Origin of the sequence: Streptomyces doebereineriae, from assembly GCF_031845645.1 — a bacterium.
GTDB classification, from domain to species: Bacteria; Actinomycetota; Actinomycetes; order Streptomycetales; family Streptomycetaceae; genus Streptomyces; species Streptomyces canus.
Window position 1 is genome coordinate 1 of sequence record NZ_JAVREZ010000035.1, and the last position, 57,671, is coordinate 57,671.

47 protein-coding genes, 2 tRNA genes, 1 pseudogene and 1 riboswitch (1 of these 51 running past the window's edge) are annotated in these 57,671 nt (G+C 70.2%); of the genes and pseudogenes, 21 read left to right on the top strand and 29 right to left on the bottom strand.

The features are described from left to right. The first annotated feature begins 333 nt into the window (after nt 1-333). Nucleotides 334-726: a helix-turn-helix domain-containing protein gene (locus RNB18_RS48690; RefSeq protein ID WP_057611613.1), complete on the top strand. Its 393-nt coding sequence runs from the start codon at nt 334-336 to the stop codon at nt 724-726. A gap of 415 nt (nt 727-1,141) precedes the next feature. Continuing rightward, the gene (locus tag RNB18_RS48695) at nt 1,142-1,402 is read left to right on the top strand and encodes a hypothetical protein (protein ID WP_280851067.1); all 261 of its coding nucleotides are present in this window, start codon (nt 1,142-1,144) and stop codon (nt 1,400-1,402) included. Nucleotides 1,403-1,451: 49 nt separating this feature from the next. On the opposite strand, the gene RNB18_RS48700 is transcribed toward RNB18_RS48695, so the two are convergent. Continuing rightward, nucleotides 1,452-1,535 (bottom strand) — tRNA-Leu (locus RNB18_RS48700). A gap of 390 nt (nt 1,536-1,925) precedes the next feature. Between RNB18_RS48700 and RNB18_RS48705 the strand changes: the two genes are divergently transcribed. Together RNB18_RS48705 and RNB18_RS48710 are read left to right on the top strand one after the other, a co-directional pair. Further along, complete coding sequence (locus RNB18_RS48705) at nt 1,926-2,696, top strand: ABC transporter ATP-binding protein (protein WP_057610363.1); 771 nt, start codon at nt 1,926-1,928, stop codon at nt 2,694-2,696. After that, nucleotides 2,696-5,224 (top strand): ABC transporter permease, encoded by a 2,529-nt coding sequence (locus tag RNB18_RS48710; RefSeq protein WP_311720584.1) that lies wholly within the window; start codon nt 2,696-2,698, stop codon nt 5,222-5,224. Before RNB18_RS48705 ends, RNB18_RS48710 begins: the two co-directional genes overlap by 1 nt. A 308-nt stretch (nt 5,225-5,532) precedes the next feature. On the opposite strand, the gene RNB18_RS48715 is transcribed toward RNB18_RS48710, so the two are convergent. From RNB18_RS48715 to RNB18_RS48785, 15 genes are all read right to left on the bottom strand, one after another. Continuing rightward, nucleotides 5,533-6,831, bottom strand: coding sequence for a class I SAM-dependent methyltransferase (locus tag RNB18_RS48715; protein WP_311720630.1), 1,299 nt, complete (start codon nt 6,829-6,831; stop codon nt 5,533-5,535). A gap of 203 nt (nt 6,832-7,034) precedes the next feature. Continuing rightward, complete coding sequence (locus tag RNB18_RS48720) at nt 7,035-8,411, bottom strand: NAD(P)/FAD-dependent oxidoreductase (protein ID WP_266563775.1); 1,377 nt, start codon at nt 8,409-8,411, stop codon at nt 7,035-7,037. A 433-nt stretch (nt 8,412-8,844) separates the two neighbouring features. Further along, a complete protein-coding gene (locus tag RNB18_RS48725; protein WP_311720585.1) occupies nt 8,845-9,786 on the bottom strand; it encodes a Ppx/GppA phosphatase family protein in 942 nt (313 codons plus the stop codon). Then, on the bottom strand, nt 9,783-10,313 hold the full coding sequence (locus tag RNB18_RS48730) for a DUF501 domain-containing protein (RefSeq protein WP_311720586.1): 531 nt from the start codon (nt 10,311-10,313) through the stop codon (nt 9,783-9,785). The genes RNB18_RS48725 and RNB18_RS48730 overlap by 4 nt, the downstream gene beginning before the upstream one ends. 30 nt (nt 10,314-10,343) lie before the next feature. Continuing rightward, nucleotides 10,344-10,820, bottom strand: a complete 477-nt coding sequence (locus tag RNB18_RS48735; RefSeq protein ID WP_311720587.1) for an FtsB family cell division protein — start codon at nt 10,818-10,820, stop codon at nt 10,344-10,346. Between the two features lie 100 nt (nt 10,821-10,920). Further along, entirely contained in the window at nt 10,921-12,207 is a 1,287-nt protein-coding gene (gene eno, locus RNB18_RS48740) for a phosphopyruvate hydratase (protein WP_057610369.1), read from the bottom strand. Nucleotides 12,208-12,500: 293 nt separating this feature from the next. Next, nucleotides 12,501-13,181 (bottom strand): transglycosylase family protein, encoded by a 681-nt coding sequence (locus tag RNB18_RS48745; RefSeq protein WP_311720588.1) that lies wholly within the window; start codon nt 13,179-13,181, stop codon nt 12,501-12,503. Between the two features lie 3 nt (nt 13,182-13,184). Continuing rightward, a riboswitch (cyclic di-AMP (ydaO/yuaA leader) is annotated at nt 13,185-13,352 on the bottom strand. Nucleotides 13,353-13,557: 205 nt separating this feature from the next. Next, nucleotides 13,558-14,538 carry a transglycosylase family protein gene (locus RNB18_RS48750; protein ID WP_311720589.1) on the bottom strand — a complete coding sequence of 327 codons (981 nt, stop codon included), beginning with the start codon at nt 14,536-14,538 and terminating at the stop codon, nt 13,558-13,560. A gap of 192 nt (nt 14,539-14,730) precedes the next feature. Continuing rightward, nucleotides 14,731-16,059 carry a cytochrome P450 family protein gene (locus tag RNB18_RS48755; protein ID WP_311720590.1) on the bottom strand — a complete coding sequence of 443 codons (1,329 nt, stop codon included), beginning with the start codon at nt 16,057-16,059 and terminating at the stop codon, nt 14,731-14,733. Next, a complete protein-coding gene (locus RNB18_RS48760; RefSeq protein WP_057610372.1) occupies nt 16,056-17,081 on the bottom strand; it encodes a nucleoside triphosphate pyrophosphohydrolase in 1,026 nt (341 codons plus the stop codon). Before RNB18_RS48760 ends, RNB18_RS48755 begins: the two co-directional genes overlap by 4 nt. 110 nt (nt 17,082-17,191) lie before the next feature. Further along, entirely contained in the window at nt 17,192-17,839 is a 648-nt protein-coding gene (locus RNB18_RS48765) for a SurA N-terminal domain-containing protein (RefSeq protein WP_311720591.1), read from the bottom strand. Between the two features lie 144 nt (nt 17,840-17,983). Further along, complete coding sequence (locus tag RNB18_RS48770) at nt 17,984-18,811, bottom strand: glycoside hydrolase domain-containing protein (protein WP_311720592.1); 828 nt, start codon at nt 18,809-18,811, stop codon at nt 17,984-17,986. A gap of 146 nt (nt 18,812-18,957) precedes the next feature. Continuing rightward, the gene (locus RNB18_RS48775) at nt 18,958-20,448 is read right to left on the bottom strand and encodes a serine/threonine-protein kinase (protein ID WP_266518714.1); all 1,491 of its coding nucleotides are present in this window, start codon (nt 20,446-20,448) and stop codon (nt 18,958-18,960) included. A 38-nt stretch (nt 20,449-20,486) separates the two neighbouring features. Continuing rightward, nucleotides 20,487-21,056, bottom strand: a complete 570-nt coding sequence (locus RNB18_RS48780) for a hypothetical protein (RefSeq protein WP_311720593.1) — start codon at nt 21,054-21,056, stop codon at nt 20,487-20,489. A gap of 94 nt (nt 21,057-21,150) precedes the next feature. Further along, complete coding sequence (locus RNB18_RS48785; RefSeq protein WP_311720594.1) at nt 21,151-23,310, bottom strand: N-6 DNA methylase; 2,160 nt, start codon at nt 23,308-23,310, stop codon at nt 21,151-21,153. A gap of 210 nt (nt 23,311-23,520) precedes the next feature. Between RNB18_RS48785 and RNB18_RS48790 the strand changes: the two genes are divergently transcribed. Both RNB18_RS48790 and RNB18_RS48795 read left to right on the top strand, forming a co-directional pair. Beyond that, a complete protein-coding gene (locus tag RNB18_RS48790) occupies nt 23,521-24,219 on the top strand; it encodes a hypothetical protein (protein WP_311720595.1) in 699 nt (232 codons plus the stop codon). A gap of 107 nt (nt 24,220-24,326) precedes the next feature. Then, entirely contained in the window at nt 24,327-25,121 is a 795-nt protein-coding gene (locus RNB18_RS48795; protein WP_311720596.1) for a hypothetical protein, read from the top strand. 57 nt (nt 25,122-25,178) lie between these two features. Here RNB18_RS48795 and RNB18_RS48800 read toward each other — a convergent pair whose 3' ends face one another. Both RNB18_RS48800 and RNB18_RS48805 read right to left on the bottom strand, forming a co-directional pair. Beyond that, nucleotides 25,179-25,922, bottom strand: a complete 744-nt coding sequence (locus tag RNB18_RS48800; protein WP_311720597.1) for a GNAT family N-acetyltransferase — start codon at nt 25,920-25,922, stop codon at nt 25,179-25,181. 130 nt (nt 25,923-26,052) lie between these two features. Further along, entirely contained in the window at nt 26,053-26,775 is a 723-nt protein-coding gene (locus RNB18_RS48805) for an HNH endonuclease family protein (RefSeq protein ID WP_311720631.1), read from the bottom strand. Between the two features lie 193 nt (nt 26,776-26,968). On the opposite strand from RNB18_RS48805, the gene RNB18_RS48810 reads away from it, so the two are divergent. After that, entirely contained in the window at nt 26,969-27,154 is a 186-nt protein-coding gene (locus RNB18_RS48810; RefSeq protein WP_311720598.1) for an antitoxin, read from the top strand. 43 nt (nt 27,155-27,197) lie between these two features. Here the strand turns inward: RNB18_RS48810 and RNB18_RS48815 are convergent, their stop codons facing one another. Continuing rightward, a complete protein-coding gene (locus RNB18_RS48815; RefSeq protein WP_311720599.1) occupies nt 27,198-27,812 on the bottom strand; it encodes a nucleotidyltransferase family protein in 615 nt (204 codons plus the stop codon). 18 nt (nt 27,813-27,830) lie between these two features. Further along, nucleotides 27,831-28,745 (bottom strand): SCO6745 family protein, encoded by a 915-nt coding sequence (locus tag RNB18_RS48820; protein ID WP_311720600.1) that lies wholly within the window; start codon nt 28,743-28,745, stop codon nt 27,831-27,833. Nucleotides 28,746-28,860: 115 nt separating this feature from the next. On the opposite strand from RNB18_RS48820, the gene RNB18_RS48825 reads away from it, so the two are divergent. After that, on the top strand, nt 28,861-29,463 hold the full coding sequence (locus RNB18_RS48825; protein WP_311720601.1) for a TetR/AcrR family transcriptional regulator: 603 nt from the start codon (nt 28,861-28,863) through the stop codon (nt 29,461-29,463). A 63-nt stretch (nt 29,464-29,526) separates the two neighbouring features. Here RNB18_RS48825 and mfd read toward each other — a convergent pair whose 3' ends face one another. From mfd to RNB18_RS48840, 3 genes are all read right to left on the bottom strand, one after another. Further along, a complete protein-coding gene (mfd, locus tag RNB18_RS48830) occupies nt 29,527-33,057 on the bottom strand; it encodes a transcription-repair coupling factor (protein WP_311720602.1) in 3,531 nt (1,176 codons plus the stop codon). 256 nt (nt 33,058-33,313) lie between these two features. Beyond that, on the bottom strand, nt 33,314-35,893 hold the full coding sequence (locus RNB18_RS48835) for an ABC transporter permease (RefSeq protein ID WP_311720603.1): 2,580 nt from the start codon (nt 35,891-35,893) through the stop codon (nt 33,314-33,316). Then, a complete protein-coding gene (locus RNB18_RS48840; protein WP_311720604.1) occupies nt 35,890-36,678 on the bottom strand; it encodes an ABC transporter ATP-binding protein in 789 nt (262 codons plus the stop codon). The genes RNB18_RS48835 and RNB18_RS48840 overlap by 4 nt, the downstream gene beginning before the upstream one ends. Nucleotides 36,679-37,093: 415 nt before the next feature. Between RNB18_RS48840 and RNB18_RS48845 the strand changes: the two genes are divergently transcribed. Further along, nucleotides 37,094-38,596 (top strand): MFS transporter, encoded by a 1,503-nt coding sequence (locus RNB18_RS48845; RefSeq protein WP_311720605.1) that lies wholly within the window; start codon nt 37,094-37,096, stop codon nt 38,594-38,596. A 40-nt stretch (nt 38,597-38,636) separates the two neighbouring features. On the opposite strand, the gene RNB18_RS48850 is transcribed toward RNB18_RS48845, so the two are convergent. Beyond that, the gene (locus tag RNB18_RS48850; RefSeq protein ID WP_311720606.1) at nt 38,637-39,068 is read right to left on the bottom strand and encodes a DUF3592 domain-containing protein; all 432 of its coding nucleotides are present in this window, start codon (nt 39,066-39,068) and stop codon (nt 38,637-38,639) included. 277 nt (nt 39,069-39,345) lie between these two features. On the opposite strand from RNB18_RS48850, the gene RNB18_RS48855 reads away from it, so the two are divergent. Further along, on the top strand, nt 39,346-39,753 hold the full coding sequence (locus RNB18_RS48855; protein WP_311720607.1) for a DUF485 domain-containing protein: 408 nt from the start codon (nt 39,346-39,348) through the stop codon (nt 39,751-39,753). Then, complete coding sequence (locus tag RNB18_RS48860) at nt 39,750-41,357, top strand: sodium/solute symporter (protein WP_311720608.1); 1,608 nt, start codon at nt 39,750-39,752, stop codon at nt 41,355-41,357. The genes RNB18_RS48855 and RNB18_RS48860 overlap by 4 nt, the downstream gene beginning before the upstream one ends. 106 nt (nt 41,358-41,463) lie before the next feature. Here RNB18_RS48860 and RNB18_RS48865 read toward each other — a convergent pair whose 3' ends face one another. From RNB18_RS48865 to RNB18_RS48875, 3 genes are all read right to left on the bottom strand, one after another. Continuing rightward, nucleotides 41,464-42,351, bottom strand: coding sequence for a cellulose-binding protein (locus RNB18_RS48865; RefSeq protein WP_311720609.1), 888 nt, complete (start codon nt 42,349-42,351; stop codon nt 41,464-41,466). A gap of 222 nt (nt 42,352-42,573) precedes the next feature. Then, nucleotides 42,574-45,564, bottom strand: a complete 2,991-nt coding sequence (locus RNB18_RS48870) for an SUKH-4 family immunity protein (protein ID WP_311720610.1) — start codon at nt 45,562-45,564, stop codon at nt 42,574-42,576. A gap of 8 nt (nt 45,565-45,572) precedes the next feature. Continuing rightward, entirely contained in the window at nt 45,573-46,562 is a 990-nt protein-coding gene (locus tag RNB18_RS48875) for an SMI1/KNR4 family protein (protein WP_311720611.1), read from the bottom strand. A 324-nt stretch (nt 46,563-46,886) separates the two neighbouring features. On the opposite strand from RNB18_RS48875, the gene RNB18_RS48880 reads away from it, so the two are divergent. Then, nucleotides 46,887-47,459, top strand: a complete 573-nt coding sequence (locus tag RNB18_RS48880; protein ID WP_311720612.1) for a YwqJ-related putative deaminase — start codon at nt 46,887-46,889, stop codon at nt 47,457-47,459. Between the two features lie 92 nt (nt 47,460-47,551). After that, entirely contained in the window at nt 47,552-48,046 is a 495-nt protein-coding gene (locus RNB18_RS48885; protein ID WP_311720613.1) for an SUKH-3 domain-containing protein, read from the top strand. Nucleotides 48,047-48,101: 55 nt separating this feature from the next. On the opposite strand, the gene RNB18_RS48890 is transcribed toward RNB18_RS48885, so the two are convergent. After that, nucleotides 48,102-49,409, bottom strand: coding sequence for a sensor histidine kinase (locus RNB18_RS48890; protein ID WP_311720614.1), 1,308 nt, complete (start codon nt 49,407-49,409; stop codon nt 48,102-48,104). A 170-nt stretch (nt 49,410-49,579) separates the two neighbouring features. Between RNB18_RS48890 and RNB18_RS48895 the strand changes: the two are divergent. The 8 genes and pseudogenes from RNB18_RS48895 to RNB18_RS48930 all read left to right on the top strand — a co-directional run. Then, nucleotides 49,580-49,995 (top strand): annotated as a pseudogene (locus RNB18_RS48895) (hypothetical protein); the annotation flags it as partial. Between the two features lie 23 nt (nt 49,996-50,018). Then, a tRNA-Gln gene (locus RNB18_RS48900) sits at nt 50,019-50,090 on the top strand. A gap of 115 nt (nt 50,091-50,205) precedes the next feature. Then, a complete protein-coding gene (glmU, locus tag RNB18_RS48905) occupies nt 50,206-51,654 on the top strand; it encodes a bifunctional UDP-N-acetylglucosamine diphosphorylase/glucosamine-1-phosphate N-acetyltransferase GlmU (RefSeq protein ID WP_311720615.1) in 1,449 nt (482 codons plus the stop codon). A gap of 75 nt (nt 51,655-51,729) precedes the next feature. Further along, nucleotides 51,730-52,710: a ribose-phosphate diphosphokinase gene (locus RNB18_RS48910; protein WP_266563665.1), complete on the top strand. Its 981-nt coding sequence runs from the start codon at nt 51,730-51,732 to the stop codon at nt 52,708-52,710. A 184-nt stretch (nt 52,711-52,894) separates the two neighbouring features. After that, nucleotides 52,895-53,479 carry a 50S ribosomal protein L25/general stress protein Ctc gene (locus RNB18_RS48915; RefSeq protein WP_280858159.1) on the top strand — a complete coding sequence of 195 codons (585 nt, stop codon included), beginning with the start codon at nt 52,895-52,897 and terminating at the stop codon, nt 53,477-53,479. An 86-nt stretch (nt 53,480-53,565) separates the two neighbouring features. Continuing rightward, nucleotides 53,566-54,168, top strand: coding sequence for an aminoacyl-tRNA hydrolase (gene pth / locus RNB18_RS48920; protein ID WP_311720616.1), 603 nt, complete (start codon nt 53,566-53,568; stop codon nt 54,166-54,168). A gap of 52 nt (nt 54,169-54,220) precedes the next feature. Then, on the top strand, nt 54,221-54,724 hold the full coding sequence (locus RNB18_RS48925) for a hypothetical protein (protein WP_311720617.1): 504 nt from the start codon (nt 54,221-54,223) through the stop codon (nt 54,722-54,724). A gap of 138 nt (nt 54,725-54,862) precedes the next feature. Beyond that, a complete protein-coding gene (locus tag RNB18_RS48930; protein WP_311720618.1) occupies nt 54,863-55,549 on the top strand; it encodes an LPXTG cell wall anchor domain-containing protein in 687 nt (228 codons plus the stop codon). 63 nt (nt 55,550-55,612) lie between these two features. Here the strand turns inward: RNB18_RS48930 and ppc are convergent, their stop codons facing one another. Then, a protein-coding gene (gene ppc / locus RNB18_RS48935; protein ID WP_311720619.1) for a phosphoenolpyruvate carboxylase crosses the window boundary here: on the bottom strand, nt 55,613-57,671 show its 3' portion. The gene runs 683 nt beyond the window's last position; only the last 2,059 of its 2,742 coding nucleotides appear in the window; its start codon lies off the right edge, out of view; it ends in the stop codon at nt 55,613-55,615.

A 57,671-nucleotide genomic window follows, 5' to 3' on the forward strand; every position in this document is an offset into this window, starting at 1 on the left:
ACGTTGGTCGTCTTGTTGAAGCTGAACTTCAGACGACCGAGGGCCTCCCGGCCCGGCAGCAGTTCCGCGGACTCGGCCTCGAGCTCGTGAGCGTCCATCATGATCAATTCCCCCTCAGGGATGGGCATTTCCGGTCGGACCGAGTCAGGTTCCCCCCGCACTCTGTCCAACTTGGTCGGACGCGCTGTCCAACGAGATTGGACACTAGGGCCTGGCGGCGCCCTTGCGCAACCTGTTCGGGGAATCACCCTTTCGGCGGCGGGAGGGGCCGCCCGTAGAATCGGCTGCGACATGGACGGTTCCGCCGAGCGGCGAGCAGGAAGTGACCCACCCGTGGCCAACGCACTGCAGCAGTTGATCCGTGAGCGCCTGGACCGCAAGGGCTGGTCCTACGGCGACGTGGCGCGCCGCGGCGGCATCCCGCGCTCCACCGTCCACCACCTGGCGACCACCGACCGCGTCGTCCGCATGCCCCAGTCGACCACCCTGGAGGGCCTGTCCAAGGGGCTGGAACTGCCGTTGGACACCGTCCGCCGCTCCGCCGCCGAGGCCTGCGGCATCCATGTGTACGGCTCACCGGCCGGCCAGGACCCCGAGGGCACGGCCCGCCCGGCCGACCCCGAGGTGGACCTGCTCATCGCCAGCCTCCAGAAACTCTCGGCCGACGACCGCCGCCACGTGACCGCACTCGTGGAGTCCCTACTGGACCGCACCCCGAAGAAGTAACCACCTGCCCGGGCCCGAGCGACGCCCTGGAGAACGGCCCCGCCCCAGGCAAGCGGCCACCCGGGCGCTGACTCACCCCGCGGACGCGGCTCCTCCGGCCCTCGCCCCGCAAGCAGCCGCCCCCTCCCCCGGGCGACCTTCCGGGCGCCCTCGCACGACGCCCTCCGGAGACCCACCCCGCACCACGCCCCCTCCCGGGCCGCACGAGTAACCGCCCGGGACCCCGGCCCACCCCTTGGCCAAGGAAGTGACCGTCCGGAAGCATGTCCCGGCGGTCCGCGACCGCGGATGTTCACTCTTCCGTGGAGTCAGAAAAAGAATTTCGACTGTGGCCGAAAGCACCGCACTCCCCCGCTAGTCTCTCGTCCTGCCCGAGGAGCGAGAGCCGCACGACCCCGGGCTCCCAGGGGGGAATGTGTTGTTCGTGCATGGCGGGCCGGCCACAGCCGTGGTCCGCGGGCCCGCCGGTGAATCGGTCGTTCTGCTCTCCGGCGAGCTGCCCGAGGTACTGACCGATCAGTCAGTGACCGAACTCGTGGAACTGGCCGCCGCCGTCCTGGACGCGGACGAGCTGCCCCTGTTCCACACCTGTCTGAGAACACTGCGCCGCGACGGCATGCGCGCCGGCCGCCGGATCGAGATCGACGGTGCCGTGCTGACCGTCTACGAGGGTTGACGGCGGAGTGCCGGCCCACGCGTGAGAACTCACTGCGTGGGCGGGAAAGTGCCCGGAGCCGGACTTGAACCGGCACGCCCGCGAAGGGGCAGCGAGGTTTAAGCTCGCCGTGTCTGCATTCCACCATCCGGGCAGGCCATGGGCGCCGCGTCGAAGGTCCGAGCCTATCGGGGTGCATCCCCCGAACTGCGGACGGGCGGACCGATGTTGTCTTATTTTATTGACGTCTGAGGGTGCATCAGACCACGGAACACGCCATCCGCACTTGCCAATAGCGTTACGTGGGACCCCTGGCCGCGCATGCGGAATGACGGAATTTCACCGTCCGAACGAGGACGCTCCACCTGTTCTCTGCACTTGCCCCGATCAGGGGCCGCCGTCATCCCCAGGTATGACACCGAGCGGCTCGGTCCCTCCGAAGTCTGCCCTCGGAACCAGGACTGCGGCTGACTACACGGCGCGCTGCGGCCACCACGATGGAAGACGTCCTTCAACGATGTCGTCCCGCTAGGAGTTCCATCCCGTGACCACCACACCCGTCGCCGGCCGGACCACCACCGTGGCCGCGCGCGCCACGGATCTGTCGAAGATCTACGGACAGGGCGAGACCCAGGTGGTCGCTCTGGACCGGGTCACCGTCGAGTTCCACCAGGCCGAGTTCACCGCGATCATGGGCCCCTCCGGCTCCGGCAAGTCCACGCTGATGCACTGCGTCGCCGGCCTCGACACCTTCTCCTCCGGTTCGGTCCGCATCGGCGAGACCGAGCTCGGCTCCCTGAAGGACAAGCAGCTGACCAAGCTGCGGCGGGACAAGATCGGGTTCATCTTCCAGGCGTTCAATCTGCTGCCGACCCTGACGGCCCTGGAGAACATCACCCTCCCGATGGACATCGCCGGCCGCAAACCGGACAAGCAGTGGCTGGAGTCGGTCATCCAGATGGTCGGGCTGCGGGACCGCCTCAGCCATCGGCCCGCCCAGCTCTCCGGCGGCCAGCAGCAGCGCGTCGCCGTCGCCCGGGCGCTGGCGTCCAGGCCCGACATCATCTTCGGCGACGAGCCGACCGGAAACCTCGACTCACGCTCCGGCGCCGAGGTGCTGGGCTTCCTGCGCAACTCCGTTCGGGAGCTGGGGCAGACGGTCGTCATGGTGACCCACGACCCGGTGGCCGCGGCGTACGCGGACCGGGTGGTGTTCCTCGCGGACGGCCGGATCGTCGACGAGATGTACCAGCCCACCGCCGACAACGTCCTCGACTTCATGAAGCAGTTCGACGCGAAGGGCCGCACCTCCTGATGTTCCGCACCGCCCTGCGCAACGTACTCGCGCACAAGGCCAGACTGCTCATGACCGTGCTCGCCGTCATGCTCGGCGTGGCGTTCGTGTCCGGCACGCTGGTCTTCACCAACACCATCTCCGAGGCCTACCAGAAGAGTTCGGCCAAGGGCTTCGACCAGGTCGACGTGGCCGTCACCGCCGAGTCCCGGGAGGACGAGGGCAACACGATCGGGAAGAACCCCGACCTGACCCAGGCGCTGCTCGAGAAGAGCGCCGAGGTCCCGGGGGCCTCGAACGCCATCGGCGTCGTCAGCGGCTTCACCGCCATCGCCGACAAGGACGGCAAGCTCATCGGCGGCGGCTTCCAGTCGCAGGGCGGCAACTACTACGGGGACAAGGACCCCCGGTACCCGCTGTCCGAGGGCGCCGCACCGCACGGCGCGAACCAGGTCGCGATCGACTCCGAGACCGCGAAGCGAGCCGGCTACAAGGTCGGCGACACCGTGCGCATCTCGGTCGACGGCCCGGTCCTGAAGCCGGTCGTCACCGGCATCTTCACCACCGACGACGGCAATGTCGCCGCCGGCGGCAGCCTCGCCCTCTTCGACACGGCCACCGCCCAGAAGCTGTTCGGCAAGCCGGGAACGTACGACGAGATCGACGTGAAGGCGGCCTCCGGCACCTCCCAGACCGCGCTGAAGGCCGCGCTGGACAAGGCGCTTCCCGCGGACCTGGTGCAGACCGAGACCGGCAAGGAACTCGCCGACGAGCAGGCCGAGATGATCTCGTCCTCGATGAGCGGTCTCAAGCAGGGACTGCTGGTCTTCGCGGGCATCGCGCTCTTCGTCGGCACCTTCATCATCGCCAACACCTTCACCATGCTGGTCGCCCAGCGCACCAAGGAGCTGGCGCTGCTCAGGGCCGTCGGCGCATCCCGCAGGCAGGTCACGCGGTCGGTGCTGATCGAGGCGTTCGTGGTGGGCCTGGTCGCCGCCGTGACCGGTCTCGTGGCCGGTATCGGCATCGGCGCGGGGCTCAAGTCCCTCATGGGCACGCTCGGGGCGACCGTCCCGGACGGGCCGCTCGTCATCACGCCGGGCACGGTCGGGGTGGCCCTCGCGGTCGGTGTCCTGATCACCATGCTGGCGGCGTGGCTGCCGGGCCGCAGGGCGGCGAAGATCCCGCCGGTGGCGGCGATGAGCAGTGTGCACGCGAAGGCGACGACCAAGTCGCTGGTGCTGCGCAACACGCTGGGCGCGCTGTTCAGCGGGGCGGGTGTCGCCGTCATCCTGGCGGCCACCACCATGGACGGCTCGGACGGCCAGGCCCCCATGGGCATGGGCGCGGTCCTGCTGATCATCGGTGTCTTCATCCTCACCCCCCTGCTGTCCCGCCCACTGATCGCGGCCGCGGCACCGCTCCTGCGCGTCTTCGGCATCTCCGGGAAGCTGGCCCGCCAGAACTCGGTGCGCAACCCGCGCCGTACGGCCGCCACCGCCTCCGCGCTGATGATCGGGCTCACCCTGATCACCGGTATGACGGTGATGGCGGGCAGCCTGCAGAAGTCGATCGACAAGATGGCCTCGGCTGCCGTCAAGGCGGACTACGTCGTCTCCATGGCCAACGGCAACGAACTCTCGGCGGACGTCGAGAAGAAGCTGGCGAAGGTCGACGACGTCACCGCCGTCAGCCCGCTGCGCAACGCGGCCTCCCGTATCGACGGCCAAACCGAGTACCTGACCGGCGTCAACGGCTCCGCGATCGGCGAGCTGACCGACCTCAAGGTGGACGACGGCGCGTTCAAGGTCGGCGGCAGCCAGGTGGTCGTGGACCAGGACCGGGCCAAGTCCTTCGGCTGGAAGGCGGGTTCGACCTTCACCGTCCACTACGAGGACGGCAAGGCGCAGAAGCTCACGGTCGCCGGGGTCTACGAGGGCAACGAGCTGATCAGCGGCATCATGCTCGACACCGCGACACTCAATCCGCACCTGAGCGAACTGTCCGACATGCAGGTCATGCTGAAGACGTCCGACGGCGCCTCCGCCGCGACCAAGGACAAGCTGGAGAAGGCCCTCGGCTCCAACCCGGCCATCAAGGTCCAGGACAAGAAGGATCTGTCCGACTCCATCGCGCAGATGTTCACGCTGATGCTGAACATGCTCTACGGCCTGCTCGCCATGGCGGTGATCGTCGCGGTCCTCGGAGTCATCAACACCCTGGCCATGTCGGTGTTCGAGCGGTCCCAGGAGATCGGCATGCTCCGCGCGATCGGCCTGGACCGCAAGGGCATCAAACGGATGGTCCGTCTGGAGTCCCTGGTCATCTCCCTGTTCGGCGGGGTCCTGGGCATCGGTCTGGGCGTCTTCTTCGGCTGGGCGGCCGGTGAGCTCCTCGGCACGAAGATGGCGACGTACGAACTCGTCCTGCCCTGGGCCCGGATGGGGGTGTTCCTGCTGCTGGCGGCGACGGTGGGCATCCTCGCCGCCCTGTGGCCGGCCCGCCGGGCGGCCCGCATGAACATGCTGGCAGCGATCAAGGCGGAGTAAGCCCAAGCAGCCGTACGGCAGTTGGGGCCCGCCGCCCGGCGGCGGGCCCTTCTTCCTGCCCGCCGCCCGGCACGGAACCCAGGCGCCGCGGCCGTCCTGAGCACACCTACCGCCGAACAGCCATTCGGCACTTGGGGTCGGTTGCCCGCCAACGGGCCCCTCCATCCTGCACGGGGTGCCGCCAACCGGCACGGAACCCAGACGCCGCGGCCGGTCACCGACCAGTCACACCCGCCACTCTGCCGGGCGGCGGGGCCGCTGGGCCGTACCCGTGGGTGGGCGGTGACGTGCGGCGACTCCGCCGGGAGTCAGTTCCAGGTGCGGGATCTCAGCGGCAGCCCGGATGCACCGGATTCGGCGGTTCTGATGGCGAGTACCTGGTTGACGCCGATGCGGTTGCGTTCGAAGGCGAGGGCGCACGCGGCCATGTACAGCCGCCATACGCGGGCCCGCCCGGGACCGGCGAGCCGGATCGCGCGCTGCCACTGGGCCTCCAGGTTGGTGACCCAGCGGCGCAGGGTGTGGGCGTAGTGCTCGCGGATCGACTCCACGTCCCGCACCTCGAACCCGGCGCGCTCCAGCATGGTCACGGTGGTGCCGAGGGGGGCGAGTTCGCCGTCGGGGAAGACATAGGCGTCGATGAACCCGTCGAGGTCGTACGCCGATTCGTCGCGATGCGGGCGCCGGGCGATCTGGTGGTTGAGGAGCCGTCCACCGGGCTTCAGGAGCTGCAGCAGGACCTCGGCGTACTCCAAGTACCGTTCCGCGCCGACGTGTTCGGCCATACCGATGGAGGAGACGGCGTCGTACGGCCCGTCGGTCACGTCCCGGTAGTCCTGCACCCGGATCTCGACCCGGTCGGTGAGCCCCTCGTCGGCGACGCGCTTGCGGGCGTAGGCCGCCTGCTCCTGGGAGAGGGTGATGCCGACGACGCTCACGCCGTACTCGCGGGCGGCGTGGATGGCCATGGAGCCCCACCCGCAGCCCACGTCGAGGAGCCTTTGCCCGGCTCGCAGATCGAGCTTGCGGCAGACGAGGTCGAGCTTGTCGCGCTGGGCGCGCTCCAGGGTTCCCCCGGGTTCGGGAGCCTCCCAGTAGGCGCACGAGTACACCATCGACGGTCCGAGGACGATCTCGTAGAAGCCGTTGCCGACGTCGTAGTGGTGGCTGATGGCCCGCTTGTCGCTGCGCCTGGTGTGCAGATGGCCGCGGGCCCGGCGGATCTCCTCGGGCGGCGGGGCGGGCGGCAGCGGCGGTCCGGCGAGAGCGACGAGCCCGCGGACGGCGGAGCGCACCTCGGGGTCGCGCAGGGCCTGGAAGAGGGTCCTGGCATCCTCCCCGCGCTCCCACACGAGCCCCGAGATCAGCTCGAGGGCGGTGTAGAGATCACCGTCGATGTCCAGGTCTCCCGTGACCCAGGCGCGGGCCAGCCCCAGCTCACCCGGCTTGAACAGCAGTCGGCGCACGGCACGCCGGTTGCGCACGACCAGCGCGGGCGCCTCGGGCGGGCCGGCCTCCGAACCGTCCCAGGCGCGGATCCGCACCGGGAGCGGCACTCCCAGCAACTGTCCGATGAGGTTCCTGAGCCGCAGCGCGGCATCTGCCATGGCGTACACCTCCGTGACGAGGATCCCGGAATTGTCCACCTTGGTAAACAGCGGCATGCCGGGGCGCAGTCCCTTCGGCGGGTTACGTCTGGGCAAAACACATGCAGCGACCATGTACATCCGGTGGGCGCGGGAACGCCGAAGGACCTCCCGCACCACGGATGGCGGGAGGTCCTTCGGGGTGGATCAGCGACCGGAGCCGGTCAGGAGGCCTTCGCCTCGGTCTTCTTCGGCTCGGCGGCCGGCACGGGCCTCGCGGCCTCGTAGAACTCCTCGCGCGGGTGCTCCATCGCGCCGAGGGATACGACCTCGCGCTTGAGGAACATACCGAGGGTCCAGTCGGCGAAGACGCGGACCTTGCGGTTCCAGGTCGGCATGGCCAGACCGTGGTAGCCGCGGTGCATGTACCAGGCGAGACGGCCCTTGAGCTTGATCTTCATCTTGCCCATGACGATCATCGCGACGCCCTTGTGCAGGCCGAGACCCGCGACAGCACCCTTGTTGGAGTGGCTGTAGTCCTTCTGCGGGAAGCCCCGCATCCCGGAGATCACGTTGTCGCCGAGGACCCGCGCCTGCCGCAGCGCGTGCTGGGCGTTCGGCGGGCACCAGGCGTTCTCGACGCCGGCCTTGCGGGCGGCGACGTCCGGGACCTGGGCGTTGTCGCCCGCGGCCCAGATGTAGTCGGTGCCGGTGACCTGGAGGGTCGGCTGGGCGTCGACGTGGCCGCGCGGGCCCAGCGGGAGGCCGTAGCGGGCCAGGACCGGGTTCGGCTTGACGCCGGCCGTCCACACGATGGTGCTGGAGTCGACCTCGAGGCCGTTCTTGAGGACCACGTGGCCGTCGACGCAGGAGTCCATCGACGTGGAGAGGTAGATCTCCACGCCCCGGCTCTCCAGGTGCTCCTTGCCGTACTGGCCGAGCTTGGGGCCGACCTCGGGGAGGATCTTGTCGGCGGCGTCGACGAGGATGAACCGCATGTCCTCGCGCGAGACGTTGGTGTAGTACTTGGCCGCGTCGCGGGCCATGTCCTCGACCTCGCCGATGGTCTCCGCACCTGCGAAGCCACCGCCGACGAAGACGAAGGTGAGCGCCTTGCGGCGGATCTCCTCGTCGGTCGTGGAGTCGGCCTTGTCGAGCTGCTCAAGCACGTGGTTGCGCAGGCCGATGGCCTCCTCGATGCCCTTCATACCGATGCCCTGCTCGGCGAGGCCGGGGATCGGGAAGGTGCGGGAGACCGCGCCGAGCGCGATCACCAGGTAGTCGAAGGGCAGCTCGTACGCCTCGCCGACCAGCGGGGCGATTGAGGCGACCTTGCGGTCCTGGTCGATGGTGGTGACCCGGCCGGTGAGAACCTCCGCCTTGGGCAGCACACGTCGCAGCGGGACGACGACGTGGCGCGGGGAGATGTTGCCGGCGGCGGTTTCGGGGAGGAAGGGCTGGTAGGTCATGTACGACCGGGGGTCGACGACCGTGACGGTCGCCTCGCCGTAGCGCATCTTCTTGAGAATGCGCCGAGCTGCGTACAGGCCTACGTACCCACCGCCTACTACGAGGATCCTGGGACGCTCCGTGGTGCTCATGCCATCGAGTATCCACCCGCCCCAGGGGGGTCGCTCGTGCGCCCCTTCACAAGCTCTTGCAGAGGGTGTGTTATCCTCCGCGACTCGCGTGATCCAGGTCATGGCGCGAGATGGGAACCACCGTATAGGGCGACCCGTTGTCAATGCCGCGTGAGCTGCCTCTCTGCACCGAAAGCCCTCCTGTGAGAGACCCGCGCAACCCCCTCACGCGACCCTCGCCCAAGGTCCGCATCCCCCCGTTTTGAACGTGTTCACACGGGTGCTGGGACCCCGGAAGGGTCAACCGGACCAGATTCGTCGTCCGACAGGGCCCAATTCCTTGTGAAGAACTTCACGAACTTTCCCGGCGACACGTCAAAGAGGGGCCCCGAAGGGCCCCCCGGACGCGCTCATACGTTGTTCTCCCTGCTCAGCAGAGGTGCTCGGCAGAGTCCTACGCGACCGACCACGCGATGCCGTCGAGGATGTCGTGCTCGCTCACGACGACCTCCTCGGCGCCGATCCGCTCCATGATCGACAGGAGTACGAGGGCCCCGGCGGCGATGACGTCCACGCGCCCGGGGTGCATGGAGGGGACGGCCGCGCGCTCGGCGTGGGTGGAGTGCAGCAGCCAGTCGGTGATCTCACGGACGCGGTCGTGGGAGACCCGGGAGTGGTGGATGGCCTGCGAGTCGTACTCGGGCAGCTCCTGCGCGATCGCCGACACGGTGGTGACGGACCCGGCGAGCCCCACCAGCGTGCGCGCCTCGCGCAGCGGGACGGTCTCCTCGGCCAGGTCGAGAGCGGCCTCGACGTCGGCCCGCATGGCGGCGATCTGCGCGTCGGTGGGCGGGTCGCTGACGACCCCGTCCCGTACGAGGTGCCGCTCGGTCATCCGCACACAGCCCACGTCGACGGAGCGTGCGGCGCGCACATGGTCGTCGCCCACCACGAACTCCGTCGAACCACCGCCGATGTCCACCACGAGGTAGGGCCTGGCCAGGTGGTCGCTGCCCCCCAGCTCCTTGGTCGCCCCGGTGAAGGAGAACTCCGCCTCCTGGTCCCCGGAGATGACCTCGGGCTCGACCCCGAGGATGTCGAGGACCCCGCGCACGAACTCGTCCCGGTTCTCCGCGTCCCGGGAGGCGGAGGTGGCGACGAACCGCAGCCGCTCGGCCCCGTGCTCCTTGATGGCTTCCGCGTACTCCCGGCACGCGGCGAAGGTCCGCTCCAGCGCCTCGGGGGCGAGCCGCCCGGTCCGGTCGACGCCCTGTCCGAGCCGCACGATGGTCATACGCCGGTCCAGGTCGACCAGTTCGCCGGTCTCGGGGTCGCAGTCGGCGACGAGGAGGCGGATGGAGTTCGTACCGCAGTCGACGGCGGCGACGCGGGTCACTGGGCGTTCTCCTCTGCGAGGGACACGCAGGCGCCCTTGCGCCACCACTCCGGCAGCATCGCGATCGCCTCGTCGCCCAGCGGGTTGACGCCCGGGCCCGCGGCGAGCGAGTGGCCCACCAGGACGTGCAGGCACTTCACCCGGTCCGGCATGCCGCCCGCGCTCGGAAAGCCCTCCAGCACCTCGATGGCGTCACGGCGGGCGATGTAGTCCTCGTGCGCGGCCCGGTACGCCGCCGCGAGCTCCGGATCGGTCTGGAGCCGCTCCGTCATCTCCTTCATGACGCCGTTCGCCTCGAGGGTGCCGATCGCCGAGGCGGCGCGCGGGCACGTCAGGTAGTACGTCGTCGGGAAGGGCGTGCCGTCGGGGAGGCGGGGAGCCGTCTCCACCACGTCCGGCTGACCGCAGGGGCAGCGGTGCGCGATCGCGCGCAGTCCGCGCGGCGGCCGGCCGAGCTGCTGCTTGAAGGCCTCGACGTCCGCGTCGGTCGGCTCGGTTCGCGGAGTGGAGGGCGGAGGCGTTTCCATGCCTGTCTTTCTATCGGTCCATCGGTCGGTTCACTGGTCGGAGGCGTCGGACTTGTCGACCCCGTCCCAGACGTTCGCGTACCAGGGGCGGTCCGCGGTCCCGAGGTCGGTGTGCGACTGCCTGGCCGCGCCCGGGTCGACCACGACGAAGCCCGTCTCGCCCGGCATCACATAGTGCAGCCGCTGCCGGATCTGCTGCTCGGCGTAGGTGTCGTCCTGCCAGCGCGCCTTGAGGTCGCGCAGCTTCTCCACCCGCTCGGCGGCCTGCGCCTTCTCCCGCTGCAGATCGGCGATCTCGGCGCGCTGGGAGACGTACTCCCTTATCGGGTACGCCAGCGCCACCACCAGCGTGCACAGCACGAGCGCGAGCAGCGCGGCCCGGCCGGTCAGCCGGGAGCGGCGGGCCTGTCGCTTGGTCTGGGAGCGGTAGACACGGGCCGCGGTCTGCTCGCCGAGCAGTCTGATCCTGGTCGCGGTGGAGAAACGGTCCCGGTCCTTCACAGCCATCGGCTTCCGCCTCCCCTTCTACGTGCGTACGTCCCCGCACACGGTACGGGACCGGTACGGGGACGTACGTACGACTGGCTAAGGCTTAGCCCTGCCGGGGTCAGCCCTTGAAGCGGGGGAAGGCCGAGCGGCCCGCGTACACCGCCGCGTCGTCGAGGATCTCCTCGATGCGCAGGAGCTGGTTGTACTTGGCGACGCGCTCGGAGCGGGCCGGGGCGCCGGTCTTGATCTGGCCGCAGTTGGTGGCGACGGCGAGGTCGGCGATGGTGACGTCCTCCGTCTCGCCGGAGCGGTGGGACATCATGCACTTGAAGCCGCTGCGCTGGGCGAGCTCGACGGCGTCCAGGGTCTCGGTGAGCGAGCCGATCTGGTTCACCTTGACGAGCAGCGCGTTGGCGGCGCCGTCGTCGATGCCGCGGGCCAGGCGCTCCGGGTTGGTGACGAACAGGTCGTCGCCGACGATCTGGACCTTGTCACCGAGCTTGTCGGTGAGGACCTTCCAGCCGGCCCAGTCGTCCTCGAACAGCGGGTCCTCGATGGAGACGAGCGGGTAGGCCGCCACGAGCTCCTCGTAGTACTCCGTCATCTCGGCCGCTGAGCGGTCCTTGCCCTCGAACTGGTACTTGCCGTCCTTGTAGAACTCGGAGGCGGCGACGTCGAGCGCCAGGGCGACCTGCTCGCCGGGGATGTAACCGGCTTCCTTGATGGCCTCGAGGATGAGGTCCAGGGCGGCGCGGTTGGACTCCAGGTTCGGCGCGAAGCCGCCCTCGTCACCGAGGCCGGTGGACAGGCCCTTGCTCTTCAGGACCTTCTTGAGGGTGTGGTAGACCTCGGTGCCCCAGCGCAGCGCCTCGGAGAAGGACTCCGCGCCGATCGGGGCGATCATGAACTCCTGGATGTCCACGTTGGAGTCGGCGTGCGAGCCGCCGTTCAGGATGTTCATCATCGGCACCGGCAGCAGGTGCGCGTTCGGGCCGCCCAGGTAGCGGAAGAGCGGGAGGTCGCTGGCCTCGGAGGCGGCGTGGGCGACGGCGAGGGAGACGCCGAGGATGGCGTTGGCGCCGAGCGAGCCCTTGTTGTCGGTGGCGTCCAGGTCGAACATGGCCTGGTCGATCAGGCGCTGCTCGGTGGCGTCGTAGCCGACGAGCTCCGGGCCGATTTGCTCGATGACGGCGAGGACGGCCTTCTCGACACCCTTGCCCTGGTAGCGGTTGGGGTCACCGTCGCGGAGCTCGATGGCCTCGAAGGCACCCGTGGAGGCGCCGGACGGAACGGCGGCACGACCCGTGCTGCCGTCGTCGAGGCCGACCTCGACCTCGACCGTGGGGTTGCCTCGGGAGTCCAGGATTTCCCGGGCTACGACGACGTCGATGGACGGCACGAGCATCTCCTTCTTGGGGTGTGACACGGTCCGCCGGGACCGCGGTGGGTTCTGCGAGACCGAGCCTAACCGGCTCCGGTGGATCGGCCACCGTGTGGACCGCCCCGTGGACAGAACCGAGAGTAAATTGTTTCTGAACTGAACAAAGACGTCCCGGCAGCGGCGCATGAAAAACCCCGCTCCGGTGCGTACGGGGGAACACGCACCGGAGCGGGGAGCCCGTGGGGACGGGGGGGGACCCTCACGAGGCCTTCATCATGAAGGACACGGATGTGAGGGCGCTGTGGTTCGGCTGGGTCTTACTTCAGGTGCAGCTGCTGACCCGGGTAGATGAAGTCGGCGTCGGTGATGATGTCCTTGTTCAGCTTGAACAGCTTCTGCCAGCCGCCCTTGACCTGGTGCTTCTCGGCGATCGAGCTGAGGGTGTCACCCTTGACGACCTTGTACTCGCCGTCGCCCTTCTTGACCTTCTTGCCGGTCGGGGTGGTGACGGTCTTCTTGGCCGCCGGGCGGTCGGTCGAACGGGAGGCGCTCTGCTCCTCGGTCGAACGGCTGCTCGTGTTCGAGGAGCTGTTGGAGGAGGACGAGCTGCTGCCGCCGCTGTAGGTGGCGCTGGACAGGCCCGTGCCGCAGACCGGCCAGGCACCCTTGCCCTGCGAGGCGAGGACCTTCTCGGCGACGGCGATCTGCTGGGACTTGCTGGCCTGGTTGGCCTGCGCGGCGTACTGCGTGCCGCCGTACGCGGCCCAGGTGGAGGCCGAGAACTGGAGACCGCCGTAGTAGCCGTTGCCGGTGTTGATGGACCAGTTGCCGCCGGACTCGCACTGGGCGACGGTGTCCCACTCGGAGGCGGTGGCGGCGGAGGCGTTGCCGGCCGCCATCAGCGGGGCGGCGATGGCGACACCGGTGACACCGGCGAGCGCGGCGGCGCGGGTGGCCTTGGACGGACGACGGTGCTTGCCCTTACCGGAAAACAGCATGGTGGATCCCCTCACCGACGCCTGCGAGGTGAGCTGTCGGGTTCGGGCCGGTTGAGTTGCCCGGTCGCGCACCCTGCGGTGCGCGGCTTCACCCCAAGCCGGTCCAGCGTGAACTGCTGGGTCCGGCGCTTACCTTGGGTCCCCCGCTCCTGCCTACGGCGCTTGACGCGACGACTGTTCCCGTACGGCCGCTGGCAGGATTCGGCGTTGCGACAGACGGGGCTCGGGTTGCCGAGCGGTCACGACCGTAGACACGCGTTCGGCGGAATTTCAAAGACGATCAGGGCTTCTGAGACTCATCCCACACTTTCACCAAAGTGGACATTCGGTGCGAAGTGTGACGTGAACTCCCGCTGTTTTTCTGGGCTTTTCAGCCCTATTCAACCCCTGTGTCGAGCGCCTGACCGGCGACGATGTTGCTCGGGTCGGCCCCGATACGGTCCTTGTTCTCGGCGTAGAGGGCGCGCCATCCGCCGTCGAGGCCAAGGGAGTCGGCGATGGAGGCGAGGGAGTCGCCCTCCTGGACGGTGTAGGTACGGGCGGCGTGCCGGCCGACCGTGGCGGAAGCCGTGCTCTTCGTCGCACTCCCCTCGGCGCTGCCGCCCCGGTGCTTGCCGGAGCCGAGGGCGCCGACGTCCACGAGGGCCGAAGAGCTGCCCTCCTGCCACGACTTGTCCGCTTCATCCTCTTCTGGACTCACCACGGGCGAGCTGTCGGAAGGCTGCGCTTCTTCCGTGGCGGAACCTTCGGAACTCGAAGAGTTCTTTTTGTCCGACTTGGCGGAACCAGCGTCGCCGCTGGAGGAGGTGGCCGACGGCGAGGGAGTCGCGGACGAGCCGTCCAGCGCGTCGAGCAGACCGGAAGACTCCTCGGAGCCCGACGAGTTGGAGGAACCGGACGAATCGGATGATTCCGACGAGCCGGAGGCCGAAGCCGAGGGCGTCCCGCTCTCCAGACCCGTGTCGACATCCGCCGAGCCCGAGTCCTTGCTGAGACCGTTGAGCAGACCGCAGGTCGGCCATGCGGCGATGCCCTGGTCCGCGAGGAGCTTCTCGGCCACGGCTATCTGCTGGTTGCGGCTGGCCAGGTCCGCGGTCTTGGCGTACTCGAGGCCGCCGTACTTCTCCCAGTTCTCCTGGGACATCTGGAGGCCGCCGTAGTAGCCGTTGCCGTCGTTCGCGCTCCAGGAGCCGCCGCTCTCGCACTCCGCGACCCGGTCCCAGGTGGTGCCGGTGGCGGCGCTCGCTCCGGTCGCTCCAAGCAGTGGGATCGCGATGGCGGATCCCGTCACACCGGCCGCAATGAGGAGAGCCGGAGCCTGACGGGGGCGACGGTGACGACCGTTCCCGGAGAGCATGAGGGGACCTTTCCCGAGAGAGCAGGGACCTGCGCGGCGGATGTTGCAGGGCACCGCGCTGGTCCGTGAACGTATAGGGGTTCGATCACTTGTCACAAGTTAATGCCGCGTAGATCACGTGAAGATCACAGACTTGAGGTCGCGTCATGTTTACGCGGCCCCGCGCGGGGATAGGCCGGACCCCTCGGTCGATTACCGGACGGGCGTGAACTCCACGGGCAAAGTACGCAGTCCACGCATGATGAGCCCCCCACGCCAGCGCAAATCGGCTGAATCCACCCCGAGTTGCAGGTCCGGGAGACGGGTGAGGAGGGTGGCGAGCGCGGTCTGCCCCTCCAGGCGGGCGAGCGGGGCACCGAGGCAGTAGTGGATGCCGTGGCCGTAACCGAGGTGCTGATTGTCACGGCGGGACAGATCGAGCACATCGGGGTCGGCGAACCGCTCGGGATCCCGGTCCGCCGCCGCGAGCACGACGAGCACCGGGTCACCGGCCGCGATGTCCTGACCGCCGATCCGCAGGGGCTCGGTGGCGAACCGCCAGGTGGCCAGCTCGACCGGGCCGTCGTACCGCAGGAGCTCCTCCACACCGGTCTCCAGAAGGCCTCTTTCCCGGTCGGCCAGGGACTGCTGCAGCCGGTTCCGCTGCTCGGGGTGGGTGAGGAGGGCGTACACGCCGTTGCCGATGAGATTGACCGTGGTCTCGAAACCGGCGAACAGAAGGATGAAGGCCATTGCCGCGGCCTCGTTCTCGGTGAGGTGCTCGCCGTGATCGGAGGCGCGGATCAGCCCGGAGATGAGGTCCTCGCCCGGGGCCGGCTCGTCGGGCAGCGCTTCCCGCTTCCGGTGGATGAGCTCGGCGAGATAGCCGCGCATCTTCTTCACGGACCGCGCGACCCCACCCCGTGGGCCTCCTCCGTGACGGATCATCATGCCCGCCCAGTCCCGGAAGTCGTCCTGGTCCTCGCGCGGGACGCCGAGCAGGTCGCAGATCGCGTAGATGGGGAGCGGGAAGGCGAAGTCGTGGATGAGGTCGGCGGTGCCGGTGGCGGCGAACCCGTCGATGAGACGGTCGGTCAACTCCTGCACTCGCGGCGTGAATTCGGCGACCCTCCTGGGCGTGAACGCCTTGCTGACGAGCCGTCGGAGCCTGGTGTGATCCGGCGGGTCGATGTTCAGCAGATGCGTCATCAGCTCCGCCTTGCGCTCCCCCGGGATCCCCGTTTTGCCCTTGGCGTGCGCGGGCTCGTCGTGGTGGGCCGGGTTCTTGCTGAGCCGCTGGTCGGCGAGGGCCTGCTTGGCATCGGCGTACCGGGTGACCAGCCAGGCCTCCACCCCGCTGGGCAGCCGGGTCCTGTGCACGGGGGCGTGCTCGCGGAGCCAGGCGTAGGCGGGGTAGGGGTTGGTGGCGAACTCCCAGGAGAACAACTCGGGGGCGGGAGTCGCGGCGGCGGGGACGGCAGGACACGCGGGGGTGCCGGGGGTCGCAGGGCCGGCGGGGTTGGCTCGGGGCTGGTCGGTCACTCCTTGACGTTATCCGGCGGGTGGGGTGCCTCGACCTCCCGGATCGCGTCCCGGTACAGGCGGGCCGCCGCACGCAGGGCCGCCTCCGGGTCGACGCCCTCCGCCTCGGCGCGGGCGGCCAGGACGAGGAGTTCGTAACCGATGCCCTCGGTCTTCGGGAGCGGGACGTCCAGGCCGGCCATGCGCACCCGCGACGCCAGCTTCGCCGCGAGGGCGAGGCCGGGCTGGCCGAGGGGGATGCCTTCCGTCACCGAACTGCGCTGCTTCTCTATCGCCTTGGTGCGCAGCCAGTGCGCCTTGACCTCCTCCGGCGTGCTGGCCGTCTCGTCGCCGAAGACGTGCGGATGACGGTGGATGAGCTTGGCGACGATGCCGCCGGCGACGTCGTCGACGGAGAAGGGGGCGTCCGGGTCCTCCTCGGCGATGCGGGAGTGGAAGACGACCTGGAGCAGGACGTCCCCGAGTTCCTCGCGCAGTTCGTCGCGGTCGCCCTCCTCGATGGCCTCGACGAGTTCGTACGCCTCCTCGATGCCGTATTTGGCGAGGCCCTCGTGGGTCTGCTGGGAGGACCACGGGCACTCGGCGCGGATCCGGTCCATGACCTGGACGAGGTCGAGGAGCCGGGCACCGGGCAGGTCGTAGGAGGCGGGGAGCAGCTCCAGCTCGGGCATCTGTATCCGTCCGGATCCGGCGAGGCGTGCCAGACCGTCCGTGAGGGCCGGCTCGCCCTCGCCCGTGGCCACGACGACCACCGTGTGTCCACCCGCGCACGCTCCGACCAGCTCCTCGGCGGTCGGGGACGTCTCGTCGACCGCTATCCCCGCCTCCCTCAGATACGGCAGCTGGGGGTGGGCTCCGTCCGCGCACAGCACACGGTCGGCGGCGTGCAGCGCCTGCCAGGCGGGCCAGGACAGCAGGCCGGGGGCGACGCGGTGGCTGGTGGTGAGCAGGACGATGCGGCCGGGGGCGGACGCCGTGTCGGGGTCCTGGTCAGGGGCGGGCTCGAAGCCGGTTGCGTTCACAGTTCGAAGCTAACGCACGGCGTCGACGGAGCGATCAGTTTGTCCACAGGCAGGGAGTGGCGGGGTGATCGTACGATCATCCACCTGCCGTGAGGGCTGCCTCGGTCCGGCTACGCGCTCTGCTCGCTCCCCGTCGTCGTGACCTCCCGCACCCACGGGGTCTTCGCGTCGACGCGGGTGCTCTTCGCGACGTCCCAGGTGCCGTAGCGCGGGTTGAGGTCGACGTCAAGTTGCTTGGACGCCTTGCTCAGGGCGTTCCAGAAGGCGGGGTCGCCGGTGCCGGTGCCGAGCTTCCCGGCGAGTTTCTGGGCTTCCAGCTGGAGGAGGAGGTTCTCGTCGAGGCGTTCCGGGGCGATGCCGTACTGCTGGAGCCATGCCGTCTCCAGGCCCTTGGCGCCGCCCGCCTGCTCCTCCAGGCCGGAGCGCAGCTCCTGGACTTCCTTGCGGTTGACGGACACGCCCGCGTTCTCGGCCGCCCGGTGCAGCACCTGGTCGAGGACCATGCCGTGCAGGACGTCGCGGGTGAGGGTGCCGGTCTTGGCGATGGCCTGCGCGTACTGCGCCTCGTCGGTGACGGCCGCCCGCTGGGCGTCACGCACCTCGGTCACCCGGTTCTCCAGCTGCGCGACGGTGATCCGCTGCCCGCCGACGACGGCTGCGGCGCCGGGATGCGCGTCGCTTCCGCACGCGGTGAGCAGGGGTGCCGCGGCGGCGAGCGCGGCGGAGAGGACGAGCGCGGTGCGACGACGGCGGTGCAAGGAGGCCTCCCGAGGAGATTGTGCGACGGTGCACAAGGTCTTGCGGTGATCGATGGTAGGCAGGGGACCGGCTCTGGCCAACCCATTCGACCAACGATTCACCAGGACTTCGGGCACCGCCGCGCCACGCGCGCGTGGTTGCCGTCAGCCGGTGATCGCCACCGGCCCGTCCCAGGCGTCCCGGTCCACGGTGATCGTGTAGCCGTTGCGCGACTCCTTGCTGTTCACGAGGTACTGGTGGCCACGGCTGTGGTCCGTGTACTGCGTGGCGCCGAAGGGCCAGTCCGCGGTGGTGGTGTTCTGCTTGTCCCACAGCGCGTACCAGAGGTTGCCCGGCAGGTCGGTCTTGTCGGTCGCGTTGGCGATCGCCTTGGCGCTGGAACTGGTGAAGCCGTAGAAGCCCGCTCGGTACGTCTTCGCGCGCAGGGTCTTGTCGAAGGCGCGCACGTAGGTGAGCACGGCGTTGTTGCACGACTTGTTCGTGATGTCGTACGCCTCCATGTCCAGGTAGATCGGGCTGCCGGCCTTCATGCCGAGCGCGGAGGCCTTGGCCACCGCGTCCGCGCCGTCGGTCGCGCCCAGGGAGGCGGCGGTGGTGGCGGTGAGCTTCTCCGGGTTGGAGCCGCTCTGGCAGGGCGGCTGGGCTCCGACGTAGAGCGGGATGAGCTTCCAGCCGACCGCGCTGACCGACTTGACCCAGGAGGCGGTGAGGTTGGGCTGGGAGCAGCCGCGGTTCTTGCCGCCCACGTAGACGGCGGCGGCGCCGTAGAGGCCGCCGTGCCAGGCCTTCATCGCGGAGAGGGAGGGGGCGGCGCAGGTGTCGAAGGCGCGGCCGGTGTACGTCTTCTGCGCGGGCCAGGTGGTCGCGGCCATCGAGCTCTGCGCGGCGAGGCCCGCGCCGGCGACCACGGCGGCTCCGGCGACGCCCCACGTGACGTATCTGCGCTTCTTCGACTGCCGATGGCTGGACATGGACGACCCCACCCCTTGGTTGTGCTGTGCGTGTTGTGCGTGACTGAAACGAGCAAAGGTATCCGGCGCCGGTTCTGCCTTTCGGAAACTCAACCCCCTGAAGGTGACAAGTTTCCCACTGGGAGCGGCAAAATCTGACACTCGCCCTAGCGCACCTGGCCCAGCCACTGGAGCGTCCGGCGGACCTCCACCGCGAGCGGGTGCGCCGGTCCGTGCAGGCGCTCCACGTCGTGCAGCAGTCGCGCGAGTGTGTCGTGGGCGGCGGCGCGGTCGCCGAGGGCGAGCAGGAGGTGGCCGATGCGGCGGCGGACGTCGTGGGCGAGCTGGGGGTCGCCGGCCACGTACTGGTTCTCGTAGTACGGCAGCAGGGCGCGGTATTCGGCCAGCGCGGCCGCGGGTTCGCCGAGTTGTTCCAGACACTGGGCCGCGTCGTAGCGGAAGCGCAGGGACTGCGGGTCGGCGTGGCCCGCCTCGGTGGCGCGTTCGTCGGCGAGGCGGCGCAGTTCGGGCAGTGCGCGGCGGTACTGGCCGTCGTCCATGAGGGTGGCGGCGTACTGCTTGCGCAGGGTGCGGACGACCGGGGAGTTCACGCCGTGCTGTTCGGCGGCCGCGGGCAGGATCGCGCCGAGGATGTCGACGGCCTGGGTGATGCGGCCCTCACCGAGGAGCCGCTTGACCTCGTCGACCGCGCGCGCGACGTCCGGTTTCTCGGTCGCCTCGGGGACCGGCGTGACCGGGGCGGGCTGGGGTGCCGGCGTACGCGCCCGGTCCGGCCAGGGGGCGTGCGGACGGAGGAAGGGGCGTGTGGGGTCGAGGGGCGCCCCTGTGGGCGTTCCGCGCGCGGGCAGCAGGAGCGCCAGGTCCTCGTACACGTCCTGTGCGGAGGCCGGGCGGTGCTGCGGGTCCTTGGCGAGCAGCCGCAGGACGAGCGCTTCGAGGGCCTCGGGGACTTCGGGGCGGGTGCGGCGCACGGGCAGCGGGGGCTCGTACAGGTGGCGGTGCAGCACGCCGAGCGCGGTGGAGCCCGCGAAGGGGACGTCGCCGCTGAGGAGTTCGTGCAGCAGTACGCCGAGTGCGTACAGGTCGGTGTACGGGCCGACCGCGCCGCCCATGGCCTGCTCGGGCGCCATGTAGGCGGGCGAGCCGATCGGCGAACCGGTGTGGGTGAGGCGGGTGGTGTCGGTGTCCATGACGGAGGCGACACCGAGGTCGAGGACGGTGACCGTGCCGTCCTGCTTCACCATCACGTTGCGGGGCTTGAGGTCGCGGTGGACGATCGGCACGGCGTGCACGGCGCTCAATACGGCGCACAGTTGCGCGGCGACCGCGACCGCCCACTGCCAGGGGTACGGGTCGTGCTCGGCGAGGTGGTCGGAGAGGTCCGCGCCGTCGACGTACTGCATGACGAGGAACAGCTCCTCGCCCTCGCTGCCCGCATCGTGGACGGTGACGAGCCCGGGGTGGTCGACCTGCGCGGTCACCCGGCACTCCCGCACGAACCGGCGGCGCAGTTCGTCGGCCTCCTGCCCGGCCACCTTGTCGGGGCGCAGCAGCTTCACCGCCACGCGCCGGTCGAGCCGCTGGTCGTACGCCGTCCACACCTGCCCCATGCCGCCCTGTCCGATGAGCGTGGACAGTTCATAGCGGCCGGCGACGACACGTCCTGTCGCCACGGTCACCTGCCGCCCTCGGGGTTGCCGTCGTGCTTGCGCAGATAGTCGCTGAGCTCGTCGAGTTCGGCGCGCACCTGGTCGATCCGGGCGGGCGCGGGGCGCTGCGGGGGCGGGACGGGACCGGGGGCGGAGACCGGCGGAGCCGGCGGCTGCGGCAGGAGCGTGGACGTGTACGGCGGCGTCGGCTGCGGATAGCCGTAGCCGCTGTGGACGGTCGGGCCCTGGGGCGGCGGGTGGCCGGCGAACCGCCGCTGCTGGTGCACCCGGATGTCCATCACGAGGAAGTACACACTGCTGAAGAGGCCGAAAAGCAGAACCAGCGACATGGCGACGTCGGTCCTGGGATCACTCTCGGGCAGTGAGCCGACCACCGCGAAACACGCGATGGACAGCGGAAGGCTCGCCCAGGACAGCACCCAGTCGATCGACCGCCCGCGCAGGAACGCGATCCGGAACAGCGGAGCGCAGGCGAGCAGGCCGCACGAGAGGAAACCGACGGCGGCGAACAGCACGCGCAAGCCGATGACGGTGCCCGAGCTGCGGGCGGGCGGCACCGCGCCGTGGCCGTACATGAACGCTCCTGAACCGGGATTCGATGTGGGGTTCGAGCGTATAGGCCGATACCGACAACCGGTCACGGGTTGTACCGAACCGTTGTCGTCCTGATCAGTCGGGCGCGACCGTTCCGTCGGTGAGCCCGTCGTACATCCCGCGCACGAGCTGCTCTCCGATCCGGCCCGCGTGCCTGAGCGCCCGCTCGAACTCGTCGAGCACGCGGAAGCGTTCGCCGTAGCGCCGTTGCTCGTCGAGCGGGAGCCTGGGCAACTGGAGCCTGCGCACGTCCAGGCGGGTCGCGGTGGAGGCATAACTGCTGGCCTGGCGGTTGTTGGCGGTGCCGCGCAGGAAGCCGGCCAGGAACCAGGGGTCGAGCGCCGCGGGATCGGGGCGCAGCAGCACGAGGTTGCGCCCCAGGGCGGCGCCCCCGGTCGTCGCGTCGATCACGCGCGCCATCGACCCCCCGCCCAGCACCGGTACGACGACATCGCCCGGTTCGGTCAGTACGGCCTCCTCCTCGCTCTCGGGCAGCGTCCCCGAGGGGTCGGCCCCGAAGAGGACGTCGTGGTCCGTGAGCACGGGCACGCGTGCGTGGCCGCCGTTTCCGCCCGTGCGCAGCATCAGGGCTCCCCCGCGCGCCAGTTCGCCGATGGTGATGAGCGGCCACCGCGCGGGCTGCGCGGCGTCGGCGCGCGGCGGGGTGAGGTCGGCGGTCAGGCGCAGGGTCTCGCCCAGGTGCTCGCGCACGGCCGTGAGCTGTTCGGCGCCGTCGGCCGCCGTGGCGGGTGGCAGGTGGCGGGCCGGAGCGAGGTCCACGTCGTCGTCGAGGAGTTCGATGACGGGCAGCGCGCGGGCCAGTCCGGGCCGTTCGGCGAAGCGGCCGGGCCGCCCGAATGCCTGCCAGGCGTCGAGAACGGCCTCGCGCACGGCCCGCCAGTCGGGCCCGCCGCGCCCCTCCCCCGCGAACTGCCCCACGTCGACGAGGAGCACCTCCGGCTGCGCGGGCGCCTTCTCCGGGCGGCGCAGCACCCACAGGTGCAGCGGGATGTTGTACGGCGGTGCCGCCCCGACCGGCAGGGCGATCACGGCGCGCAGGGCACCGCGGCGCAGCAGGTCGGCGCGGATGCGGCGGCCGGAGCGGCGGGAGGCGGCGGCGGGCGGCATGAGCAGGACGCCGGCGCCGCCGTCCTTGAGGCGGGCGAGTGCGTGCTGGACCCAGGCGAGCTCGGACTCGGTGCGGGCCGGGAAGCCGTACTCCCAGCGGGGGTCGTAGGCGAGTTCGTCGTGGCCCCAGTTGCGCTCGTTGAACGGCGGGTGGCACAGGACGGCGTCGGCGCGCAGCCGCGGGTGGGCGTCGGCGCGCAGGCTGTCGCCGACCGCACCGCGCACCGTGGACCAGGTCTGCAGTGCAAGCCGGAGCGTGGTGAGCGCTGCGAGTTCGGGGGCGCTGTCCTGGGCGTGGAGCTCCTGGTCGGGGCGCGTGGCGGCGGCCCGCAGAAGGGCGCCGGTGCCGCAGGCCGGGTCCAGGACGGTGCGGGCGGGGCCGGCGAGGTCGGCCATGAGAGCGGCCAGGTCAGCGGGGGTAAGCGTGTACTGGCGCGGGTTGGCGTCGAGGTGCCGGCCCAGCAGGAACTCGAAGGTCTGCCGGGCGCCCAGCTCGGCGGCCAGCTCGGCGACGCCCCGCAGGAGAGGGGCGGAGGGAAGGAGTTCCGGGCCGGTGGGGAGGTGAAGGGCGGGGTGGGTGTTCACAGCGGAGGGGGTGTGAACACCGGAGGGGGTGTGAGCATCGGAGGCGAGGGGTGCGGGATTCACGGCATCCGCGGTGTTCACGGCATCCGCGGTGTTCACAGCGGGCGCGGTGTTCATGGCCGACTCGGGTCCGAATCGCGGTGTGAACACCTCCCGCAGCGCCCCCGGCAGCATCTTCGAGAGGCGCTCGTCCGAGCCGGCGCTCACCTCCAGCCAGACGGTCGGGCGGTCGTGGATCAGCAGCAGGAGGCAGCCCGCGTGGGTGAGTGCGGTGACCGGGCCCTCAGGGTGGCCGGAAAGCTGCTGCCAGACGCGTTCCCGCAGGGGGACCTCAGCGAGTTTTCCCTGCTTGCGCAGCCAGGACTCGACCTCGGCGAGCGCGAAGGACGGACTGGTCTCGGTGCCGCCGACAGGCCTTGGGAAGTCGGCGTGCCGACGGCGCCAGTTGCTGACGGCCGCGCGGCCCACGCCGGCCAGCCGTGCGATACCGGCAGCGGTCACCTCAGTCGCGTTGTCCTGCACCCGCCGCTCCCCTCGTCGTACCGCAGCAGTCCTGCGTCAGGCCTGTGACGCCGAGCATACCGATGTCTGCAAGATCTACCCCTTCACGGTCGTGTACACCATGGTTCCCGTGAACCGTGTTGACTCGGTTCACAGGCTCTGTTCTTATTGACCCAGCGAACGAGCGCCCGCCGAGCAGCGGTGGTCGCCGCGTCGGAGGGGGATACAGCCATGGGCATGAAGGGCAAGGTCGCGCTGGGCGCCGTCGTGGGAGTCGTCGTCATCGGAGTCGTGTCGGCGAACGCCGGGGACAAGGGGGACGGCGGCACCTCCGTCGGCACCGACAAGGGCTCTTCGGCGTCCGCGGAGCGCGAGGCCGGGGGCAAGAAGGGCGTCAAGGACACCGGCAAGGCCGAGGTCGCCGAGAAGAAGGCCGCGTTCGCGGGGGACGGCGACTTCCAGGTCGGTTCGGACATCAAGCCCGGCACGTATCGCACCACCGGCAACAGCGACGGCATGTGCTACTGGGAGCGGGCCAAGGACGCCTCGGGCGAGATGGACTCGCTACTGGCCAACGACAATGTCACCGGCACCAGTTACGTCACCGTCAAGGCCACCGACAAGCTCTTCAAGTCGAGCGACTGCAACGACTGGGAGGCCGTCGGCAAGAAGGCGAAGGGCTCCCCCGCCGCCCGGATGTCCGGCGACGGCGGAATGTTCGCAGTCGGCGCCGACATCGCCCCGGGCACCTACCAGTCCACCGGCAACACCGACGACTCCTGCTACTGGGAGCGCACCAAGGACGCCGGGCACGGCGTCGAGTCGATCCTCGCGAACGACAACGTCAACGGCACGGCCGTCGTCAGGATCAGCGCCTCGGACGCCTACTTCAAGACCAACGGCTGCAAGGGCTGGAAGAAGACCGGCTGAGCCGGCCGGTCCGCTTCCGTCTCCTTTCGCTCACCACCGGCGGCGCGTCCCACGCTCAGCGCGCTCCGCACCTCATCACCTCACCGCATCCCCACCAAGGAATCACCATGCGTCGTACCGCACTTGCCGCTCTCTGCATCGCCGCCGCGGCCACCGCAGGACTCACCGGCTGCCAGCCGGGCCAGGACAAGGCGGACAGCAGGACGAGCGCGTCCAGCGCATCCGCCGAGCCGGGCAGGTCGGCCGCGAAGAAGGAACCGTTCGCCGGGCTGACCGGCGGCGAGATAGCCGACCGGGCCACAAAGGCCACGACCGGTGCCTCTTCGCTGCGGATGAAAGGCGCCATCCCCGACGACGAGAGCGGCGGCACCATCAGCCTCGACGTCCTCCTGAACAAGAAGGGCGAGTGCGCCGGCACCATCGGCATGGGCGGCAAGGGCAAGGCCGACCTGATCAAGACCGGCGACATCGTGTACATGAAGTTCGACGAGGCGCTTCTGCGTGAGCAGAGCGAGGGCGAGTCGAAGGCGGACACCGACGCGGCCGTGGCCATGCTGGCCGGCAAGTGGACCAAGACGAAGGCGACGGGTGAGGACGCCAAGGAGTTCGAGGGCTTCTGCGACCTGGGCGCGGTGCTCGACGGCGCCGAGGACGGCAACTCCGACGCGAGCCGCGGCAGCACGGCCACCGTCGACGGGGCGCCGGCGATCACTCTGCACGAGAAGGACGGCAAGGACCGCTACACGCTGTATGTCGCCACCGAGGGCAAGCCGTATCTGCTGCGGATCGACAGCACGGCCGGAGCCGACCAGGGGTCTGTCACCTTCAGCGACTTCGACGAACCGGTCCCGGCGGGGAAGCCGGCCGGCGAGATCCTGGACCTCGACGCCCTGGGCGGCTGAGCCACCGGAACCGACCGCGCCACACCGAGACGCGGACGCGACAAGGATGCGGCACGCTCAAAGGGCGTGCCGCATCCACACGTTGGGCTCGACATACACCGCGTACCCGCTCTCCGGCTCGCACCGCACCGGCACCAGCGCCCCGGGCACCTCGATGTCGCCCTGGGTGTCGAAGGGCAGTCCGGTCCAGCGGCGCCACTGATCCAGGGAGCCGGACACCGTCATGGAGGCCGGTGCCACCGCGTGGACGACGCCGCCGGCCCGGGCGTGGACGCGCAGCCAGGGGTCGTACGGCAGACCGTCGTGGCGTACCCGGTAGGCGTACTCCTGGATCGGCGTGCGCGGTTCCAGGTGCTTGGCGCTGGGGCGGACCGGCGCGACGACCTCACTGAAGCCGTGGGCGCGGGCGTTGTCACGCATCGCCGAGAGCATCCGGGCGGACAGGCCGTGGCCCTGGAGACGCGGGTCGACGACGACCGAGATCGCGCTGACCGTGTCGGGCCGTACGCCATGACGCAGATCTTCGAACGCCCACACCAGCACCTCGTCCCAGCCCCGGGCGGGCAGTTCACCGCGGTCCTCGGCATGGAGGGCGAAGGGGACGCTGTGGGCGTGCGCGACGATCTCGCCCCGCTCGTCCTCGGCGAACAGCACGTGCTCGGGGAGTTCGCCGGAGATCCGTCCGTAGTGGGCGTTGCCCACGGGGTCCTCGGTCACGAACTCCGGCCAGCTGTTGGCCATGCCGAGAACGCGCTCCCGCATCTCGGGGCGCTCGGCGAGACTCGACACCTTCAGCTCCATGCGGTCACCGTAGGCGCGGGCCCGCCCACCGGAAAGCGCATTTCCTGCCTGCCCCGGGTCGTGACACGTTCGGCGCAAGCCCTGGGGGCCACGGCGCGCGAGCCCTGAGGCCTGTGGCCGACGCGAGTCCTCAGTCCGCGTGGAACCGCGGCGGGGCGGCCGTCGGATTGCCGCCGGCCGGGAGCTTCTGGCCGGGGCAGCCCGAGAGGACCTTCTCCATCGCGGACTTCTCGGCGGTCGTGACCCACAGGCCGTACTTCTTCTTCACGGCGACCTGCGCGGCCACATACGTGCACCGGTACCCCTTGTTCGGCGGCAGCCAGGTCGCCGTGTCACCGTCCCCCTTGGAACGGTTGGTACTCGCGTCGACGGCGAGGAGGTTGAGGGGGTCGTTGGCGAGAGCTATCCGCTTGCTGGGCTCCCAGTACTTGGCCCCCTTCTGCCAGGCGTCGGAGAGCGCCACCACGTGGTCGATGTCGACCTGGCTGCGACCACGCCGGTAGGTCACCTCCTTGCCCGAGTACGGGTCCGACTCGAGCACGCCGTAGGACACCTTGCAGTCCCCTCGGGTGTACTTCACGTCCTCCAGATCCCGTTTGAGTATGTCGTCGCGGGTGTCGCAGTCGTTCGAGTCCGTGTCCGCCCACGCGGTGCCGAACCGGTCGCGCTCGTAACCCGTTTTGGGCGCCCGCCCCTTCACGGTGAGCGACTCGGCGGCGGTGAGGGCCGCGCCCGAACCGCCCGCACCCCCGGTCTCCTCCGGTCCGCCGGATCCTGTGGTCGTCTCCGCCTTGCACCCGGCCACGGCGAACACCAGCACGACGGCGGCCGCGGCCCCGCCCCTCAGACGCATCACGTGCGCCCCTCCCCTTGAAACCCGGTCCGGCCCCCGCAGGGGGCGCTTTCCCTCGTACGGCGTTGCGCACACCGTAGCGAGCGGGGGCACCGCGGCATTCAGGAGGTCCAGACCACACCCCTCCCAGGTGGGCAATGCGGACATATCAGCCGTATCGTCGTTGCTGAGTCACCTCCGGAAGGAGTTCGGGATGGGCATCTTCGACAGGTTCAAGAGCAACCGCCAGGCGCAGGACAAGGCCAAGGACATGTCCGACGTGGCGGAACGGAAGGTCAACGAGCGGACGGGCAACAAGTACGAGAGCCAGGTCGACGACGCACAGCGGAAGATCGAGGGGTCGCTCGGCATGGATCGCGACCGGCCCGAGCAGCCGTAAGGCCGAAGACCCGTCCGCGGAGGTTCGTCTCCCGCGGGCGGCTTCACGTCCCGGAAGGGGCACCCGCAGGCCACGGCAGCACCGTGAGCTCCGGCCATTCCTCCTTCCAGCGCGCGGCCTTGGCCTCGTAGACCTCTCTCGGAGCGAGCACGGGGTTGGGGCGGACCACGAGGTTGAACACGTCGGACAGGCCGTGGGGTGCGTAGACGCGCCACGTCCCGCCGGGCTGCAGCCGCACGCCCAGACAGCAAGTCGTCGCGGCGAAGCGGTCGATGGCGGACTCGGTGGAGTCATACGGCGGGCAGGGCACTCCGAACTTCCGCTCGTACCAGAGGTGCACCCGGGCCTCGTTGCGGATCTCCACCTCGGCCTGCAGGCCTTCGAACACTTCCTGTCCCGCCTTGATGACGGCGTCCTCGGCCTCCCAGGAGAGATCGGTGTCGTCGAAGTAGAAGATGTCGTAGTCCCTGATACCCCGGGTCGGGGGCCTGCCGGTGGCCACGTTCCACACGGTCTGGAACAGGCAGCCCGCTGTCACGTACCAGCCCGGCAGGTCAAGCGTCGCCGTCCTGGCCATCACCTCGGTCAGGGTCTCGTTCCGGCCGAGCGCGGAACGGAACGCGTCCAGTTGTTCCTCAAGCGGAAGTCGTCCGAGCATCCGTCCTGACTATCACGGTCACACCTTGCCGATGCCCAGGGTCGTCTCCGACGGAAGCAGCCCGGAGGACAGCACGGCGACCCAGAACTCGCCGAGCAGGTCCGCGAGTCGGGCCGTGTCGGCCGTCCCGAGCAACTGCCATGGCGCGGCGGCGAGTTGGTCGGTGTGGTGTTCCACCCGGTGACGCAGGTCGCGGCCGGTGTCCGTGGCCTCGCCGGTCTCGTCGAGCAGGCCACGGGCCGTCAGGCGCTCGCGCGCGGACGCCCATTCCGTCGCGCTCCAGCCTCGGCTCTCGAAGCGCTCCACGGACGCGGCGCCGATCGCGGCGAAGGAGACCAGCGACTCGACCGGGTCGAGGCCGGCCACGAGCAGGGCCGCTATGTGGCCGTCGCCGCGGTGCTCGCGCAGGATCGTCGCCGCCTGCCACAGCTGGAGGTGAGGGGCCTCGGGCCACTCCAACGCGGCGTTGGCCGCGGCGAGCGGACGGCCCGCGGTGTTCACCGCCTCGGCCGCACGCCGGGCGAGGGCGGCGGCCTCCCCCAGCCCGGGGCTGTCGATGCGGTCACCGAAGATCGCGCGGTAGGCCCGGTCGATCCCCCGCAGCCTCGCCGCAAGCAACGCGCCGGGCTCGGCGGTCGCCCAGGCGGAGTCGATGTGCTCGGCGACCATGCGGGGGCTGAAGCTGTAGAAGGCGGACGCCACCCGCTCGGCGCCCACCGGCCCCAACGGCGCGGCACGCAGGGGGAAGTAGCTCGGCCAGCGCTCCTTCGTGTCGTACCCGAGCGCTGCCGCCTCCTCGAAGACCTCCGGTGCGTAGTAGAGCACCGCGTGCAGGGGTTCCAGCAGGTGCCAGAGCTGGCGCACGCGGGCCGGCTCCACAGCGTGCCCCACTGTGTCGGTCTCCCTCTCGGTCCTGCCGTCGTGCTTCGACATGACATACCTCCCCGTCGTCGGCGAAGTCCCTCGAACCCACCCGGAACTTGACACTGACTAGATTGCCTCGGCAGCCCGAACTTGTCAATGCCTAGATCGGGCGTACGCTCTGTCCATGGCATCCGCGGAAACCGACAAGCCGAACCGCCCCGACAAACAGGACCGCCCCTACCACCACGGCGACCTTCGCCACGCGATCCTCACCGCCGCCCTCGACGTCATCACCGCCGACGGCCCCGCCGGGCTGAGCCTGCGCGACCTGGCCCGCCGCGCCGGTGTCTCGCACGCGGCCCCGGCCCACCACTTCAGAGACCGCACCGGGCTCCTGACGGCGATCGCCGCCGAAGGCTTCGCGCTGCTCGCGGCCGCCCTCAACGACGCCTCGGACCTCAAGGACGCGGGCGTGCGCTATGTGCGCTTCGCCCGCGAACACCCGGCTCACTTCCAGGTGATGTTCGCACCCGGACTGCTGCGCGCCGACGACCTCGAACTCACCACGGCCCGCGCCCTGGCCACCGACGCCCTGCGCACCTCGGTCTCAGCCGTACACGCCGAGGACTTCGGCATCGACAGCCGCCTCGCGGGAGTCGCCGCCTGGTCCCTCGCCCACGGCTTCGCCACGCTGCTCCTCAGCCACAACCTGGACGGCCCGGTCGGCGACCGTGACCCCGAGGAGGTCTTCAGCACCCTCGCGACCACGTTGTTCCGTACGTCCTGAGCTCACCCGGTGGCCCGACCGCGGCTCACCCGGTCGAGGCCACTCGGTCACGGTCCCCCGCCGTCACGACCCCAGGATCGACGTGAGGAACTCCCCCACCCAGCCGAGCAACTCCCGCCCGACCAGCGGCTTTCCGCCCACCTTCGCCGTCTTCGGGCGTGGCACCAGCACCTGGTGCACGGCCGGCTTGATGACGGTGCCCGGGTAGAGCCGCTTGACCCGCAACTCCTGCGATTCCCGCAACTCCACCGGCGCGAAGCGGATGTTGGTGCCCTGGAGGACGATCTCGCCGACGCCACACGCGCGGGCGAGCATCCGAAGCCCCGCCACCAGCAACAGGTTCTCCACCGGCTCGGGCAACTTGCCGTAGCGGTCGACGAGTTCCTCCCGTACGGCCTTGACGTCCTCCTCGGTGTTCACCGAGGCGATGGCGCGGTAGGCCTGCAGACGCAGCCGCTCGCCCGGCGCGTAGTCGTGCGGGACGTGCGCGTCGACCGGGAGCTCGATCTTGACCTCCAGCGGCGGCTCCTCCTCGACACCGCCCTCCAGAGAGGCCCGGTAGTCCGCGACGGCCTCGCCGACCATCCGGACGTACAGATCGAAACCGACGCCCGCGATGTGCCCGGACTGCTCGCCGCCGAGGAGGTTGCCCGCGCCGCGGATCTCCAGGTCCTTCATCGCGACGTACATGCCCGCGCCCATCTCCGTGTGCTGGGCGATCGTCGCCAGGCGCTCGTGCGCCGTCTCCGTCAGCGGCTTCTCCGGGGGGTACAGGAAGTAGGCGTAGCCCCGCTCCCGGCCACGCCCCACCCGGCCGCGCAGCTGGTGCAGCTGGGACAGGCCGAAGTTGTCGCCGCGCTCCACGATCAGTGTGTTCGCGTTGGAGATGTCGATGCCCGACTCGACGATCGTGGTCGACACGAGCACGTCGAACTTCTTCTCCCAGAAGTCGACGACGACCTGCTCGAGGGCCTGTTCCGACATCTGGCCGTGGGCGGTCGCGATGCGCGCCTCGGGGACGATCTCGCGCAGGCGCGACGCCGCCCGGTCGATCGACTCGACGCGGTTGTGGATGTAGAAGACCTGGCCCTCGCGCAGCAGTTCACGACGGATGGCCGCGCCGATCTGCCTCTCCTCGTACGGCCCGACGAACGTGAGCACCGGGTGGCGCTCCTCCGGGGGCGTGGTGATCGTCGACATCTCGCGGATGCCGGTGACCGCCATCTCCAGGGTGCGCGGGATGGGGGTCGCGGACATGGTCAGCACGTCGACGTTGGCGCGGAGCTTCTTCAGCTGCTCCTTGTGCTCGACGCCGAAGCGCTGCTCCTCGTCGACGACGACCAGGCCGAGGTCCTTGAACTTGGTCTCCGAGGAGAACAGCCGGTGGGTGCCGATCACGACGTCCACCGAGCCCTCGCGCAGCCCCTCCAGGACGGCCTTCGCCTCGGTGTCGGTCTGGAAGCGGCTGAGCGCCTTCACGACCACCGGGAACTGCGAGTACCGCTCGGAGAACGTCCCGAAGTGCTGCTGCACCAGCAGGGTCGTCGGTACGAGGACGGCCACCTGCTTGCCGTCCTGTACGGCCTTGAAGGCGGCCCTGACCGCGATCTCGGTCTTGCCGTAGCCGACGTCGCCGCAGACCAGGCGGTCCATGGGGATCGACTTCTCCATGTCCTCCTTGACCTCGGCGATGGTGGTGAGCTGGTCGGGCGTCTCCGCGTACGGGAAGGCGTCCTCCAGTTCGCGCTGCCAGGGGGTGTCCGGGCCGAAGGTGTGCCCGGGGGCCGCCATGCGCGCGCTGTACAGCCTGATCAGGTCGGCGGCGATCTCCTTGACGGCCTTCTTCGCGCGTGCCTTGGTCTTGGTCCAGTCGGCGCCGCCGAGGCGGTGCAGCGTGGGGGCCTCGCCGCCGACGTACTTGGTGATCTGCTCCAGCTGGTCGGTGGGGATGTAGAGCCGGTCGCCGGGCTGGCCGCGCTTGGCGGGGGCGTACTCGACGACGAGGTACTCGCGCGTGGCGCCCTGCACGGTCCGCTGGACCATCTCGATGTAGCGGCCGACGCCGTGCTGTTCGTGGACGATGTAGTCGCCCGTCTCCAGGGTGAGCGGGTCGATCGTCTTGCGGCGCCGGGCGGGCATCCGGGCGCCGTCCTTGCCGGCCGCCTTCTGGCCGGTCAGGTCGGTCTCGGTCAGCACGGCGAGTCTCAGCGCCGGGTCGACGAAGCCGTACTCGATCGAGCCGCACGCCACGTGCACGACGGACGGACTCAAGGACGCGAGCTCCGCGTCGAGACGGGCCGCGATGCCCTCGCCGCCGAGCACCTCGACGGTACGGGCCGCGGGGCCGTGCGCCTCGGTCACGAAGACCGCGCGCCAGCCGTCGGCGAGCCAGCCCTTGGTGTCGGCGAGGGCCTTGGCGGTGTCGCCGCGGTAGGTCTCGGGGGCGTGCATGCCCAGCTGGAGGGTATCCGCCTCCAGTTCGAGATCCGCCGCGAACGGCGACACCGACCACCACATCATGTCCAGCTCGCGCGCGCGGTCGCGGACGTCGGCGATGGCCCACAGGGAGGCCGCGCCGACGTCGATGGGCGCCTCGCCGCCGCCCGCGGTGGCCGCCCAGGACGCCTGGAGGAACTCCTGCGAGGTGGCCACGAGGTCGGACGCACGTGTGCGGACCCGCTCCGGATCGCACACGACGGCCATGGCGCCCTTGGGCAGGACGTCGATCAGGAGCTCCATGTCGTCGACGAGGACGGGGGCCAGGGACTCCATGCCCTCCACGGCGATCCCCTCGCCGATCCTGCCGAGCAGGTCGCCGAGCTCGGGGTGCTCCTCGGCGAGGGCACGCGCGCGGGCGCGTACGTCGTCCGTCAGGAGCAGTTCGCGGCAGGGCGGGGCCCACAGGCCGTGTTCGGCGACCTCCAGCGAGCGCTGGTCGGCGACCTTGAAGTAGCGGATCTCCTCGACGTCGTCGCCCCAGAACTCGACGCGCAGGGGGTGTTCCTCGGTGGGCGGGAAGACATCGAGGATGCCGCCTCGTACGGCGAACTCGCCGCGCTTCTCTACGAGCTCCACGCGCGCGTACGCGGCGGCTGCGAGAGCCTCCACGATCGTGTTCAGGTCGGCGGTCTGCCCGGTGCGCAGGGCGACCGGTTCCAGGTCGCCGAGGCCCTTGACCTGTGGCTGGAGCACGGACCGTACGGGTGCGACGACCACGGAGACCGGGCCGGTCTCGGGGTCGTCGGGGCGGGGGTGGGCAAGGCGCCGCAGGACGGCAAGGCGGCGGCCGACGGTGTCGCTGCGGGGGCTGAGACGCTCGTGCGGGAGGGTCTCCCAGGACGGGTACTCCACGACCCCCTCCGACGGGAGCAGGGAGCGCAGGGCCGCGGCCAGGTCCTCCGCCTCGCGGCCCGTCGCCGTCACCGCGAGCACGGGCCGGCCGGCCTCCCGCGCGAGGGCGGCGATCGCGAAGGGACGGGCCGCCGGTGGGCCGACCAGGTCGACGTGCATGCGGTTGCCGTCCTGGGCCGCCGTGATCGCTTCCGCGAGGGCGGGGTCCTTGACGACGGCGTCGAGCAGACCGTGCAGGCTCATTCTGGGCGGCTTTCGTCCGGGGGTTTCTGGGGGTGGACAACGCGAAGGGCCCGACACAACGAAGGGCCGGGGGGTCTCCAGCCTACGACGGCCTCGGCCCGGCCGTCGGAGCCTGTGGACAACCCCGCCCCGCCCGCGGCCGCCCTGTGGACAGCGAAGAGCCCGCAAGCTGCTCCCTGTGGACAACAAAGTGCCCGGCGCCGAGAAGTCCCCCCGTGACTTCTCGGCGCCGGGCGTTCCCCCGTCCCCAGGGTGGCTATTCGGTCGCGATCGCCTTCAGGACGTTCATCCGGCCCGCCCGGAACGCCGGGATCAGGGCGGCGAACAGGCCCACGAAGGCCGATCCGACGAAGACGCCGATGATCGTCGGCCAGGGGATCTCCAGGACCTTCAGGCCCTCCAGGGCGAGGAGCTTCTGGGCGGTCGCGCCCCAGCCCATGCCGAGGCCCAGGCCGAGCAGTGCGCCGAAGAGCGCGATGACCACCGACTCCATACGGATCATCCGTCGCAGCTGGCGCCGCGAGAGGCCGATCGCTCGCATGAGGCCGATCTCCCGGGTCCGCTCGACCACCGAGAGCGCCAGGGTGTTCACGACACCGAGGATCGCGACGATGATCGCGAGGGCCAGCAGGCCGTAGATCATGTTCAGGAGCTGCCCGATCTGGTCCTTGAAGGCTTCCTTGTAGTCGGTCTGGTCGCGCACGGTGTACTGCGGATAGTCGTGCAGCGCCGACTTCAGCGACTTGTACGCGGCGTCCTGCTGCCCGTCCTTGGCGTTGGCGAAGACCAACTGGTCGAGCGGCATCTTGTCGGCCGGCACGTACTTGGCGAGCGTGGCGATCGAGATGTACTTCGAACCCGCGTCGATGACGACGTCACTGCTGGTGATCGCCCGGACCGTCAACTCGGCGGTGGCGCCGTCCTTGAAGGCGACCTTGATCTTCGAACCCAGGTGGATGCCGTGCGCCTTGGCGAACTTCTCATGCACGGACATCGAGTCGGGCCGGTAGGCGTCGGCGAGCTTCCCCGCGACGGTCTTGGTCTGCAGGTCGGTCGCGTAGGACGGGTCGGCCGCCGTGATGTCGGTGTCCTTGAGCGTCTTGCCGTCGGGGGTCGTGTAGTCGGCCTCCGTGATCCTGTACTCGGTGACCCGCTCGAGGCCGGGCGTGTCCTTGACGGCCTTCACCGCGGCCGGCGTGACCAGCTGCCCGCTGTCGGACTGGATGATGAAGTCCGTACCGACCGTCTTGTCGAGCTCGTCCGTGGCCGAGGCGACCATGGACGAACCGACGACCGACAGACAGGCGACCAGCGCGAGGCCGATCATCAGGGCGGCTGCCGTGGCTCCCGTACGGCGCGGGTTGCGCAGGGCGTTGCGCTCGGCCATGCGGCCGACCGGGCCGAACACCCTGAGGACGACCGCGCCCAGGACGCGCACCACACCGCCGGCGAGGAGCGGGCCGATCACGACGAAGCCGATCAGGGAGAGCACCACGCCGAGGCCGAGCCACAGGGAGCCCTCCTTGGCCTTGTCCGCCTGGGTGACCAGGTAGAGCGAGTAGGCGCCGCCGGCGGTCAGGAGCGTGCCCAGCAGGGCCCTTACGCGACCCGCCTTGGCGTCGGCGGGGGCGCCCGCGTCCCGGAGGGCGGCCATGGGCGAGACCTTGCCCGCCCGGCGGGCGGGCAGCCAGGCGGCCAGGACGGTGACGACCACGCCGAGGAGCAGTCCGACCACCGGGGTCGTCCAGGCGATCGTCAGGTCGCTGGTCGACAGGTGTATGCCCAGGGAGCTCATGAGTTTCATCAGGCCGACCGCGAGGCCGACGCCGGCGCCGACCCCGAGCACCGAACCGGTCACGCCCAGCAGCAGCGCCTCGACCAGCACGGAACGGTTGACCTGCTTGCGGCTGGACCCGATGGCCCGCATCAGGCCGATCTCACGGGTGCGCTGCGCGACGAGCATCGAGAAGGTGTTGATGATCAGGAAGATGCCGACGAGGAAGGCGATCCCGGCGAAGCCGAGCATCGCGTACTTCATGACGTTCATGAAGCCCTCGACGTCCTTCTGGTTGGCGTCGGCGGTCTCCTTGGCCGTCTGCACCTTGTAGCCGCCGCCGAGTTCGGCCGCGACGTTCGTCTTGAGCTGTGCGTCGGTGACCCCGGAAGCGGCCGTGACGTTGACGTTGGTGTACACGCCCGTCTCGCCGACCAGGGTCTCCTGGGCCGTCTTCGTGTCCATGTAGAAGATCGCGGCACCGGGGTTGGTGACCTGGAACTCGGCGACGCCGGAGATCTTCGCGGTGTGCGTGCCGACCGCGCTGATGACGCCGATCTCTTCACCGAGCTTCAGGTGGTGCTTGTCGACGGTGTCCTTGTCGACCATGATCTGGCCGGAGTTCTTCGGCGCCGCACCGGAGGTGATCTTCATGGTGCGGGCTTCGTTGCGGTTCCAGTTGCCGACGATGGTCGGGCCGCCGCCGGACGGCGAGAGGCTGTCCTTGTCGGCGTCCACGACGGTCACCGAGGTCGAGAAGACGGTCCCCTCCGCCGTCTTCACGCCCTGCGCCTCGCGCACCTTGCCGAGCACGGAGGCCGGCATGACCGGCGGCTTGCCGTTGTCCGAGGTCGTCTCGCCGCTGTCGGAGGCGCCCTTGGCGCTCACCGTCACATCCGAGGACGTGGCCGCGAAGAGCTTGTCGAAGGTGGTGTTCATCGTGTCGGTGAACACCAGCGTCCCGCAGACGAAGGCGACCGACAGCAGGACCGCCACGGCCGACAGGGCCATGCGTCCCTTGTGCGCGAAGAAGTTGCGCATGGAGGTCTTCATGACGGTCATGACGTACGCCCCCGGGCGTCGAAGTCCTTCATGCGGTCCAGGACGGCCTCCGCGGTGGGCTTGTGCATCTCGTCGACGATCCGGCCGTCGGCGAGGTACAGCACACGGTCCGCGTACGAGGCGGCCACCGGGTCGTGCGTGACCATCACGATGGTCTGCCCGAGCTCGTCGACGGAACGGCGCAGGAAGCCCAGTACCTCGGCACCGGCGCGCGAGTCGAGGTTTCCGGTCGGCTCGTCACCGAAGATGATCTCGGGACGCGCGGCCAGGGCGCGGGCCACGGCGACACGCTGCTGCTGTCCGCCGGAGAGCTGGGTGGGCCGGTGCCTGAGTCGGTCGGAAAGTCCCACGGTGTCCACCACGCGCGCGAGCCACTGCTTGTCGGGCTTGCGCCCGGCGATGTCCATGGGCAGCGTGATGTTCTCGAGCGCATTGAGCGTCGGCAGCAGGTTGAACGCCTGGAAGATGAATCCGACCCGGTCCCGGCGCAGCTGTGTGAGCTTCTTGTCCTTCAGGCCGGTGATCTCGGTGTCGTCCAGGTAGATCTGACCGCTCGTCACGGTGTCGAGACCGGCGAGGCAGTGCATGAGGGTGGACTTGCCGGACCCCGAGGGGCCCATGATCGCGGTGAACTGTCCGCGAGCGATGTCCACGTCGACATGGTCGAGGGCGACGACACGGGTCTCACCGGACCCGTACGCCTTGACGACCTGCCGCGCCCGCGCGGCAACGGCCGTACGCCCTCCAGTGCCCCCGTGCCTGGTGATGGTTACAGCCGATGTCACGGTATGTCTCCTATGTCGGTCAGCTAATCAACAGCCGATCAGTAGGGCGATCGGTTCGTTGCTTGGGTACGGCGTTCAGTCTGGTGCCGCGAGACGGTCCGGCGCGCTGGTGCTCAGCACCCTCTTCTACGGGGGAAAACCCCACCCCCGCCGATCCGGTCGTCCCCTCCCCCACCGCTCCCCAGCGGCGTAAAGCCAGGTTAAGGACGGACCATGGCCCTTCTCCTCCTCCGCCGGTACGAACCCTCCCTGAGCCGTAGTACGGAGGTACCCCTAGGGGCAGTCCACCGCCAGGTGGAGGCGATCCAGGAGTACGGCTCCACCCTCCGCCGCAGTGAGGCTGCGCCCTGCCGTCGCGTGAGGTTCAAGTGGGAGAGTGGTCGCCGGCAGATAGATGCAGGGGGAAGGAATCCGCGTGGACGACACCAAGCCGGCGATACGGGAGCCCGCGCGGCACGTCTCCACGAACCGGCGCGGGGCTGTCGTAGCGGCCCTGATGCTGGCGATGGCCCTTGCGGCCCTGGACGCCACCATCGTCTCCACGGCGGTCCCGCAGATCGTGGGCGACCTGGGCGGTTTCTCGGTCTTCTCCTGGCTGTTCTCCGGCTATCTGCTGGCCGTGACGGTGACGCTGCCGGTCTACGGCAAGCTCTCCGACACCTTCGGGCGCAAGCCGGTGCTGGTCGCGGGCTCGGTGGTGTTCCTGCTCGGCTCGCTGCTGTGCGCGGTGGCGTGGAACATGGGGGCGCTGATCGCGTTCCGGATCGTCCAGGGGCTGGGCGGCGGCGCGCTGCAGGGCACGGTCCAGACGCTCGCCGCCGATCTGTATCCGCTCGAGGAGCGCCCGAAGATCCAGGCCAAGCTGTCCACGGTGTGGGCGGTGGCGGCGGTCGCGGGACCGGGCATCGGCGGGGTGCTCGCCGCGTACGCGGACTGGCGGTGGATCTTCCTGGTCAATCTGCCGATCGGCGCGGTGGCGCTGTGGCTGATCGTCCGTCACCTGCACGAGCCGCGGCGCGCCGAGAAGACCTCCACGCGCGCGCGTGTCGACTGGGTGGGCGCGCTGGCGGTGTTCGCGTGCGGGGGCGTGCTGCTGACGGCGCTCGTGCAGGGCGGGGTGGCCTGGGCGTGGCTGTCGTGGCCGTCACTGGGCCTGTTCGGCACGGGACTTGCCCTGGTGGCCGCCGTGGTCCTGATCGAACGCCGGGCGGCGGAGCCGATCATCCCCGGCTGGGTGTGGCGCCGCCGCACGATCGCCGCGGTGAACCTGGCACTGGGCGCCCTGGGACTCCTCATGGTCGCCCCTACGGTCTTCCTGCCGACGTACGCCCAATCGGTGCTCGGTCTCACCCCGGTCGCCGCCGGATTCGTGCTGTCGGTATGGACGTTGAGCTGGCCGGTGTCGGCGGCCCTGAGCCAGCACGTGTACCGGCGCATCGGCTTCCGCAACACGGCGATGCTCGGCATCGGTACGGCGGCCCTGATCCTGTTCGCCTTCCCCTTCCTCCCCTACCCGGGCGCGGCCTGGCAGCCCACCCTGCTGATGCTGCTCCTGGGCGCCGCGCTGGGCCTGTTCCAACTCCCCCTGATCGTCGGCGTCCAGTCGACGGTCGGCTGGGCGGAACGCGGCACGACCACGGCGTCGGTCCTCTTCTGCCGCCAGACCGGCCAGACGGTGGGCGCGGCGGTCTTCGGCGCGGTGGCCAACGGCGTCCTGGCCGCCCGCCTGGGCGGCGCGAGCGATCTCGACTCCGTCACGCGCGCGTTGGACGCCGGCACGGCCCCGGAGACGACCCGCGCGGCCATCGCGGACGCGGTGCACACGGTGTACGTGGGGGCGGGGTGCGCGGCGGCCCTGGCGTTCGTGGTGCTGCTGGTGCTGGCGCCGCGGCGGTTTCCGGTGATCGAGGAGCAGTGAGCGGGGGCCGGCAGGGCAGCCACGCCAAGGAGAAACCCGGTCAGAAGACCATCTGGCCGAGGAAGAGTGCGGCGCCACCGAACAGCAGGAGCGCGGTGATCGCCGTCTTGCAGGGACCGTCACCGCGGAAGCCGCGGACCTCGATCCGTTCGGGCTTGAGCGGGTCGTAGAGCACGTCGACCTTGCCTTTCGGGAAGGACCCCAGCCCGGGCGGATACGTCTTGTAGTGAGGCGACTCGACGACGATCTCGTCACCGCCGGGCGGAGTGAAGGACACGACGGGATAGAAGCGCGCCCCGCCCTCGCCGTCGTCGTCCTCACGCACCCGCAGCAGCCGCGCCTCGATCCACCGCCCCCGGCTCCGGAGCCTGAACTTGCGGCAGGCGTCGACAGCCTCCCCCACGCCGAACATCCCCAGCAGAAGACTCACGACCACGCCGAAGACCGGCTCGACAAGTTGTTCGGCCCCCATGTGCCGGAGTGTAAGGGGAGGTGGGGAACGGGCTCTGCGGAGTTTCCTCCAGACACCCCGCGTAAGTGTCCGCACACGCTCCGATGAAGGCCAAAAGTCTGAGTTAACGGGGGTAACACCGCAGGTCAGAGAAGTAAGCGCATACCGACCGATCAGTTTGCCGAAAGGGCTGTACAACTCCGAACCGGCGAGTAACGTGCGGGGCTCCGCTCCCCTGTCCACCCCCCAACTCCCTGCGGTCCGCCGCGTCGGACCCGAGCCTCGCAAGGAGCACCGGGTGTCTTACGACCCGTCACAGCCGTATTCCACCTACCCCTGGCAGCCACCCCCCGCGCCGCCCGAACCGGCCACCCGGCACCCGCGCCACCGCTCTCCGCTCGGCCACCACAGCGACCTGCGGATCCTGCGCAGCGCCTACCGCTGGCAGCGGCGCACCGCCACGCTCACCGCCCTCGGGTACTTCACGCTCTTCCTGGTGCTGTCCGCGTACGCGCCGTCCTTCATGGCGAGCAGCGTCACCGACGGACTGCCCACCGGCCTGCTCCTCGCCCTGCTGCAACTGCCCGTCACCTGGGTGGCGATCGCCGTGTACGAGCACACCGCGCGCCGCTACGTCGACCCGCTCGCAGACCGCATCCGCAAGCAGTCCGAGGTGGACGCCAGGCGAGGGGCGGACGCCCGATGACCGGCTTCAGCGACTCCGCGCAGGCGATGAGCCTGGTGGCGTTCTCCGCCGTCGCCACCATCACCCTCCTGCTGTGCGTGATGACCGGCCCGGACCGCGACGACCTCGACGAGTTCTACACCGGCTACAGCTCCCTGTCCGCCATGCGCAACGGCCTCGCCATCGCGGGCGACTACATCTCCGCCGCGACCGTCCTCGGCACCGGAGGGGTCATCGCGCTCTACGGCTACGACGGCATCGTCCTCGCGCTGAGCACGGTCCTGTCGCTGATGCTGCTGATGTTCCTGCTGGCCGAACCCCTGCGCAACGCGGGCCGGTTCACCATGGGCGACGCGCTCGCGCGCCGGATGCCGGGCCGTGCGGTACGCATCGCCGCATGCCTGGTCACCCTCGCCGCGCTGATGCCGCTGATGCTGGTACAGCTCGCCGGCACCGGCCAACTGCTGGCGTTCATCCTCGGTTTCTCCGGCGACTCCCTGAAGACGGGCTTCATCATCGGCCTGGGCATCCTGATGATCAGCTACGCGGCCATCGGCGGTATGAAGGGCACGGCCCTCATCCAGATCCTGAAGATCGTCATGCTCCTCGGATCCGGCGCCGTGGTCGCCGTGCTGGTCATGAACCGGTTCGACTGGAACCCCGCGGCGCTGTTCGACACGGCGGCCCGGCAGAGCGGGGTGGGGCCGGACTACCTGCGCTCCGGCCTGGAGTTCGCGGGCGGGCCGTACCCGCGCCTCGACATGATCATCTCGCAACTCGCGGTCGTCATCGGCGGGGCCTGTCTGCCGCACGTCACCATGCGCATGTACACCGCGTCCAGCGCACGTCAGGTGCGCCGTTCGATGTCCTGGGCGGTGTCGTCGGTGGCCGTGTTCGTCCTGGTCATCACGGTCGTCGGGGTCGGGGCGACGGCGATGATCGGGCGAACGGTGATCGCGGAGGCGGATCCGCAGGGCAACACGGCGTATCTGCTGGGTTCCCGGGCGGTGTTCGGGCCCGACGTGTCGACCGGAGAGACGTTTCTCTTCACCACGGTCACCACGGCGCTCTTCCTCACCCTCCTCGCCTCCGTCGCCGGCATGATCCTCGCCTGCGCCAACTCCCTTGCGCATGACGTGTTCGCGGCGCGGGCACGGTCGATGCCGGCGCACCGCGAGATTCTGCTGGCCCGGGTGTCCGCGCTGGCGGTCGGCGTCCCCACGATCTTCCTCGCGACGCTGATCCAGCACCGCAGTCTGCAGCCGCTGGTGATCCTGTCCTTCTGCGTCGGCGCGTCCGCGCTGGCGCCGGCGCTCGTGTACAGCCTGTTCTGGCGGCGTTACACGCGAACGGGACTGCTGTGCACGTTGATCGGCGGCACGCTGACAGTGCTCCTGCTGATGCCGGGCACGAATCTCGTGTCGGGGTCGCCTGTGTCCGCGTTTCCCGAAGCCGACTTCAACTGGCTGCCGTTCACGACGACTGGGCTGGTGTCCATTCCGGCGGGGTTCTTGTTCGGGTGGCTGGGGACGGTGATTTCGGGGCGGCGGAAGGCGGAGGAGCAGCGGCGGCAGTACGAGGCGGTGGAGGGGTGGATCTTGGCGGGGGCCGTGCGGAGGGGGTGAGCCGGGGGTCGTCTGTTGGGTGGGGGTAGCCGGGGGCGTCTGCCGGGTGCGGGTGGCCGGCGCCAGCACTGCGCCGCTGCCCCGGCTGCCCTTGCCGCCCCGGCTGTCACTCCGTCGCCGCTGTCCCCGTGAGTGCCGTCAGGCTGCTGCGTACGTGGTCCATCTGTGCCTGTACCTCGTCCCGGTGCTCGGCGTGCTTCCGCAGCAGCCGCTCCGTCTCCCCGGCGATGCGCTCCTCCTGGACCAGGGCCTCCGCAAGGATTTCCGCCGCACGCGCGCGTGCGTCCTCCTCGTACCGTCCCACCGAGGCCTCCGCTGCCGCGAACTCCCGCTTGGCGTCCGCCAGAACCGCCTCCGCCCGTGCCACCCGTTCGGCGCCCCTCGCGTCCGCCTCGGCCGCCCGTTTCTCCTCGGCCTGCTCCACCTCGGCCCATCGCTCCGCGTGCTCCTTGGTCTGCTCGGCGAGCATCCCGATGGTGCGCTGGCGTACGTCGCGCAAAACGGCGAGCGCCTCCCCGCGCCCTGCTTTCACCTCACGCCGGGCGGCGACACGGATCTCGTCGGCCTCGGCACGCGCGGCGAGCAGCCGCTGACGGGCGCGTTCATCGGCCTCGGAAAGCACGGTGTCGGCATGCGCCTGCGCGGCATCCCGTACGCCGTCGGCGTGCGCCTGAGCCTCATCCGCGAGGCGCTGCGCCTCCTGCCGCGCCCTCTCCCGGACGTCCGCGGCCTCCTCCTGCCCCAGTTCGAAGAGCCGCCGCGCACCCTCGCCGAGCGCCTCGTACGCCTGCGGGGCCAGCCCCGCCACGACCTCCCGCAGGCGCACCACCTCCTCGTCCATCTCTCGGGCGAGCACGGTGAGCCGGGCGGCCCGTTCCCAGGCGGCGTCACGGTCCCGGGACAGGGCGGCGGCGTACGCGTCGACCTGTTCGGGACGGTAGCCGCGCCCTCGTACGGCCACGAACCCCTGCGGCGACACCCATGCGCTGCTCATCCTGGAACCCCTCTCCGCCGAAACAACACGAACAGACACGAAATGGTGATTTCGCGCACATCCTGATGTATCGGACAGAAATGTTCATAACGCGACACTCCGCGTACAGGTCCCGATAGGCCCCGGTCATGACGGTCGTCCATCGCACACATGCGAAAGGCCGGGCCCGGTCACACGACCGGCCCGGCCCTCCACGCACACGTGCGGATCAGCGGCGGGGCGTCACAGCAGCCCGTCCCACATCTGCTCCAGCAGCACCGACCACCAGCTCTCCGGCGAACCCAGCGCCGCCGGATCGAGCGAGGCCAGCTGGGCCTGGAAGTCGACGGTCCAACGACCCGCCTGCTCCTGGTTCAGACCGAAGCGAAGCCGCCACATCCGGCCGAGCAGCGCCAGGCAGCGCTGGAACTCGGGCAGGCCCGTGTTCACGAACTGCGGCGGTACGGGGGCACCGCCGGGGCCCGCCTCTACGGGTACGGCGACGATGTTCGCCGTCCCGTACTGCACGCAGATCGCCTTGCCGAAGTCGCTGCCCATGACGAGGTACGAGCCCGCGTCGGAGGCCGGCTGCACCCCGCGCTCGGCCGCCAGCTCGGCCAGCGTCGGCACCGGACGCCCCGGCTGGGCCTGCGCCCAGAAGAACGGGCCCATGTCCAACGGCAACCCGGCCACGACCAGCGAGTGCGCGACGACCGGCGGTACGCCCTGGCGGGACACCGCGGCCTGCTCGAACCGGAAGATGCCGGGGCCGAAAGCCCCCGCCAGCTCCTGCGCCACGCCCTCCGGCGGGATCGGCGGCGCGGCCTGGACGGGAGGCAACGGCGCGCGCACCGGCGCCGGGCGGGCCGGACCGTCCGCCACCTGGTGCAACTCGCCCTGGTGCGCCAGCAGTTGCTGCATGCCCTGCTGCCGGCTTGCGTGATCCGTGCCGTACGGCGCGATGCTCGCGATCCGCGCCTGCGGCCACTGCTCCCGGATCATCCGCGCGCAGTACGCCCCCGGCAGCTCGCACGACTCCAACTCGGTGTGCAGCTCCAGCACTTGGTCCGGGGGCACGTTCATGCCACGCAACTCGTGGAAGATCTGCCACTCGGGGTGCGGCGTCCCCGGCGCCGACCGCCGGATCAACTGCTGCTCCGACCCGTCCTGCGCACGGTAGCGAAGGACGGCCTGATACCCGGGCCCGACGGTGGGCTGCGCCTGCTGGGGGTAGCCGTAGGCCGGGGGCTGACCGGGCACGGGCTGGCCGGGCGAGGACTGGGCCGGGGCGGGCTGTCCCGGCACGGACTGTCCCGACATCGGCTGCCCGGACAGACCCTGCCCCGGCGCAGGCTGTCCCGGTGCGGGGTGACCCGCCAACGGTTGCCCGGACAGAGACTGCCCCGACACGGGCTGTCCCGGTGCGGGTTGACCCGGCGCGGACGGTCCTGGCATCGGCTGCCCGGAGAGAGACTGCCCCGGCACGGGCTGTTTCGGTGCGGATTGACCCGGCGCGGACTGTCCCGACATCGGCTGGCCGGACGGGGGCTGTCCGGGCGCGGGCTGTCCGGGCGGAGGCACCGGGCCCGGGGACGGTACGGCACCCGGAGGCGGGGGCGGCATCGTGCCGGGCGGCATCGGCTGCGGAGCGCCCGGAGTCGCCGCAGGGACACCGGGGGCCCCTGGGGCGCTGAAGGAACCCGGGGTTCTGGGGGCGCCGGGAGAGCCGGGAGCTTGCGGCGGCGGAGGCATGCCGGGGCCACCCGCCGGGGGCGAGGACAACATTGTTTCCGCGTGATGCACAGCCCCAGGCGCAGCCCGCGGAACACCGGGGGCACCAGGAGGCTGCGGCGCGCTGGGAGCACTCGGCGCACCCGGAGCTCCAAGCGGCTGCGGAGCACCAGATCCACCCGGTACACCCGGGTACCCCGGTCCGCCGGACGAATTCGGCATTCCCGGAGCCCCAGGTGGAGGCGGAGTCGGCGCACCACCAGGCGCGGACGGTGCGCCCGGAGGCTGCGGTGCTCCCGATCCCGAAGGCCCCTCAACACCCGGCGCCGACACGAACTGGGTGGGCACATACCCGCCCCCCGGCTGCGCACCGGGCACCCCGGGAGGCCCCGGCGGAGGCGGCGGGGTCGGCCCCCCGGCCTGCGCCCCACGCGAGGGAGGCGCCAACTTGCTGGTGGCCACATCGGCGATGTCCCCGGCACTCGGCGCGGGCCCCGGAGCACCGGGAGCGCCAGGCACACCCGGCGGCTGAGGCGCCCCAGCACCACCGGGCGCCTGCGGATACCCGTACGAGGACGCCCCCGGCGGAGGCGGAGGAGCACCCGCACCCGAAGCACCCGCAGCCTGCGGATAGCCGTACGAAGACGGACCAGGCGCAGCCGGAGACGGAGGCGTGACACCAGGCCCCGGTCCACCCTCACCCTCACCCGCAGCACCGGCTCCCTGCGGATAGCCGTACGAAGACGCCCCCGACGGCGCAACCCCCCGCGCACCCCCCGAAATCCGCGCAGTCCTGGAGTCCGAGACATCCGAGATCTCCGAGACCTCCTGGACGTCCACCCCCTCCGAGACCTCCACGACCTCCGAGCCCTCCAAGGCCGACGAAGCCCCCTCCTCCGTACCGCTACCACCGCCACCGCTCACCGGCGCCGAGAACACCGTCTCCGGCAACGCCACGGAGAGGTCCTCACCCCCGTTGGTGTCGGTCCCGGTCCACGGCCGCGCCCCGGCGGGCACCCCCGGCGCGGCACCCGAACCAGCGCCAGAACCAGCACTCGACCCGGCCCCCGCTCCATCAGGCCCACCGTCCCGAGCCCCGGAGGAAACCCCCGCCCCGTCACCGCCGATCCCCAGCTTGTCCGCCGCGTCCTGCAACCACTCCGGCGGCGTCAGAAGAAACGACGTCTGGTTCAGATCGACCCGGGACGCCGCGGGCGCGCCCCCCGCGTCCTCGACCCCGTCCTCCCGGCCGTACGTCTCCTCGTACCGGCGGATCACCTCGCCCACCGGCAACGAGGGCCACAGCGTGGCCTCCCCGCTGTCCCGGGCGATCACCAGCCGCTGCGCACCGCCGTCCGAACGCGGTCCCTCCGCACGGTCCTCGGCCCACACCACGAACCCGAGGTCGAACTCCCGCACCCGCACCTCACGATGCTGATACGACGGCACATCCCCGTTGATCCACTCTTCCGCGCGCTCCTGCGCCTGCGCGAACGTCACCATCGGTCAGTTCACTCCCCCACCGAGGACACCGGAACGGACCGCGCGAAACCGCCGTCCACCATCAGGTTCGCCACCGTCTCCAACTCCGGCGGATTACCGGCCAGCCGGGACAGGAACACATCGAAGTCCGCACCGCAGGGCAGCAGCAGCCGCTGCACGCGCTCCGCCGGCGGCACCGAGGGATCGACGTCCCGCGCGTCGTCGTAGGCGCAGAACCAGACCGATCCGGCCCCCTCGCCCTTCACCTTCACGGCCAGCAGACCGCCCTGGACGAAGCCGACACCGAGGTAGTCCTTCGTCAGGTGGTCGCGCAGGCACTTGTTGACGTACACGAGGTCGTTGACCGCCGCCTCGTCCCGCACCGTGAAGAACGGCTGGTCGACCAGGAGTCCCAGCTCCGCGTCCAGCGCGGCCCCCACCGGCGCCGACCCGCCCGCCGCCTTCAAAAACGACCGGTACGCGCCCGGCAGCCGGTACCCGAGATCCTCCTCGACCCCCTGCACCTGCGACTCCGTCACCGCCACCGACGACTTCGGCAGCCCGAAATGCGCCGGACGCGTCTCCTGCAGCGGCCGCGTCCCCCGCTTGTTCTGGTCGACACGGGTCGTCGCGATCCCGCCGTGGTGCCGCAGCAGTGCCTTCACCTCGACCGGGATCAGCTCGAGCCTCCGCGACCCCACCACGTGATGCCACGTCCAGCCGTGCGGCGTCGCCACCGCCGGCACCGTGTCCCACAGCTCGTGACCGGTCGCCGACAGTGCCGCGTTCGCCGACACGTAGTCCGTCAGCCGCAGTTCGTCGACCCCGAAACCCTCCGGCGGATCGGCGATCTCGGCGGCGGCACGCGCGTAGGGCGAGAAGTCGGGGTAGCCATGCTCGTCCACCCGCACCCCTCTGGGATGACGCGTGGCCCGGACCGGATCCGGGAAATGCACGACCTGCCCGGCATAGGCCGCGTTCGGCGGCGCGGCTTGTTGCCCGAGCCGACCTGTCGTCATGGCGAAAGCCCCCTGCGGCGCTCTGGTACGGCCCGCGGCGACCCCTTCGGCAAAGCAGGGCCGTCACGCGCCGTATCGACTGTCTCGTCCGTCTCCATGCGTCAACCGCGCGCATCGCGGCGACCACTTGGATCGCGGTGCCGACAGCCTATGCGGTACGAGGACACCGGTCACCGGGCACCGGTCAGCCCCCCTCCGCTTCCGTGACCAGCCGTCACCCCGCTGTGACAGCCCGCCCGAACCGGGCGTGTCGCACCGCCCCAGCTTCCGCACCAGCCCCGCCGTTTGGCAGTCTGTGACCTCCGGGGGGATGCTCGGGAGGGGATGACGATCATGAACACGACGCAGACGGGACCGCACACAGGACCGCACACGGGCACGACGACCGGCGCGAACGGCAGCCCGCACACCGGCCTCAACGGCGATCCCCGCATCGGCTGGAGCAGCGCCGAGAGACCCCACGCGCCCGCTCTCCGCCACCGCCGCGACGGCATACTGCCCACGGTCGCCGCCGCCCTCTCCGTCCGCGGCGCCACCCTCACCTCCACCGCGGCCCGCGGCGACCAGGCCCCGCCGCTGCACCCGCTCGTCCAGGACTTCCTCGACACCCTCGGCAGCGACCGGCGCGACCGCTTCACCGGCCGCTGCGCCGAGACCATGCTCATATCGCGGCACATCGCCGCCGCCGACGCCGCCCGCAGCAAGCGCGCCGGCCGCAAACCGATGACCAACGGCGAGGCCCGCCGCGCTCTCAAGCAGGCCAAACTCACCGCCCGCCGCATCCGCGAGGACGGCGACCCGCTGCACGGCAGCTTCGCCGCCCCCTGCCGCGCCTGCACCGCTCTGAGCGCCCACTTCGGCGTACGCATCGTCGACCCGACGACGAACGGCGGCTGACACCCCCCACCCGTACGACCCGTACCACCCGTACGACGGCGCCGCCGTACACCACGGCGCCCACCCATGACCTCGACGAACGCGAAGGGCAGATGCACCCCGACCGCACCGGCACCACCCGTTTCCCCGGCCCCGTCGACGCCGTTCTGCGCGCCGCCGGCTGGCAGCCCGGCCGCTGGGACATAAAGCAGGCCGAGATCTGGGCCGACGCCCTGCGCGAACACACCTCACCGGCCGGACACCGGCACGCCGTGTTCCCGGCCGCGGTCGAGGCCTGGGCCGAGTTCGGCGGACTGCATCTGACCCCCACCGGCCCCGGCCGCCAGGTCGCCCCCGCCCACCTCCACCTCGACCCGCTGCACGGTCTCCACATGGCCCGCACCCTCGCCGACCTCGGCCGCGCCCTCGACACCGAGGTCTGCCCGCTCGGCGCCGAGACCGACTCCCAGGCCATCCTGTGCATCGACACCGAGGGCCGCGTCTACGTCCTGGACCACACCGGCGACTGGTACCTCGGCCCCGACATCGACCAGGCCCTCGCCGGTCTCCTCTCGGGCAGCGAACCCACCCGGCTCATCGCGGGCTGAGCCCCAGGGCCCGGAGGCGGCCCCACGTCAGAACGTCGCTACATCCCCACGCCGGTCACGCCGCCGGAATCACCGCCGACACCCGGAAACCCCCCGCCTCCGTCGGCCCCGACACGAACACCCCGCCCAGCGCGGAGACCCGCTCCTTCATCCCCACCAGGCCGTTGCCCCCCGACGGCAGCCGCGCTGACGCGAGCGACGGCACCTCCGGCGGCGGTTCGTTCTCCACCTGCATCGCGATCTCCGACGCCCGGTGCGCCAGCCGTACGTGCGTCTTCGCGCCCGCCGCGTGCTTGTGGACGTTGGTCAACGCCTCCTGCACCACCCGGAACGCCGTCTGCTCGATCTGCGCGGCATACGACCGCACGTCACCCTCGACCGACAGATCCACGGCCATCCCCGCCGCGGCCGACTGCCCGATCAACGTCTCCAGATCGTCCAGACAGGGGCCGTCGGCCTCCTCCACGGCCCGCGAGGCCGCCACGGCCGCCGCCACCCCCACCGCGACGAGTGGCACCGAGGCACGCTCCTGCCGCCCGAAACCGTCCCCGCTGCGCAGCACCCCGAGCATCTCCCGCAGCTCGGTGAGCGCCTGCCGTCCCATGTCCCCCACCAGCGCGGCGTTCTTGACGGCCTTCTCGGGATCCTTCCGGGCGACGGCCTGCAGCGCGGCCGCGTGCACCACCATCAGGCTCACCCGATGCGCCACGACGTCATGCATCTCGCGGGCGATACGGGTCCGCTCCTCGTTGCGCGCCCACTCGGCCCGCTCCTCGGCCCGCTCGGCGAGCAACTGAAGCTCCCGCTCCAGATCGTCGGCCCGCTCCCGCAGGCTCTCCATGAGCCGGCGCCGAGCGCCCACGTACAGCCCGAGCAGCAGCGGCGGCGCGGTCATCCCGATGGCCGTGGTGATCGACGCGAAGGGGACGAACCAGTCCCCCAGGTCCAGTTCGCCGTGCGCCATGTCCTGGCGTACCCGCACGAACATCACGATCAGCATCCCGACCAGCGACATCCCCGCCAGCGAGCCGATGATCCGGCGCGGCAGCTCGGACGCGGCGAGCGTGTACAGGCCGACGATGCCCATCAGGTAGCCCATCTGGGCGGGCGTGATGGCGATCGAGACGAGCACCACGGCGATCGGCCACTTGCGCCGGACGACCAGCACCGACCCCGCCAGCACGCCGAACACGATCCCCGCGGCCATCGGGATCCCGGCGTCCTCCGCGAACCGGATCCCCTCGAACGCACACTCCACCGCGGACGCCGACGCCAGGCCTGCATCCAGTACCGCACTACGCCACCGTGCCCACCACCAGGGCCCCGTCTGAGCCGCGGTGGTGTCTTCCCCCGTCGTGGTCATGCCTCCAGCCTACGTTCGGCGGTGGGAGGTTTTCCGGTGCATTTCGACGACTGGCCTACACCACCTTGAGTGACCGATCGACCACGAAACCGCCCGATATCCCTCGAACTGCTGAATCGCTCACCGTTCGAGGCCGGAAGATCGGATTCCGGCTGGACGGTATGCGTATGGAATGGACGAAGCGGCCGCGAGCGAAGGACGACCTGCACAAGAGGGCGCGAGAACTACGGACGCCGGGCTGGACGTACGGCCAGATCCAGGCGGAGTTGGGGTGCTCGAAGAGTTCGGTGTCGCTTTGGGTGCGGGATCTGCCGACCCCGGAGCCCAAGTGCACCGGAAGAACAGCGCGCGCATGAACGCCGGGGCTGACCGCGAGCTCTTCCCGTTGCACTCCCAGGAACTCGACACGTCAGCATTCAGCAGAGCAACCCTGAAACGGCACAACCCCCGGACGGTTCGCAAGAACACCGGAGACGCCTATCACGGCTGTCTCGTGATTTACGTCCGGCAGAGCGCCGATCTGTACCGTCGCATGGAGGGCACCTGGTACGGCATAGTAGGAGCCGCCACTCGGCAGCCTGACTAAATGTCCGGTTTAGTCGACATTGTTCCCCCGTGGTGTAATTGGCAGCACTGTGGCTTTTGGTGCCATCTGTCCGGGTTCGAGTCCTGGCGGGGGAGCCGCACCCTGGTCGGGCCCTGACAGCATTGTCAGGGCCCACTCTCATGTCCCCCAGGAAACGCCCCGGTATCCTGCGGGTGTCACCCCACCCCCTCCACAGCCGAAGGGCATCCCGTGAGCGCCATTCGCCCGGCAGCCGTCGTCGTTCTCGCAGCGGGTGAGGGCACCCGTATGAAGTCGGCCACACCCAAGGTCCTGCACGAGATCTGTGGCCGCAGCCTGGTCGGGCATGTGCTCGCCGCCGCCCGCGAGTTGGACCCCGAGAACCTCGTCGTGGTCGTGGGGCACGCCCGGGAGCAGGTCACCGCTCACCTCGCCGGCACCGACGCCGACGTCCGAACGGCCGTGCAGGCGCAGCAGAACGGCACCGGGCACGCCGTACGGATGGCGCTGGAGGAGCTCGGCGGCCGTGTCGACGGGACCGTCGTCGTCGTGTGCGGGGACACCCCTCTGCTGACCGGCGAGACCCTCAACGCCCTTGCCGCCACGCACTCCACGGACGGGAACGCGGTCACCGTGCTGACCGCCGAGGTGCCGGACGCGACCGGGTACGGGCGGATCGTGCGGGACCCGGCGTCCGGTGCGGTGACCGGGATCGTCGAGCACAAGGACGCCTCCGAGGCGCAGCGGGCCATCCGCGAGATCAACTCGGGCGTCTTCGCCTTCGACGGGCAGCTCCTCGCCGACGCGCTGGGCAAGGTGCGGACCGACAACTCCCAGGGTGAGGAGTACCTCACCGACGTTCTCGGGATTCTCCGCGAGGCCGGGCACCGCGTCGGCGCTTCCGTCGCCGTCGATCACCGTGAGATCGCCGGGATCAACAACCGCGTGCAGCTCTCCGAGGCGCGGCGGATCCTCAACGACCGGCTGCTGACCCGTGCCATGCTCTCCGGCGTCACCGTCATCGACCCGGCCTCCACCTGGGTCGACGTCGGCGTCACCTTCGGCCAGGACTCCGTCGTCCACCCGGGCACGCAGCTGCACGGCTCCACGCACCTCGGCGAGGGCGCCGAGGTGGGTCCCCACAGCCGGCTCACGGACACGCAGGTCGGAGCGGGGGCACGCGTCGACAACACCGTCGCCGACGGCGCCCACATCGGCGACCACGCGAGCGTGGGACCGTTCGCCTATCTCCGCCCCGGCACCCGGCTGGGGGCGAAGGGCAAGATCGGGACGTACGTCGAGACGAAGAACGCGAGCATCGGGGAGGGGACGAAGGTCCCGCATCTCTCCTATGTCGGTGACGCGACGATCGGTGAGTACACGAACATCGGTGCCGCGAGCGTGTTCGTGAACTACGACGGTCAGGACAAGCACCACACGACGGTCGGGTCGCATTGCCGCACGGGTTCGGACAACATGTTTGTGGCGCCTGTCACGGTCGGGGACGGCGCGTACACCGCCGCAGGGTCGGTGATCACGAAGGATGTGCCGCCCGGTTCGCTGGCCGTGGCCCGTGGCCAGCAACGGAATATCGAGGGCTGGGTGGCCCGGAAGCGTCCGGGGAGCGCGGCGGCGAAGGCTGCCGAGGCGGCTTCCCGGGAGGGCGCGAGCGAGGACTGACCGGAAACAGGTGCGCCGAAGTCGTCGTACCGTGATAACTGCACACCCAGTTGAAACACCTCTGAGGAGACAGCTGTGACCGGGATCAAGACGACCGGCGAGAAGAAGATGATGTTCTTCTCCGGCCGCGCCCACCCCGAGCTTGCCGAGGAGGTCGCCCAGCAGCTGGGTGTCGGGGTCGTCCCGACCAAGGCCTTCGACTTCGCGAACGGCGAGATCTACGTCCGCTACCAGGAGTCGGCGCGCGGTGCGGACTGCTTCGTGATCCAGAGCCACACGGCTCCGATCAACCAGTGGATCATGGAGCAGCTGATCATGATCGACGCGCTGAAGCGTGCGTCGGCCCGCTCCATCACCGTCATCGTGCCGTTCTACGGTTACGCGCGGCAGGACAAGAAGCACCGTGGCCGTGAACCGATCTCGGCGCGGCTGATCGCGGACCTGATGAAGACGGCGGGTGCGGACCGCCTCCTCACCGTCGATCTGCACACGGACCAGATCCAGGGCTTCTTCGACGGGCCGGTCGACCACCTCTTCGCTCTTCCGCTGCTGGCGGACTACGTGGGCCGGAAGGTCGACCGCGACAAGCTGACGGTCGTGTCCCCGGACGCGGGCCGGGTGCGGGTCGCGGACCGCTGGTGCGACCGGCTGGGTGCGCCGCTGGCGATCGTGCACAAGCGGCGTGACAAGGACGTGGCGAACCAGGTGACCGTCCACGAGGTCGTGGGTGAGGTCAAGGGCCGGGTGTGCGTCCTGGTCGACGACATGATCGACACCGGCGGCACGATCTGCGCCGCCGCGGACGCGCTGTTCGCGCACGGTGCGGAGGACGTCATCGTGACGGCCACCCACGGTGTGCTGTCCGGGCCGGCCGCGGACCGGCTGAAGAACTCCCGGGTGAGCGAGTTCGTGTTCACGAACACCCTGCCGACGCCGGGTGAGCTGGGCCGGGACCTGGACAAGATGACGGTTCTGTCGATCGCGCCGACGATCGCGAGCGCGGTGCGTGAGGTGTTCGAGGACGGTTCGGTGACGAGCCTGTTCGACGAGCAGTAAGGGTTCTGCAGAAGATCCTTTTGGTGACGGCCTCCCTCTCCGAGTAAGCTGCTGAAGTTGCTCGGCGAGGGAGGCCGTACCTGTTCGTTCAGGTGTCGGCGGTCCGTTATCGACGCGCTCTTCGTAGCAGGCCGATTGTTTGGCCGGGTGACCACCTTCCCCGACTGTTCTACGAGGAGTGACCATGGCCGACGTCAAGCTCGCCGCCGAGACCCGCACCGAGTTCGGCAAGGGTGCCGCCCGCCGTATCCGCCGTGACAGCAAGGTTCCCGCCGTGGTCTACGGTCACGGTGCCGAGCCGGTGCACATCACGCTGCCGGGCCACGAGCTTCAGCTCGCCCTGCGTACCCCGAACGTCCTGATCACCCTGGACATCGAGGGCAAGACCCAGCTGGCGATCCCGAAGGCCGTGCAGCGTGACGCCATCAAGGGCTTCCTGGAGCACGTCGACCTGCTCGTGGTGACGCGCGGCGAGAAGGTCAACGTCGAGGTCTACGTCCACACCGAGGGCGAGCTCGCGCCGGGCGCCTACCTGCTCGAGCACGTGCTGAGCACGCTGAACGTCGAGGCCGAGGCCACGCACATCCCGGAGTCGGTCACCGTCTCCATCGCGGGCCTGGAGGCCGGCGACTCCATCCTCGCCAAGGACATCCCGCTGCCCGAGGGCACCACGCTGGTGACGGACGAGGACGCGGTCGTCCTCCAGGTCCTGGCCGCCCAGGCCGAGGAGGCCCCGGCGGAGGGCGAGGCCGAGGCCACCGAGGCCTGATTCTCTCCGCACTACCGGCTGTCGGCCGCCGCTCCCTTCGGGGGCGGCGGTCGGTGCGTATCACGGAGACCGCGTATCAAGGAGACATGGACGTGACGACCGATGCCAACGGGCCCTGGCTGATCGTGGGGCTGGGCAATCCGGGGCCGGAGTACGCGAGCAACCGGCACAACGTCGGCTTCATGGTGGCCGATCTGCTGGCCGAGCGGGTCGGGGGCCGGTTCAAGCGGGCCGGGAAGGCGCAGGCTCAGGTCATCGAGGGGCGGATCGGGCCGCCGGGGCCGGGGAACCGGCGGGTGGTCCTGGCGAAGCCGATGTCGTTCATGAACCTGTCCGGCGGCCCGGTGAACGCGCTCAAGGACTTCTACAAGGTGCCGGTCGCCAACATCGTGGCCATCCATGACGAGCTGGACATCGACTACGGCACCCTGCGGCTGAAGCTGGGCGGCGGGGACAACGGTCACAACGGGCTGAAGTCGATGACGAAGGCGTTCGGGGCGGAGTACCACCGGGTGCGGTTCGGGATCGGGCGTCCTCCGGGCCGTATGCAGGTCGCGGACTTCGTGCTGAAGGACTTCTCGTCGAGCGAGCGCAAGGAACTCGACTACTTCGTGGACCGTGCGGCCGACGCCGTGGAGGCTCTGGTGATCGAGGGTCTCGAGCGGGCGCAAAGCACGTACAACTCCTGACTTGTCCGCCCGATGACCGGGGCGGAGTTGACCACGCGCGGGGCCATGGCCAATGATCCCGGCCATGCCTGCCACAGCCCTCACCTCCCACCAGGCCTCGGTCGCCGCGCTGCGGTTCGGACGGCTCGCGTCGATGGGGGTGGTCGCGGTGCTGATCCTGATCGCGGGGGTGTGGGCGTCCTGGGGCAGCGCGCAGTACGTGATGCTGACCAAGGGGCGGGAGCGCGGCACGATCGAGGTGGCGCGGTGTGCGCAGGACATGTGCAGCGGTCCGTACACGCCGTTGTCGCACGGGTCGCAGGCGCGGGGCCGGGTCGTCATCGAGAAGACGGTGGCCGTGCGCAAGGGGCAGACGTACACGGTGGTGGTGAAGCCCGGCACCGCCGATGTCGTGCGGTCCGGACCGGCCGGGGTGCTGTATTCCTGGGTGCCGATGGGCGGGGCGCTGCTGCTCGCGTCGGTGGTCGTGGCGGGCGGGCTGCGCAGGACGCGGTTCGCGTGGGTGCTGGCGGGGTCGGGGATCGCACTGCTCACGGCGGCTTTCGTATCCATCTGACCGCTTTCGCCGCTTCCCGCTTCTGTGGAGAACATGAGTGTTCTCTGTTCGTGATTGACCAGAGGTCAGTCACGGTTGGAAGCTGAGCCGCCCCCTCCACATCTTCCCGTTCCACTCTCGAAGATGGATTACTGCCCCATGCGTACCCTCTCCCGCGTCGGCGCCGTGTGCGCCCTCGCCTCGGCGGCCTTTCTGGTCGCTCCGGTCGCCCACGCCACCGCTCCCGGTGACAACGGAACCGTGAAGATCCACGACGCCACCACGGGCGAAGAGCTCCGTAAGAACGAGCCGCACGTCTGCACCTTCTACCTCGACGCCTTCGGCTTCGACGCCGTCCAGGAGGTCGACTGGCACATCGAGGCCTGGGCCCCGACGGCCGACGTCAAGGGCGAGACCGTGAAGTCCGGCGAGATCACGCTGGACACCGACGGCCACGGCCGCACGGACGACCTGTCACTGCCCGACGGGCACTACAAGCTGTTCTGGAACTTCGAGGGCGAGAACGGCGCCGCCAAGCACAAGGTGTTCTGGACGGACTGCGCGGACGAGGAAGGCGGCGGCGGTACGGCCACGCCCACCGCGTCGCCCTCCACCACTCCCGGGTCGGGCGAATCCGCCTCCCCCAGCGCCGAGCCCAGCGATTCCGCTGAGGCCGGGGCCTCCCCGTCGGCCTCTTCCTCCCCTGCTGCTTCCGCTTCCGCGCAGGGTTCCAGCGGTGATCTCGCGGAGACCGGGAACGGCGCCCCCGTCGGCCTGCTCTCGGGTGTCTCGGCGGCGCTGCTGGCGGCCGGCGGTTACCTCGTCGTCAGGCGGCGCCGGGCCTGACGTAGAACCGAAAAGCGGTGCCCCCGAGCCGGCCGGCTCGGGGGCACCGCTGTGTGCGCGGGCTCAGCCGGTGTTGCGCAGGCCCGCGGCCACGCCGTTGACCGTGAGGAGCAGGGCGCGTGAGAGCAGCGGGTCGGGCTCTTCGCCCGCGGCCGCCGCGTCGCGCTGGCGCTTGAGCAGCGTCACCTGGAGATACGAGATCGGGTCCAGGTAGGCGTCGCGGATGGTGAAGGTCTGCTTGAGGACCGGGGTGGCGTCGAGGAGTTCGTCCTCGCCGGTGATCTTCAGGACCTCGCGGACGGTCAGTTCGTGCTCGGCCTCGATGTCGGCGAAGACGTGCTGGAGCTCGGCGGGGACGAGGGTCTCGACGTAGTGGCGCGCGATGCGCAGGTCGGTCTTCGCGAGCGTCATCTCGACGTTGGAGATGAAGTTCCGGAAGAAGTGCCACTGCTCGTGCATCTCGTCCAGGACGGTGTCCAGGCCCGCCTCGCGCAGCGCCTTCAGCCCGGAGCCGACGCCGAACCAGCCGGGGACGATCTGCCGGGACTGGGTCCAGCCGAACACCCACGGGATGGCACGCAGTCCGTCGAGGGAGACGCCCGAGCCGGGGCGGCGGGAGGGCCGCGAGCCGAGGTGCAGGTCGGCGAGCTGGTCCACCGGCGTCGACGCGAGGAAGTACGTCGGCAGGTCCGGGTCCTCGACGAGCCTGCGGTACGCGGCGTGCGCGGCATCGGAGACGACGTCCATCGCCGCGTCCCAGCGGGCCAGCGCCTCGTCGGACTGGCGGGGGGCGGTGTGCAGGGCGGACGCCTGGAGCGTGGCCGCGACCGTGAGTTCCAGGTTCTCGCGGGCCAGCGACGGCACGAGGTACTTGTCGGAAATGACCTCGCCCTGCTCGGTGACCTTGATCTCGCCCTCCAGGGTGCCCCAGGGCTGGGCGAGGATGGCGTCGTGGGAGGGGCCGCCACCACGGCCGACGGTGCCGCCGCGGCCGTGGAACAGCCGCAGCCGCACCCCATGGCGGTGCGCCACGTCACGCAGCCGCCGCTGCGCCCGGTGGATCTCCCACTGGCTGGTGGTGATGCCGCCGAACTTCGAGGAGTCGGAGTAGCCGAGCATGACCTCCTGGACGTCCCCGCGCAGGGCCACGAGCCTGCGGTACGACGGGTCGGAGAGCATGTCCTCCAGGATGGTGTCGGCGGCCTTGAGCTCGTCGGTGGTCTCCAGGAGCGGCACGATGCCGATCTTCGCCCAGCCGGCGTGCAGATCGAGCAGGCCGGCCTCACGGGCGAGGACGGCGGCGGCGAAGACGTCGTCGGCGCCCTGGCACATCGAGATGATGTACGACTCGATGACCTCGGGTCCGAAGACCGCAAGGGCCCGCTTCACGGTCTGGAAGACACCGAGGGTCTTCTCGCCGGCCGCGTCGACCGGTGCCGGGGTGGGCGCGAGGGGCCTGCGGGAGCGCAGCTCCTTCGCGAGCAGCTTGGCGCGGTACTCGCGGGGCATGTCCACATACCGCCAGGACTCCTCGCCGAGCCGGTCGAAGAGCTGGCCGAGGGCGTGGTGGTGGGCGTCGGCGTGCTCGCGGACGTCCATCGTGGCGAGCTGGAGGCCGAAGGCGGACAGGGTGCGGATGGTGCGGTCCATCCGGCCGTCGGCGAACAGGCCGCCGCGGTGTTCCCTGAGCGAGGTCTGGATCAGGGTCAGGTCGCTCAGGAGCTCGCTGGTGCCGAGGTAGTCGCGGCCGTCCTCGTGCGGGATGCCCTTGGCCAGGCGGGTCTTGGTGTTCTCCAGCTTCTGCCGGATGCAGGTGGCCTTGAGGCGGTACGGCTCCTCGGCGTTGAGGCGCTTGTAGCGGGGGCTGATCTCCGGCAGGCGCTCCAGGTCGGCCTTCAGGGACTCCAGGAGTTCCTCGGTGGCGCCGGTGTAGCGGATGGAGTTCGACAGGAAGCCGCGCAGCTCGTCGATGAGCTCCAGGGCGTCGTTGATGCCGTGCTCGTGCTGGAGGATCAGGACGTCCCAGGTGACCTGGGGGGTGACGTTGGGGTTGCCGTCGCGGTCGCCGCCGATCCAGGTGCCGAAGGTGAGGGGGCGGGTGGCATCGGGGATCCGGACGCCG

What these genes read in the sequence shown, in the direction of transcription:
- RNB18_RS48710 (WP_311720584.1), top strand. Translation starts at nt 2,696, where the DNA reads ATGTTCCGCACCGCCCTGCGCAACGTACTCGCGCACAAGGCCAGACTG.
- RNB18_RS48715 (WP_311720630.1), bottom strand. Translation starts at nt 6,831, where the DNA reads ATGGCAGATGCCGCGCTGCGGCTCAGGAACCTCATCGGACAGTTGCTG.
- RNB18_RS48720 (WP_266563775.1), bottom strand. Translation starts at nt 8,411, where the DNA reads ATGAGCACCACGGAGCGTCCCAGGATCCTCGTAGTAGGCGGTGGGTAC.
- RNB18_RS48730 (WP_311720586.1), bottom strand. Translation starts at nt 10,313, where the DNA reads ATGGAAACGCCTCCGCCCTCCACTCCGCGAACCGAGCCGACCGACGCG.
- RNB18_RS48735 (WP_311720587.1), bottom strand. Translation starts at nt 10,820, where the DNA reads ATGGCTGTGAAGGACCGGGACCGTTTCTCCACCGCGACCAGGATCAGA.
- eno (WP_057610369.1), bottom strand. Translation starts at nt 12,207, where the DNA reads ATGCTCGTGCCGTCCATCGACGTCGTCGTAGCCCGGGAAATCCTGGAC.
- RNB18_RS48745 (WP_311720588.1), bottom strand. Translation starts at nt 13,181, where the DNA reads ATGCTGTTTTCCGGTAAGGGCAAGCACCGTCGTCCGTCCAAGGCCACC.
- RNB18_RS48750 (WP_311720589.1), bottom strand. Translation starts at nt 14,538, where the DNA reads ATGCTCTCCGGGAACGGTCGTCACCGTCGCCCCCGTCAGGCTCCGGCT.
- RNB18_RS48770 (WP_311720592.1), bottom strand. Translation starts at nt 18,811, where the DNA reads ATGTCCAGCCATCGGCAGTCGAAGAAGCGCAGATACGTCACGTGGGGC.
- RNB18_RS48780 (WP_311720593.1), bottom strand. Translation starts at nt 21,056, where the DNA reads ATGTACGGCCACGGCGCGGTGCCGCCCGCCCGCAGCTCGGGCACCGTC.
- RNB18_RS48790 (WP_311720595.1), top strand. Translation starts at nt 23,521, where the DNA reads ATGGGCATGAAGGGCAAGGTCGCGCTGGGCGCCGTCGTGGGAGTCGTC.
- RNB18_RS48795 (WP_311720596.1), top strand. Translation starts at nt 24,327, where the DNA reads ATGCGTCGTACCGCACTTGCCGCTCTCTGCATCGCCGCCGCGGCCACC.
- RNB18_RS48800 (WP_311720597.1), bottom strand. Translation starts at nt 25,922, where the DNA reads ATGGAGCTGAAGGTGTCGAGTCTCGCCGAGCGCCCCGAGATGCGGGAG.
- RNB18_RS48805 (WP_311720631.1), bottom strand. Translation starts at nt 26,775, where the DNA reads ATGCGTCTGAGGGGCGGGGCCGCGGCCGCCGTCGTGCTGGTGTTCGCC.
- RNB18_RS48810 (WP_311720598.1), top strand. Translation starts at nt 26,969, where the DNA reads ATGGGCATCTTCGACAGGTTCAAGAGCAACCGCCAGGCGCAGGACAAG.
- RNB18_RS48815 (WP_311720599.1), bottom strand. Translation starts at nt 27,812, where the DNA reads ATGCTCGGACGACTTCCGCTTGAGGAACAACTGGACGCGTTCCGTTCC.
- RNB18_RS48820 (WP_311720600.1), bottom strand. Translation starts at nt 28,745, where the DNA reads ATGTCGAAGCACGACGGCAGGACCGAGAGGGAGACCGACACAGTGGGG.
- RNB18_RS48825 (WP_311720601.1), top strand. Translation starts at nt 28,861, where the DNA reads ATGGCATCCGCGGAAACCGACAAGCCGAACCGCCCCGACAAACAGGAC.
- mfd (WP_311720602.1), bottom strand. Translation starts at nt 33,057, where the DNA reads ATGAGCCTGCACGGTCTGCTCGACGCCGTCGTCAAGGACCCCGCCCTC.
- RNB18_RS48835 (WP_311720603.1), bottom strand. Translation starts at nt 35,893, where the DNA reads ATGACCGTCATGAAGACCTCCATGCGCAACTTCTTCGCGCACAAGGGA.
- RNB18_RS48850 (WP_311720606.1), bottom strand. Translation starts at nt 39,068, where the DNA reads ATGGGGGCCGAACAACTTGTCGAGCCGGTCTTCGGCGTGGTCGTGAGT.
- RNB18_RS48860 (WP_311720608.1), top strand. Translation starts at nt 39,750, where the DNA reads ATGACCGGCTTCAGCGACTCCGCGCAGGCGATGAGCCTGGTGGCGTTC.
- RNB18_RS48865 (WP_311720609.1), bottom strand. Translation starts at nt 42,351, where the DNA reads ATGAGCAGCGCATGGGTGTCGCCGCAGGGGTTCGTGGCCGTACGAGGG.
- RNB18_RS48870 (WP_311720610.1), bottom strand. Translation starts at nt 45,564, where the DNA reads ATGGTGACGTTCGCGCAGGCGCAGGAGCGCGCGGAAGAGTGGATCAAC.
- RNB18_RS48875 (WP_311720611.1), bottom strand. Translation starts at nt 46,562, where the DNA reads ATGACGACAGGTCGGCTCGGGCAACAAGCCGCGCCGCCGAACGCGGCC.
- RNB18_RS48880 (WP_311720612.1), top strand. Translation starts at nt 46,887, where the DNA reads ATGACGATCATGAACACGACGCAGACGGGACCGCACACAGGACCGCAC.
- RNB18_RS48885 (WP_311720613.1), top strand. Translation starts at nt 47,552, where the DNA reads ATGCACCCCGACCGCACCGGCACCACCCGTTTCCCCGGCCCCGTCGAC.
- RNB18_RS48890 (WP_311720614.1), bottom strand. Translation starts at nt 49,409, where the DNA reads ATGACCACGACGGGGGAAGACACCACCGCGGCTCAGACGGGGCCCTGG.
- RNB18_RS48915 (WP_280858159.1), top strand. Translation starts at nt 52,895, where the DNA reads ATGGCCGACGTCAAGCTCGCCGCCGAGACCCGCACCGAGTTCGGCAAG.
- pth (WP_311720616.1), top strand. Translation starts at nt 53,566, where the DNA reads ATGGACGTGACGACCGATGCCAACGGGCCCTGGCTGATCGTGGGGCTG.
- RNB18_RS48925 (WP_311720617.1), top strand. Translation starts at nt 54,221, where the DNA reads ATGATCCCGGCCATGCCTGCCACAGCCCTCACCTCCCACCAGGCCTCG.
- RNB18_RS48930 (WP_311720618.1), top strand. Translation starts at nt 54,863, where the DNA reads ATGCGTACCCTCTCCCGCGTCGGCGCCGTGTGCGCCCTCGCCTCGGCG.